Genomic DNA, 46,181 nt, shown 5'->3' with positions numbered 1-46,181 from the left:
GAGAATCAGAACGCAATTCCATAGGCAATTCTAAATGTGTGAATGCCATAGCCCCAGCGGGGAGAAGGGGGAGTTCGCGGCTGGCACGGTCGCCCCCTCTCCCCTCGGGGAGAGGGCAGGGTGAGGGGGAAAAACTCTCAGTGAATCCGATAGTTGCGGGTCGAAACGAGCGCGCCGCGCCGGCCCTCATCCGCCCTTCAGGCCCCTTCTCCCCGCAGGCGGCGAAGGGGGAGTCGCGCCCTCCGTCGTCCCTCGCTGTGGCGGATTAATAGCGGTCGCCGTTTGCTCGGTCGTTCCCTCTCCCCGCGTGCGGGCAGAGGGCTAGGGTGAGGGGCGGAACTCTCAGCGAGTCCAATGGCTCCCTAACTACTGATTTCCCTCCGCCTGCCTTTGCTCCGGCTTGCGCTTCAGAAACTTCGGCTTCAGCCGGCGCAGGAAATTGTCGAAATCGCGGATCACATTGGTAAGCGAGATCAGCTTGTCGACCTCGGCGTCGGTATTGCCCAGCCGTTCGGAAAGCACTTCCGACGCGGCAAGCGCGATCTCGGCGGGCGGGATTTCGGGGAAGCGCTTTGCAAGCCTTGCATAGGCATTTTCCGATACGCCGCCATGAATCGATATCTTGCCGAGCCGCGCGAAGAGACGCAGGAATGTCTGCTCGAAGCTCCAGTCGTGAACCGAGACGACCCGCCACTTCGCACTTCGCCTTGCGGAAAATCCGGCAAGTACGATGGTTCCGGGCAATCTCATCTCGCTCAGCCAGAGCGCCATGGCAAAGCCGCTGGTCGGCGTCTTGCCCTCGCTATAGAAATCGCTGCAGAAGCCGAGGAGATCGAGATGGCCGGTCGGCGCGCCTTCAAAGTCGGCGGCGGGATTCAGCTTCTCCTCCACGCCAAGGCGGATGTTCATGATGCCGAGGAAATATTCCTTCGGGAAGAACTTCACGACCTCGCGAACTTCCTTGCGATAGACGATGTTGGAGCCGCGCGGCTGTCCGCGCGAGATCAGGATCGCGTGTCTCTCGAAGGGACGATCCAGCACCTTGAAGACCCGGTTGAAGAAGACGAAGAGCGTCGTCGGCGGGTATTGCGGCTGGATTGTCCTGATATCGACCGCTTCGCTGTTTGCGACCAGAACGATGTGCGAAAAGGCGGCAAAAAGCTGCCGCCAGTCCTCCGCGGCTGTCAGGCCGGCAGCGGCTCCTGCCGGTGGGAGGCCGCCATTGTCGATGACCATTTGCGATGTCACGCTGGCCGGCCCGATCTATTTTTGTCTCTGTTGGACATAAAGGACACGGTCGCGCATAGCAAACCATTCCTCCGCATAGTCGTCGTTACGATATTCATCGAAATAGGGGCCGCCGTCCGTGAAATGCACGATTTTGGCGTCTTCACGATAATCGTATTCGTTGACGAGATAGTTCCATACCACCGGGATTTCGCCGATCTGATCGTCGTTTTCGAGCCACTTGAACTGGTGGAGCTGCAGACCCGTTGCGGTGTTGACATATTCCTGCGTCAGCGCCCGGCATCTGGTGTTGTTGAACAGGATCATGCTCGACCAGTTCTTCTTCTCGTATTTGGTCTGGACCTGGCCGAGGAACTTGGTGTCGACCTTCGGCTGATAGTCATGCTTCACGCACATGGCGGCATAGCGGTCGTCCCTGAGCTTCCAGAGTTCGGCAATGTCGGCGCGTGCCAGCATGTCGCAATCCATGAAGATGCTCCAGCCCTCATAGTTGCTGAGGAAGGGAACGAGGAAGCGGGAGAAGGAAAACTCGGTCGATTGCAGCGGATTGCGTTCGCGGGTGAAGAAACTGCCGAGATTGTTGAGAACGATGGGCGAAAAAGCCACCGGGATCGATGAATGCTCGATAATGCTCTGGCTCAAGACGTGATAGGCGACGACCTCTTTCGAATCGAAGCCGACGAAAATGCGTGCAACATCATCTCTCATGATCTCTCCCTGGACGACGAATGCTGATAGCTAATCTTGGTACCCACACCGTATGCAAAGACACGATGCTTCATGCACGCAGCGCAAAATCGAAATGGATCAACTGCGCTTACCCCCTAATGTTGTGCATAAAACACCAGAAAACCTCTTTCGACAACCGCTGGAACAAGAAGGCCTAATTAAGGCGCGGGGCATATTGCTTCGGGGGTTTCCCAAATCAATTTTGGTTTCCGTCAGTTACCTGCGGGGCCAGGCAGGAAGGGGGCATTTTCAAACAATTCATTGCGAAGCATGCTGTTGTGAAGAAGAATGGCGCGCATTCGGAAGGCGGTCGGTTCCTCGCCGCGATTAGAGCGGGATGCCGAAAAGTGTGTGCGGTTCGAGCGACATCCCGCTCTCACTTTTTGATGTAGAGACGGATTCAGATTTTAGGTCGATCCGACCTGAAATCATCCGGCTCTAAGGACGACGGGTTGTATAAGGCGTCTGCTTTCGTAATAGAGGCGGACAGGCAATGGGAATGTGGAAAGGCGTCATATGGGTTGGTTCGGCCGCAAGAAGTCAGCGATCAAGAGGTTTGCCATCAGCCCGCCGATGCCTGAGCCCGGAAGACACGGAATAGCCATCGCGATCTGCGTCAGGGACGAGGCGCTCTATATCGGCGAATGGGCGCGCTTCCACCGGGCGGTCGGCATCCGGCATTTCATCGTCTACGACAATGGTTCGACGGACGGAACCTCAGCCGTGCTGCGACAGGTCCTCGAACCGGATGAACTGACGGTCGTCCCCTGGGCCGGCCGCATGAGAACCGATTCGGATCCGCTGGACTGCCAGGCCATGGCCTTTGCCCATGCGGTCCTGAATTTCGGCGGCTCTTTCCGTCGCATGGCCTTTATCGATGCGGACGAGTTTCTTCTGCCGATGGCAGGCAGGACGGTCGAGGAGGCGTTGGCGGCAACGGGAGATTTCCCGAACGTTTCGCTACCCTGGCACATGTTCGGCACCAGCGGACACAAGACGAGGCCGAACGGACCGGTTCTCCTGAACTACACCAGGCGCAGCGCCGACCCCTTGAGCCACAAGGAACATTCCACCAATTACAAATGCATCGTCGACCCGTGCGAAGTCGTAGAGGCCAGCGTGCACCAGTTCAAGACCCGTGAGTTCGGCGATCTGACCGTCAATGACGCGGGGCAGCGTTTCACCCGCAAGGGCCGCAAGTCGCCTGCCTTCTATTCGAACCGCTTCCTGCAGCTCAACCACTACTACAGCAAGTCCGAGGAGGAGATGCGAACGAAGATGGCGCGCGGTTCGAACTACGCCGTCTCACCGCAGAGGCTCGAGGAGAAGATGATCACGACAATCCGGAACATCGAGACCGATGTGGTCGAGGATCGCGCCATGGTCGACTTTGTGGCGCGCAACGGCATTGTTCTCGCGGAGGTCGAGCCGCAGCTTAGCCAGAAACATTAGTTCAGACCTATTCTCTGGCTGCGACAGGCGCCTTACAGTTGTCTCTCCTCGACAGAAATGTCGGTGCCGAAAGGCAACACTGCTGAGTCGTCAGCTAATTCCAATGGCGGTTGTTTGGCGCGGAAACCCCATCGTACCTCATCCCTGTGCCTGTCACAGGGATCCAGCAGCCGTGCGTCTGCACGGCGAAAGGACTCCTGCTTGCCGTCAATTGCGTGAATAGCAAAAGAGTCTACCGCGGCGCGGACGCGCCGCCGCTGGATCCCTGTGACGAGCACAGGGATGAGGGCGGAGAGGAGGCGTCTTCGGTTGACCCTTACGACAGAAATGTCGGCTACGAAGGCAGTGTTGTCGAGACGCGGTGCCGCAGTCCAGCCTCAATTCACGTCCGCTTGCCCCGCCATAGCGGTATACCCAGCGTCTCGGAAACAGCGGGATCGGTCGTGTGGATCGGATATCCCTTTTCGAGGAGGCGTTGCAGCACTTTCTGATCCATGTCCGTATGCATCCGCGACAGGTTTTCCTTGTTATAGACGTGGCCGCTGGATTTGGGATTGATGCCAGTGATGATGACGGCGGGTGCCTTGTTGTAAAGGGCAAAGAGCACGGCATTGATGCCGTTCGAGCACTTCCCCTCGGCATCCAGTTCCAGGCTCTTGAAATTGCAGATCCTGTCGAGAAGCGCCATGCGCTCGTAGCGATCGACCATCTGTAGCTTGTCGTAGCGATAGTTGAAAGCCTGCAGGCCTTCCACCAGCGCCGGCAATCCTTCGCGCCAGAGCAGCACATAGAGCATTTTCGTGCGCTGGCCGTTCAGGACGCGCCGCACCTCGACGGCATTGGTGTTCGTCCCCGAGATCTGGTTGAACTGCATGAAGGTGATGTCGGGCACCTCGATGCCCCACTTGCCCGTCACCGCCTGCGACCCGTTGATCGTGATGACCCGGTAGGAATCGTCGAAATCGGCAGGCAAATGTGAGACGGGTGCCGACCCGACGATCAGGACCGGTCCGCTTAGGGGAATGTTGGCGATCGGAGGGCTGGGCCGCCGGATGCGATATTTCAAATTGCGGTAGATCCGCGTCTTTGTTTGTGAGAACAAGGCAACCATCGGGGATGTGGATTTGGGAATGCTTGTTTAGCGTAAGTGCGGGCGGAAAGACACCCGTGTTTTAAAGGGGTGATGAGACCCGGAACAATTCGTCTTCCCCCGAGTTCCCGTTGAGGCGGGAATGCGGACGCGCGATCGCGGCCGCCCTTCGACTTGCATTCCCGCGAGCGGCCTGAGCGATCGCCTGCGCTAACATCCGGAGGAGACGAAAAGATGCGTGTATCGGAGATCATGAGCAGGGACGTGCATCTCGCAAAGCCGCAGGAAACGATTCAGCAGGTCGCCCAGGAAATGGCGGAACAGAACCTTGGCTTCATGCCCGTCACCGATGGTGATCGCCTGATCGGTTCAGTGACCGACAGGGATCTCGTTGTCAGGGCTCTGGCCGGTGGGCTCGGCGCCGACACGAAGGTCAGGGAGGTGATGACCAGCGACGTGAAATATTGCTTCGAGGACGAGGAGATCGATGACGTCGCGCGCAATATGGGCGATATCCAGGTCCGCAGGTTGCCGGTGGTCAGCCGCGACAAGCGGCTGGTCGGTGTGATCTCGCTCGCTGACGCGGCACGGAACGATTCGGCGAGCGCCGGCCGTGGATTGAAGGGCGTCACACGTCCAGGCGGCGAGCATGCTCATTAAGCGCCGGATGCGGTATCATTTGAAGTATCTTACAGCGCCGTGCGTCTTATAGGGCGCACAAAGACCGCTGTAAAACTTTGAATTGCCGCATGCTTTTATCCTTAAATCGGTTCCGATTTAAGGAGGGATATGGGAGTCTGCGGACGCGGTGATCCGCGCCGCAGGCCGACGATGGACAAGGTCGGCGGCTTGGCCGAGGCTGGGCTGCACCTCGTCACAAGGGGAGTTCGACCATGGAGAAGCTGACGATCGATTGGGATGACCGGAATTTCGAGCATCTCAGGGAGATGGCTGGCCATTATCGTATGCCGGAGGTCGAGTTCGCCGATGACTGGTCCTACGGATGCAGCCCGTCCTATCTCCGGGAGCTTCGCGAGTACTGGCTGAACGAATATGATCTCATCGCCGCGGCAAGCGAACTCAACCGCTTTCCCCATGTGCTGACGCGAATCGACGACATCGACATCCATGCGGTGCATGTGGTGGGCGAAGCCGAGGGGCGCCGGCCTCTGCTCCTGATCCACGGCTGGCCTGGCTCGTTCTACGAATTCTGGCAAGTGATCGAGCCGCTGGCTTTCCCTTCGCGGTCGGGCGGTGACCCGTCCGATGCCTTCGATCTGGTGATCCCATCGCTGCCCGGCTTCGGCTTCTCGGGAAAACCGTCCTCGCCCATCGGCGCCCGGATGACCGCGCGCCTCTTCGACGGGCTGATGCAGCAACTGGGTTACCAGCACTACCGCGCTCAGGGCGGCGACTGGGGATCAGCCGTCTGTACCTGGCTGGCGCTCGAACATTCAGCGTCGCTCGAAGCGATCCACTTGAGCTTCCTCCTCGTCCAGCCTGCCGCCATACCCGAGACCGAGGAGGAAGCCGCCTGGCAGAAGGCACGCACCGCCGCGCAGATGGAGTTCGGCGCGTATGCCCATCTCCAGGGAACGAAGCCCGCCTCGCTTGCCTATGCGATGAAGGATAATCCCGTGGCGGAGGCGGCCTGGATCGTCGAGCGCTTCCATGACTGGGCAGACCTGCGCGAAAGGCGCTTCGAGGAGGTTTTCTCCAAGGACCAGTTGCTGACCAACATCATGATCTATCTGATGAACGACGCCTTCATTTCCGCCACTTACTATTATGCGGCGGCGATTTCCGAAGAGGTCCGGGAGATCCCGAGCAGCCACGGCGTCCATACGCCGACCGCCTTTACCGCCTATCCCGATCCGCGCTCGCCGCCGCCGCCGCGAAGCTGGGTCGAGAGGGGCTACAATCTCGTGCGCTGGCGCGAGGCGCCGCGCGGCGGCCATTTCGCGGCGATGGAAGAGCCCGGCTACTTCGTGGAGGATATCCGGGACTGGGCGGGGAGGCGGCCTGAAGCGTACCGCACGGATACGGCGGCGGATTCTCCACAAACATTGGTTTGATGTCTTGCTGCGAACTCCCCTTCTCCCCAGCGGGGAGAAGGTGGCCCGAAGGGTCGGATGAGGGGGGTTCTCCGCACGGACTGTCCATCGCTTGCGCTCAGGACGCTCGTCGCTTTTGCTCCTCGCCCCCCTCGTCGCCTCGCGCTGCTCGGCACTTCTCCCCGCTGGGGAGAAGTGGGATTCGCTGCCGCGCTCGAATTCTATCCGCAACTCGCGGATTCGCTGAGAGTTTGTCCCTCACCCTAACCGTCTCCCGCAAGCGGGGCGAGGGGACTCACGCTCCATCCTTCAAATAACTCACGACCGCATCCGCGATCATGCCGCGATGGCGTTCGATCGTGCCGGTTTCGGAAAGGTCGCGGCGGAAGATCGTGCCGAAGGTATAGCGGTTGGAGACGCGGAAGAAGCAGAAGGCGCTGATCAACATGTGAATATCGATCGGATCGGCTTTGCGGCGGAAGACACCCTTGGCGAAACCGCGGTCGAGAATGCCGGCGATCGTTTCGATGACCGAGACGTTGAGGTCGCGGATCGCCTCCGAACGCAGCATGTGGGCTGCGTGGTGGATGTTCTCGATGCTGACGAGCCTGACGAAATCAGGGTTGGATTCGTCATGGTCGAAGGTGGTCGAGATCAGGGTCCGGAGCGCTTCCTCGGGCTCGAGGTTTGAAAGCTGCAGGTCGGCTTCGAGCGTGCGGATCTTGCGGTAGGACTGCTCAAGGACGGCGAGGTAGAGGCCTTCCTTGCTGCCGAAGTAATAATAGATCATCCGCTTCGACGTGCGGGTTTTCTCCGCGATCGCGTCGACGCGCGCCCCGGCAAGGCCGTGCGTCGAGAATTCTTCCGTCGCAACCGCGAGGATATCCTCCTGCGTCCGCTGTGGGTCATTCTTCCGGCCGTTTTCAGCCCGCTCCGCCATCTGCCGTGCCATCCCGAATCTCCGAGCGCCATGGACGCTCCCTCACATTCAATCTGCGCACAAGCCTCCTTGAAAATCGATCCCGATTTTCAAGGTTCCGCGCTAAGCCGCTGTATCCCATCATCAAATGCGGCACTTCCGATCTGCCCGCGCTCACTCCACGCAAAGTCATATTCACGTTGTGCCGGTCTTTCAATAGAGGTCGCTTGACATTCGAACTAGTTAGTACATTTTAGAAAACATCAAGTGCGCACCGACGAGATGCGCGCAAAGGGAACTTGCCATGGCGCGGCGGCACATGGCTGATGGGCGGATGGAAGGCCTCGGGAGGAACCGGAGGCTTGCATTGCCCGGGAGGAGCGAATGATCCGCATCATCGATTTCTATTTCTTCGTGCTGAAGGTGGCGATCGCGCTGCTGCTTGCCGGCATGGTCGTGCTCGTCTTCGGCAATGTCGTGCTTCGCTATGCCTTCAACCAGGGCATCACAGCGTCCGAGGAGCTGTCGCGTATCTTCTTCATCTGGCTGACCTTCCTCGGCGCCGTCGTCGCCATGCGCGAGCATGCGCATCTCGGGGTCGACTCGCTGATCAGGCGGCTGCCGCCGCCCGCAGCCAAGGTCGCAGTCCTCTTAGGCCATGCTCTGATGCTTTATGCGACCTGGCTGATGATTGGAGGCAGCTGGACGCAGACGCTGATCAACCTGCATGTGGGGGCGCCCGCGACGGGCATCTCCATGGGCTTCTTCTATGGCGCGGGGCTTGCCTTCGGCATCCCGGCATTCCTGATCCTGCTCTACGACGCCTTTGCGATTGCGACCGGTCGTGTCGACCTGTCGACGGCCGAGCTCGTGCGCGACAGTGAGGAGCAGGCCGCCCTCGATGACCATCCCGAGCCCGCGCTCGGCAATCTCGCAGCGAAGAATTGAGGAGAGGGCGATGACGGTTTCCATTTTCGTTGGCGCGCTCCTCGGTCCCATGGCACTCGGCGTTCCGATCGCCTTCGCGCTGATCATCACCGGCGTCGCGCTGATGATGTATCTCGGCCTCTACGACGCACAGATCGTCGCGCAGAACGTGCTGAACGGCGCGGACAGTTTTCCGCTGATGGCGGTTCCCTTTTTCATGCTTGCCGGCGAGGTGATGAATGCCGGCGGCCTGTCACGGCGCATCGTCCAGCTGGCGACCGTGATGGTCGGCCACATCCGTGGCGGCCTCGGTTTCGTCGCCATATTCGCGGCTTGCGTCATGGCGAGCCTTTCCGGCTCGGCGGTCGCCGACGCGGCCGCACTTGGCGCACTACTCCTGCCGATGATGCTGAAGTCCGGCCATGATCCGGCCCGCGCCGGCGGCTTGCTCGCGTCCGCATCGATCATCGGGCCGATCATCCCGCCGTCGATTGGTTTCATCCTTTACGGCGTCGTCGGCGGCGTCTCGATCACCAAGCTCTTCCTGGCCGGCATCTTTCCCGGCCTGCTGATCGGCGCGGCCCTCTGCATTACCTGGCTGATCGTCGCGCGCAAGGAGCAATTCCAGCTTCCGCCGCGCCAAAGCGGCGCGGTGCGCCTGAAGGCGTTCATCGACAGCATCTGGGCGCTGCTGCTGCCGGTCATCATCATCGTCGGGCTGAAATTCGGCGTCTTCACGCCCACCGAGGCAGGGGTCGTCGCGGCAGTCTATTCGCTCTTCGTCTCGATGGTGATCTACCGCGAACTGCCGCCGGCGAAGCTTTTCCATGTTTTCGTCGCGGCCGCCAAGATCACCTCGGTCGTCATGTTCCTGGTCGCCTGCGCCGCCGTTTCGGCCTGGCTGATCACGGTCGCCGACGTGCCCGGCGATCTCGCAGCACTGGTCGAGCCGCTGATGGACAACCAGACCCTGCTGCTGCTCGCAATCATGGTTCTGGTGGTGGTCGTGGGGACCGCGATGGACATGACGCCGACGATCCTGATCATGACGCCGGTCCTGATGCCGATCATCAAGCAGGCCGGCATCGACCCCGTCTATTTCGGCGTCATCTTCATCATCAATAACGCGATCGGGCTCATCACGCCGCCCGTCGGCACCGTGCTGAACGTCATCTGCGGCGTTTCCAGGCTTTCGATGGAAGAGCTGATGAAGGGCGTCATGCCCTTCATGATCGCCGAGCTGATCGTTCTGCTCCTGCTTGTCCTGTTCCCGCAACTGGTGACCGTCCCGGTCTCCTGGTTCGGTCATTGATCACGACCGCCGAGCAGGCGGCGAATTTCAACGCGGCCGGAGGGTTTCCGGTCATATCTGGGAGGAAAACATGTTGAATAGGTTCACGAAACTGGCGCTCGGGCTGGCATTGCCTGTCGCGCTCATGGTTGCCGGTCCGGCAACGGCGGAAATCCGCGAACATCAGCTCAAATTTGCATCCGCCAACAATAAGGGCCATCCGCAGGTCATGGGGATGGAGAAATTCGCCGAACTGGTGAAGGAAAAGAGCGGCGGCAAGATCGAGATCAAGCTCTTCCCGGGCGGCGTGCTCGGCGGCGACGTCCAAACGGTCTCGGCGCTGCAGGGTGGCGTCGTTGAAATGACGGTGCTCAATGCCGGCATCCTTGCTGGCAACGTCAAGCAGTTCGGTGCCGTCGACCTGCCATTCCTTTTCAACAGCGGTGAAGAAGCCGACAAGGTGATGGATGGTCCCTTCGGCACAAGCCTGATGAAGCTCCTGCCGGACACGGGCCTCGTCGGCCTTGCCTATTGGGAGCTCGGCTTCCGCAACCTGACGAACGATCGCCATCCCGTCACCAAGCTCGAGGACATCAAGGGCCTCAAGATCAGGACGATCCAGTCGCCGATCCCGATCGCGCTCTTCAACAGCCTCGGCGCCAATGCCGTGCCGCTGCCCTATACCGAGCTCTACACGGCGCTCGAAACCGGCACGGTGGACGGCCAGGAGAATCCGGCGGCGAACATCATCAACGCCAAGTTCTACGAAGTGCAGAAATACATGACGGTGACCCGTCACCAGTACAATCCGCAGATCGTTCTCGTCAGCAAGAAGTTCTGGGACGGCCTCAATGACGAGGAGAAGGCCGTGCTGCAATCGGCGGCAACCGAGGCGCGCGACTATCAGCGCAAGGTCTCGCGCGAGCAGGACGCCAAGGCGATCGAGGAGATCAAGAGCAACGGCATGGAAGTCTCGGAGCTCAGCCCCGAGGAGACACAGAAGCTGCGCGATGCCGTCAAGCCGCTGATCGACAAGTTCAGCGCCGATATCGGTCCCGAAACAGTCGCCGAACTCTTCAAGGAACTCGACGCCGCGCGCGGCAAGTAATGAGACGCGCCGGCCCGCCTTCGGGCGGGCCGGCAACCGGCGCAATCGCGGGACCAGACGGAATGACCGATACACTTCTCATGCCCCTGAAAGCCGGATTGATCGGCGCCGGCATCCAGGCCTCGCTCACGCCCGCTATGCATATGCGGGAGGGCGCAGCACAGGGACTTGCCTATGAATATGAGTTGATCGACCTCAATCAGATCGGCGCGTCGGCGGCAGATCTCCCAAAGCTGCTCGCTGATGCCGAGGGCAGGGGCTTTACCGGGCTCAACATCACGCATCCCTGCAAGCAGGCGGTCATTCCGCATCTCGACGAACTCTCCGGGGAAGCCCGCGCGCTCGGCGCCGTCAATACGGTGATCCTGAAGGGCGGGCGGCGCTATGGCCACAATACCGACTGGTGGGGCTTTGCCGAGAGCTTCCGTCGCGGACTGCCCAATGCCGATCTCTCATCCGCCGTCCAGCTCGGCGCGGGCGGAGCCGGCGTCGCGACCGCCTATGCCATCCTTTCGCTCGGCCTCGAAAAGCTGACGGTTTTCGATCGCGAATCCGACCGGGCTGCATCGCTTGCCGAGACCATGTCGGCACTCTTTCCGGAGGCGTCCATCCGATCTGGAGGGGATCTGCAAGCCGCGATGAGGGAGGCCTCCGGGCTCATCCACGCGACCCCAACAGGCATGGCCAAATATCCTGGCACGCCCTTGCCCCCGCACTTGCTGGAGCCGCGGCATTGGGTGGCCGAGATCGTCTATTTTCCGCTGAAAACCGAACTGCTGCGGCAGGCCCGGTTGCGCGGCTGCGAAACGCTCGACGGCGGTGGCATGGCGGTCTTCCAGGCCGTTGGAGCCTTTCGGCTCTTCACCGGTCGTGAGCCCGATGCCGGCCGCATGCTCACCCATTTCAAGACCATGACCGTCAACGCCGGCACCTGAGGAGGGCGACATGAAGACCTCGATAGCGACTGTTTCCTTGAGCGGCGACCTTGGCGAGAAGCTCGAGGCGATCGCAAAGGCGGGCTTCGACGGCGTCGAGATCTTCGAGAACGACTTCCTCATCTTCGACGAGAGCCCGAGAGAGGTCGGCCGGATGGTGCGCGATCTCGGCATGGAGATCACGCTCTTCCAGCCCTTCCGCGATTTCGAGGGCATGCCGGAACCGCTGCGCAGCCGAACTTTCGACCGTGCGGAGCGCAAATTCGACCTGATGCAGGAGATGGGCACCGACCTGGTGCTCGTCTGCTCGAATGTCTCGCCCGCAGCACTCGGCGGCCTCGACCGCGCCGCCGCCGATTTTCGCGAGCTCGGCGAGCGGGCGGCCAGGCGCGGCTTGCGCGTCGGCTACGAGGCGCTCGCCTGGGGCCGGCATATCCACGACCATCGCGACGCCTGGGAGATCGTGCGCCGCGCCGATCATCCGAATATCGGTCTGATCCTCGACAGCTTCCACACGCTGTCGCGCAGGATCGACGTCAATTCGATCCGTTCGATCCCGAAGGAAAAGATCTTCATCATCCAGCTTGCCGACGCGCCGCTGATCGACATGGACCTGCTCTATTGGAGCCGCCACTTCCGCAACATGCCAGGCGAGGGCGACCTGCCGGTCCTCGACTTCATGAAGGCGGCGGCTGCAACGGGCTATGACGGCTATCTGTCGCTGGAGATCTTCAACGACCAGTTCCGCGGCGGTTCGCCGACCGCAATCGCCGTCGACGGCCGCCGTTCGCTGATCTATCTCGGCGATCAGGTCAAACGCGAGCAGCCGGAGAGCGCGCTGCCGGTGCCGGCGATGCCGCCGCGTGCCGCCGTCGAGGGCATCGCCTTCGTCGAGTTCACTGTCGACGAGACGGAAGCACCGCAGCTCGAAGCGCTGATCGCCAGCCTCGGCTTCCGCAAGGCGGCAAGACACAAGACCAAAAGCGTCACCGTCTTTCGCCAGGGTGGCATCAACCTCGTCGTCAATACCGATCCGCGCGGGTTTGCCAGCGCTTCCTATGCCGTCCACGGCACCTCGGCCTATGCCGCCGGTCTGCTGGTCGACGATGCGAAGGCCACCGCGGCGCGCGCCGTGGCGCTGGGCGCCGAGCGATTCCGTCAGCCGCTCGATGACGGCGAAATCGAGATGCCTGCGGTGCGCGGCGTCGGTGGTGGCGTGCTCTATTTTCTCGACCGCAAGTCCAAGCTCGGCCGCATCTGGGAGATCGAATTCGATCCGATCGAAGAAGACGTCGCCACGCAGCCGGCGGGCCTCGTCTCCATCGACCACATGGCGCAGACGATGAAATACGAGGAGCTTCTGACCTGGCTGCTGTTCTACACGTCGATCCTCGAAGCCCGGAAAACGCCGATGGTCGATATCATCGATCCGTCCGGCGTCGTGCGCAGCCAGGTGGTGGAGAACGCCGAGGGCTCGCTGCGCATCACCATGAACGGCGCGGAAAACCGCAACACGCTTGCCGGCCACTTCATTGCCGAAACCTTCGGCTCTGGTATCCAGCATCTGGCCTTTGAGACCAAGGACATCCTCGCGACTGCCGAAGCACTGGCCAGGAACGGCTTCGTCGCGCTTACGATCTCGCCCAATTATTACGACGACCTCGAAGCCCGCTTCGGCCTCGATGCGGAACTTACGGATCGCCTGAAGGCTTCCAACATTCTCTATGACCGCGACGACTACGGCGAATATTTCCAGCTCTATAGCCCGACCTATGGCGAAGGCTTCTTTTTCGAGATCGTCGAGCGCCGCGGCTATCGCGGCTATGGCGCGGCCAACGCCATCTTCCGCATTGCTGCGCTGAGGAAGCATTTGCGACCAGCGGGCCTGCCAAAGAGCTGATGGACACGCATCAAGTGCTGCGGTGGCGCCGCGCCCGGAGATGCGGTAGGCTGGCTGTGGCTGCGGATCGAGATGTTTTGCCGTGTGGAGGGGAAAACCAACTATTTTAGCCGATTGCACAAATATAACCGCGTTGCCCGCACGGCGAATAACCGAGTGCAGGCAGATTAGAGTCAGGATACAATCGGTTGTTCTCCGGAAATTCGAAGGGCCTTCCAGAAATGCTTTGAGGGGAAAGCAGTCATGGAACTTGATCCTGTCCTTTTATCGAGATTGCAGTTCGCCTGGTTGATAGCTTGGCACATATTGCTGCCCGCATTCACGGTTGGACTTGCCTCTTACATCGCCTTCGTCGAGGGATTGTATTTCTTCACGCGCGACGAAATCTATGTCCGCATATCCTCTTTCTGGACGAAGATCTTCTCGGTCTCCTTCGGGATGGGCGTCGTCTCGGGCATCATGATGCCCTTCCAGTTTGGCACCAACTGGAGCCGCTTTTCCGATGCGGCCTCCAACATCATCTCGCCGCTCCTGGCCTATGAGGGGCTGATGGCCTTTTTCCTCGAGGCGGGCTTCCTTGGCGTCCTGCTCTTTGGCCGCAATCTCGTGCCGCGCTGGGCGCATTTCTTCGCCGCGGTCATGGTCGCCAGCGGCACGCTGATGTCGTCGTTCTGGATCTTGGCGACCAACAGCTGGATGCAAACGCCGGGAGGGTTCGAAATCATCGATGGCCGCTTCTTCCCGGTCAGCTGGATGGAAATCATCTTCAACGCCTCCTTCCCTTATCGTCTCGCTCACACGGTGGTCGCATTCTATACGACGACGGCCTTCACGGTTCTCGCCGTTTCGGCCTATCTCCTGCGAAAGGGCAACTCGGTACGGGAGGCACGCGTGATCCTGTCGCACACGCTGTGGCTGCTGCTCGTTCTCGTGCCGCTCCAGATGTTTCTCGGGGACCAGCACGGGCTCAACACACTGCATATGCAGCCGGTCAAGCTCGCCGCCATCGAGGCGCGCTGGGAGACGGCAAGGGGCGTGCCGCTGACGCTCTTTGCCCTTCCGGATCAGGGCGCCGAAACCAACCGTTTCAGCATCGAGGTGCCGCGGATCGGTAGCCTGATCCTCACGCATGAACTGGATGGCGAGGTAAAGGGCCTCAAGGAAGTGCCACCGGACCAGCGCCCGCCTGTCGCGATCGTGTTCTTCGCCTTCCGCATCATGGTCGGCGCCGGGACCCTGATGCTGATCGTGGTGCTCGCCGGGACATGGCTGCGATGGCGTGGAGGACTTTTCCAGAGAAGTCTGTATCTGCGCTGCTGCGAGTTTGCGGGACCGCTCGGCTACATCGCCGTGATCGCCGGGTGGACGACGACGGAAGTCGGGCGACAGCCCTGGCTGGTCTACGGCCATATCCTGACGCGAGAATCCGTACCCCCGTCGCTGACCGGCGCCGACGTACTGCTGTCGCTAACCGGCTACGTGATTGCCTATCTCATCATTTATCCCGCCGGGATCTACCTGATGGCGCGCATTGTCAGGCAAGGCGTCACGATTGGGCCGGAGACGCCGATCGAAAGCGGCCGTCCTCAGTCGCCGATCCGTGCGGCCGCAGCGCCTTCGCAGGGGGATTCCCAATGACCACAGCCCTCGACCTGACTCCCGTCTGGACCATCATCCTCGGGCTCGGCGTGCTCTTCTATGTGCTGCTCGACGGCTTCGATCTTGGTGTCGGCATTCTGTTCGGTTTCGCGGTGGATACGAGGTCGCGCAATCTTGTCATGAATTCCATCGCTCCGATCTGGGACGGCAACGAGACCTGGCTCGTCCTCGGCAGCATCGGGCTGTTCGCGGCCTTCCCGCTCGCCTTCGCAATCATCATCCCGGCGGTCTATCTGCCGATCGCGGTAATGCTGATCGCGCTTGTCTTCCGCGGCGTCGCCTTCGAATTCCGCTTCCGCGATAGCGAGCACAGGACCTTCTGGGATTATGGATTCTCAGTCGGCTCGATCATCGCGACTCTGATGCAGGGCATCGTTCTCGGCACCTTCATCCAGGGGTTCGAGGTCGAGGGCCGCACCTTCGCGGGCTCCAGCTGGGACTGCTTCACGCCCTTTTCTCTGCTGACCGGCGTGGCGCTGGTCTTCGGCTATGGCCTGCTCGGGGCCGGCTGGCTGGTGATGAAGACGGAGGGCGCACTCCAGGCGCAGATGCGCCGGCTCGGACTGGCCTGCCTCATCGGCGTGGCGGCGGCTGTCGCGATCGTCAGCGTCTGGACGCCGCTCATGAACGCTGACATCGCTGCCCGCTGGTTTACGTGGCCCAATATAGCGATCTTCGCGCCCGTTCCGCTGTTGGCGCTGCTCTTCGCACTCTGCGCCTGGCGTGGATTTTCGGGGAGCGCTGAGGTCATGCCCTTCGCAGCCTCGGCCGGCCTCTTCATGATGTCATATCTTGGCATCGTCATCAGTCTTTTCCCGATGATCGTGCCGCATCGCTACACGTTGTGGGAGGCTGCCTCCTCGCCCAACACGCAGGCCTTTCTGCTGATCGGGACGCTGACCTTGTTGCCGGTCATCCTCGTTTATACCGGATGGTCTTACTGGGTGTTCCGAGGCAAGGTTCGCGGCGATATCGGCTATCACTAAGGGGAGACGCTACAATCGTAACCGTATCTCGCCCGTTCGCAACCATCGCGTAACACCAAGACCGCCAATTTCCCGTGCATCAGCAGGGGAGATAAGTCATTGTCGATCATTCCATCCTATGCGCGCCGGGAAAATCTGAACGCCGTCGCTGAAGAGAAGCCGGGCTTCATCCGAGAGCTCGGTGCACAGGAACGATTGTTTCATTACTATTCGGCGGAGCATCCGCGGCATTTCTGCGTCGTTGCGGAACTGGCGGCGAACAAGGACCCCGAGGATTATCGCGCGGCCTTCGCGATGATCCAGAGGCGGCATCCGATCTTGTCGGTCTCTGTACGGGACGATTCCCGACATGGCGCCGGTTTCTATCGGACCAATCGACCGTTGAAACTTACGTTCATTCCGTTCGCCGAGGAAGCGGACTGGCGGAGGGTAGTGGAGCGTGAGCTCGCAACGGCCTTTCCCGACAGCGACGGGCCGCTGATGCGGGTGACAATTCTGCATGATGATGGCCTGCATGACGTCGAATTTCATGGTGCAGGTCGGGCCACGGTCGTGCTGACCCTGCATCATGGCGCCGCCGACGCGCTATCGGGTGCCTACATCATTCAGGATCTGATGGAGGCGCTCAACGGACGGCCGCTGCCGCCGCTGCCGGTCATGCCGCCGCTCGAGACGATCGCGGCAAGAAGGCTGCTCAACGCGGATGCGATCGCGCCTGCTCCTCACGCCGAAAAGGATGCCGCGGCGCTGCGCGCAATTGCCGATGCTCCGCTCTGGCGGCCCTTCGAGGGCGATCGGCCCATTGTTTCGACCCTCGCCTTCGACCGGACGTTCACGGCACGTGCGCTGCACTGCGCTAGGGAGAACGGAACCACACTGCACGGTACGATCTGCGCGGCTCTGATCTGCAGTACGGCTGCTGATGTCGGCAAAGACACGTTCACGATAACCAGCGCCGTCGATCTGAGAGCGATGCTCGACGTCGACCAACGCAATTGCGCGCTGCTCGTCGGTGCCGGCACAGTGCGCTTTCCCCTTCGGGATCGCCGTTTGACGGGATCAGCCTTCTGGAAGCTTGCACGCCAGGCGACCGCGGATCTAGCGCCCGCCCGTACGCCTGAGGGCGTCGTGCGCGGCCTGGGCGCCCTCGAAGCCAAGCTGCCGCCGGCAACTGCCGACAGCAAGCTTGCCTCCGGCACGATGGGATCGCTGCAATATGATGCCATTGTTTCAAATCTGGGTGCGCTGCCGATTCCGACGACTGTCGGGTCCGTGCGCCTGGAGGCATTCTGGGGGCCTTCCGTTCAGGGGCGCTTCACCAACGAGCGTGTGATCGGCGCCGCAAGCCTGGACGGCCAGCTTCGCATCGTTCAGACGACGCCCAGCCACATTCCCTCCTTCCTCGATGACCTGCAGCGAATCCTGGTGGAAGCCTGCGCCGATGACGAATGAGGGTGCGACAGGCCGCCTATAGTCAGGGTGAGGGGGATTTTCACTGCAGAATCAACTCAAACCCTGCTTTGCGGGATACTGGCGTACAAATCGCCCCAGCCGGTGCATCGCTTCCCTTAGTATTTCCTTCGGCTGACCTAGGCTGAGGCGAAGATGTCCCTTTGCAGCGTCGCCGAAGAAGGAGCCGGGCATAACGGCCACTTGTTCGGCCTCCAGAAGTTTCCATGCAAAAGCGCCGCAGTCCGGCTCGATCTCCCGGATGTCGATCATGAGGTAGCCGCCAGCCGCGGTTCCGCGGAGCTTGATCTTTCCCATCTGTCGCAATGCTTGAAGCACGGCGGCGCGTCGCGCGGCATGGCGGTCAATGATCTCATGGACGCCATAGTCATTCTCGAGAGCAGCGACACAGGCTTTCAACAGAGGGGTGGGGATCTCGCCGGCCGTAATGGCTCTCAGCTTCTTGAGTCGCGTGATCAATGTCTCTGGTCCCGTGATCCAGCCGATGTGCCAGGACGGAATGCCATGGCTCTTTGACATCGAATTAACGACGACAGTGCGATCTGCCATGCCGGGCAACGCGCGAGGTGAAATAGGCGCGTCGGCGAGACTCCAATAGACTTCGTCGGATACCAGCCAGAGATTATGTCTGAGGCAGATTTCAGCGATATCCTCGAGCGTCTTTCGCGAATATGTTGCGCCCGTTGGATTGTTCGGCGTATTGATCAGAATAAGGCAAGTGTTCGAGCGCAATGCCTGCTCCATCGAGCCGCGCTCCGGTTGAAAGTCGTTCTGCGGCCTCGTCTCCACGATCGAAACTGCGGTACCTGCGGCGCGCAGCGTCGCATGATATGTTTGGTAGTAGGGCGCAAACATCACCGCATGTGAGCCCGGGTCTGCTATTGCCTGCAATGCAGCATAGAGAGCAAACTGGCCGCTCGGGAAAGCAAGGACCTGGCTCTCGCTCGTTTCAAGGCCGGTGCTTCTCGATGATATTGCTGCCATAGCCCTGTGCAGCCTGAAAGGCGCCTGGGCCGAAATGCTGTCCTTCTCGATCGCTTCGATACAAGCGGCAAGCGTTTGCGCCGGCGCTGCCTCTTGATCGGCAACCGTAAGCAGGATGATATCTTCTCCGGCGTCTCGCCGCTTGACCGCAACCTTATGAATTTCGGATTCCGTCACGAGCATATCATCGAGATTGTCCAATCGCTCCGAGAGCGGGGGCGGAGTGACTATGGGGCCCTGGTACATCATTCTCTCCTGAGTTCGCGTGATCGATGCTGCAGCCGCGGTTCGATCCGCCTGATGGTCGGGGGAGAGGATATTTTTGCGATTTCATTTCAGGATGTTGTGTTTACATATGTAGGATTTTGCTGTGCTGTGGCGCGCAACGAAGCCTTCGTGCCCTCTCCCCGCGTGCGGGGAGAGGGTTAGGGTGAGGGGCGAAACTCTTAGCGATTCCGACGGCTACGGATCAAAATTCAAGTGCCGCGCACGGCCCCTCATCCGGCCTGTCGGCCCCCTTCTCCCCGCAGGCGGGGCGAAGGGGGAGTCGCACCCTCCGTCGTCCCTCACAGTGGCAGTTGTTTCACAGTCGTCACTTGCTTGAGGGCATCGCGGCACAGATGCTCCTGCAAGCGATGGTTCAAATCGCCCCGCGTATCGCGGTCTTGAAGAGCCTTCCAACCTTCTTGAAGCCGGCATCGGTGCCGTGGATCTCATCCGCCCAGTCGCCGATTGCGAGCGTTCCCCTGACGTCGATCACATGGACATGCGTCGTGGCGCTCTGGCCGGCTAACCGGTGCAGCATGTCGTAGAGGGCATCGATCAGGATGCGGATGATGTCGCGCTGCAGTGTGGTGTCGCTGATGCCTTTCTGCTTCATCGGGGCGCCGAGCCATTCGTCCTGCTTGGCATAGATCGGCCGGCGCGTGTCGCCGGGAAAGCCGCCGGGGATGGCGTAGTCGTAGCCGTGAATGAAGATCGGGAGCTTCCTGAAGTCGTTGTCGAGGCGAATGGTCGTGATGACCTTGGCGTAGGATTCGGAAAGGGTCGAAAGGATCGTCGCAAGCTGGGCGTTGTCGACATGCCAGGCGGCGTCCTTGCCGGGCTGGTGCTGCTTTAAAAGCCTGCCGAGGACGGGCTGACCCAAGAGGTCTTCACCGATCACGTCGTTTCCGGCTGCCGAGAACAGGAAGCCCGCGACATGATTGCGCTTCTGCTTCACGAGGCCTTGCATGTATTCCGGATTGCGGTTGACCATGTTGTCGCAAGTGTCCCCGGCGGCATCCAGGCTCCAGATCAGGAAGTCCGTGTTGAGCTGGTCGATGACATCCTCGATCAAAAAAGGAAACTGGAACCAGGAGTCGCCTTCCGAAACGAGGACGGGTTTTCTCTCGCTGGCGGAGATGCGCTGGTTGAAGGTAGCCTGCCGGCGCCAGCGGCAGATGGCATTGCCCCAGCGAATGGCGCTCTCGACATCGAACTCGCCCTCGGGCGTCATCTCCACCTTCGTGGGATCAGGGACAATGGCGGGGTCGAAGGGACCGCTTTCTGCCGGTCTTGCCGTCAGATATTTCGCGATCTCCTCGTCCGGCACATCCGGATCCATCAGCATTTTCTTGAAATCGGCATAGGGCAGTTTTCCCGCAACGGAAACGGGTTGCGATTCTGGCTGACGCCGGGCTCTTTTCATGTCGTGCGCCTCCTTGCAGTGCGCTTGCGCGTGCTGGTCGTCTTCTCGGAGGCCAGCATCCGGTCGATCAGGGCATCGATATCGCCGGTTGCCGGCGGCGCTGTCCTGCCGGGCCTCGACAGCGAGAGCCTGAGGGCATTCGGCCTGCGATCGGAAACATTGTCGATGAAGTTCGACATGCTGCGGTTCTTGGCGACGATGAAGTAATCGGCCGAGTCCACGTTCGGCCGCATGCCGGGCGAGAGGAAGACGTTGTCGACGGCTGAATCCGGGCTTTTGATGTATGTGATTGCGCCATCCCGTTCGTCCTGCGCCCCGAGGACGATAAATCCTGCCTCTTCGATCCGACGGAAATCCTCCGGTGCGAGCGGTGCGGTCACTTCGCCGCCGAAGATGACGTCACTACCGGCTTCGCCGCTCAGATCCTCGACCGCGCGGGCCAGGATGCGCGATGCAAGCCTGCGACGCAGGCTTCCCTCATCCATCGCCTTCAGATGCAGGGGGATGATATGGAATGTATAGGCCGGCATGTCGCCGGCCGTCCTGAAGCGGAACAGGCCGGGATAGTGCTCGAACAGGGGGCTACGTTCGGCATCGTAGCCATCGCCGCGCTCGCGCAGAAGCGGAGCGACATTGCTCGGCCAGGCCATCGCTTCGCCGACAAGTGAGGATTTCTTCCAGATCATCGCCGTAGAAGGCGTGCCGCCCACCGCATCCGGCTCGGAGAAATCGCATTGGTAGCGCTCTCCGTAGATGTCCTCGATCCGCGCGACCAGCGCCCTGACACCATCTGGCGAAACATCAGCCAGTCCCCATGCGTCGAGATTGAGATCGGCGACGACCCGGGCGGCACCATTGAGTTTCCTGTCGTCCTTCCAGCGTGTCGCCAGCCACTCGATGCTCCAGAAGCCGATATCGATATCCTGATCCGTTCCGCGATAGGTTGCCACGACCGCCTCGGGAGCGAGGCTGCCCGGTGCGATCTCGCGTCCGAGGCCGCCGAAGAAGCCCGACATCGTGTCGGAGCCGCCGATCGCCCTCAATACCGTTTCGGCAAGAGGGGCATCGGTTCCGCCCGATCGCATCCGGTTTTCGAGGTCGATCGCGATTGCGGCGATCTTGATGCCTTCGTTCACCACATCCGTATGGCCGCCATCTGCCAGGTCGACCGACTGACGCCTGCTTGCATGGTGCAGCGCGATCAGGCGCCCGCGATGATCGAAGACCGGTGCGCCCGACGATCCGCCCATGGTGTCGGAAGAATAGTGAATGATTGTCGTCTTGATCCCGATGATGTCGGTGTCGTCGAGGCTGACCTCTTTCGGCCTTCCGTCCGGATGGTGGATGACGAAGGCCTGCGCGCCCTCGTCGACGGTGAAGGAAGACCGTTCCATCGGTATGGAGCCGAATTTTTCCTGCGCAGTGCTTTCGATCCAGATGAAGGTGTAATCGAGGCCGTCGACGGTCGGGCTTGTCAGGAACAGCCGGCCGGGATCTAGCGCGAAGGTCTCGGTTGCGCGCGGCGGCGAGCCATTGCCGAGCAGAAGGTTCTCCGGCGAGATTTCATAGTTGAACTCGACCTTGGCGCCTCGGCTGACCTGAACGGAGTTCAGGACATGATGGTTGGTCAGGAACAGGTTCGGTCCGACAAGAAATCCCGTGCCGCTCCATTGTCCCGGATCACCCTTGTAGTCGATGCCCTCGGCGGAGATGATCGCCACGGCGCGGCGTCGCTCCGCCAGGATTGCAAGCAAGGCGGAAGGGGAGGTGAGGTATCGGCCGACCGCCGTCTCCAGGACGAGCCCGGAATCGGGGACGCCGGTCCAACCCCGCAGCATCTTCGACGGATCGTCGACGCCGCCTTTCGTGCCAACGTCGGAGAAAGGACGATCGGTGGGCGCCACTTCCTCGACGAAGGGAATCCCGCTCAAGGTGCCCGGCCGTGCATCGATCGGCGCGGCAGCTGAAGGCGCATCTTTCGCCTTCACGCCCTCAGCTTCCACCGCAAGTCGTGCAAGCACTTCCGATACGAGTCTGGCAACAAGCTCGGGATCCGCTTCCATCATTGCCTCCGCATGCCGAGGGCCTCGCCGCTTGAGCGGCGAGGCGTTGCTTAGGCACATCCTGCCGGTTCTACCCGGCTGGCTCTATTCCATGACAGCTGCGAAACGCATCCATTTCGCAATCGAATCGATCAACGTGTCGTCGGGCATCCTGAGCGGGCTCTGACTTGGAGCGAAACCGCGCGACAGAGCCGAATCCGGGTCCGCCAGCAGGACGCCGACGAAGGTCGAGGCGACAAGACAGCTTCCCACTTCGCCAAGATGATTGCCGCCGGCCGCTTCGGCTTCCGCCAGGATGTAGAACCACAGCGGCGTCCGCTGGTGGAACTTGGCACTGGAATTCATGAGGAAGCCCTGAAGCGCAGGTTTGGACGCGAAGATTGTCGAGACGTCCTCGATGGGAGCCGATTGCACCGCCCCATGCTGCCTGAGGTATTTGTGAAGGGCCTGGCCTGTCGGAAGCCGCAGATTGTAGCCGCGGCGGAGATTGCGGCGGGCAAGGCTCTTGAACAGCTTCCGCAACTGTTCGTCCGTCTGGTCGTTGCCTTCCTTGAGCATGACGCGCAATGGCGGCGCCAGTTCCGTATCGATCTTGCGGGCGACGCGGGCCGGCTGACCGTCAGCGGAATCATGCGGCGAAATGCCGGTGAACCTTGTCCAGTCGATCACCCAGTTCTTCGGCAGCTTCTTGTTGGTGTCAATTGCGCCACCGCCGCCTGTGAAGCGGAACAACAGGTCGAGTGTGGCATTTTCCCGGAAACCGCCGGGCCGGCCGAAGTTCTTGTTGTAATCATAGAGGGCGCGAACCATCGAGTGGCCGAACCGGTAGGCGGCGGCGGAGAATTCGAGAGGCAGCGCATTGCCGAGCCTTGAATTCTGGCGCCGTTGATCGAACTCCGCCCTGAATTTGAAGAAATGCGATGCCCGATCCTGAACAACCCGCTCGACGACGGCGGGATCACAAACGCCTTTCAAATAACCTTCAACAATAAGCCATTGATAGTGCAGGCGGGTCAGCGTCTGCGCCGAGGAGAAGTCGGCAAGCCAGCCCGTCGTGTGACTCGCCAGATAATCGACGGCCTTGTTGTGAAAGCGCAGGAAGCTCAAGTGAAACTGGGCAACGACCAGATTTTCGTCATTGCGCGTGTCTCCGATCAGCGCGCGCTGCGCAAGGGTTGCGGAGAACTTCTGAAAATCGGCTGATGACATCGATGCCTGTGCCAGACGAAGGGCTGCATCCCGCACGGAAGCCTGTACCTGGCCGTATCGCGGCAGGTCGCGATGTTCATCGAGCCCATCCGGCAACGGCCCCGGTTCGATCGCGGTGCCGACCCGCATCTTGTTGACGAGCGTCGGATGGCGCATGCCCGATATCACGGTGACTACATCCGAGGTGATCCCCGGGCCGATCGGCGAGCCGCCATAGACGCTGTCGAGGTCGAAGCGCGGCGAGCGTGCATTCCTGAACTGACTTTCCACCGTCGAGGACGCAACGGGCGGATGCGGATTCTGGACGCTGGAGATCACGCTTTCGCGGTCCGTGCGCGCGGTCAGTTCGTGATCCAGGAATTGACCCCAGTAGGTCAGGACGGGCGGCATGGTGGAATCGGGGCCGACGTCCTCTTGCGCTTCCGGGTCGTCGGCGAGGTGAATCATTAGGTCGCCGAGCTCATCGAGCTCGCCGATCGTTTCGGCCATTTCAGGCAGATAATTTTCCGGCGCATCCAAATGCGGGACGAAATAGCCGAAATCGGCCTGTTCATCGACGGCGATGTCCGTGCCCGCGGGCGGACCCGCCTCGAACGCTATTGCGTCCGGATCTTTGGCTTTTTCACTCCCCCCATGGGATTGAAACAGAATGGTCATAGCAAAGTCCCTTCTATTTCCAGCCCCAGGAGTAATTCTTGCGTAAGTTGCTAAATTGTCAAATAACCCATTTGGACTAGAACTCTTGATTGTGGTGGCATGTTTTATGGACGTTGTTCGGATAAGGCTGGAAGCTCTTTCGGCTTGTCTTCGAATTTCCGGTGGGGCCGCAGATCAATCGACAAATTGCATTCGCCCTGCGCTGATGCCGCCACGCAACTGATACCTTCAATCCGCAACTTACGAGTGAATGGGCGCGACAAGTCGATCGTGACCGAAGGCACTATTGACAGCAGGCAGGCTTTCGATCCTTAGAATGCGCCAATCGGTAAACAGAGGTAGTTTCCTGAAGGCATATCTCGTGTCGGAGCGTTTGCAGATCTGATGGAATTGCGGCAGCGAGGTAGCAGGCGGACGACATATGTCGCGTTCACCGTTCTCGTAATCTGTTGTGGGCTTGCGCTTCGCAAGTTCGGATACGATTTGCATCTGCCCTTCGTTGTCGTGAAATTCGGCGGTTCGGGCCTTTGGGGGGCGATGGTCTACCTTCTGCTTGCGTCCATGACGGGCAAAAGCGAGCCAGGCAAAACTGCCGTCAGCGCGTTTCTTATTGCGATCACAGTCGAGCTTTTCAGGCTTTATCACACGCAATGGCTCGATGCCTTCCGTTTGACGACGGCGGGTGCCCTGCTGCTGGGGCGCGTGTTCTCCCCTTGGAACATCCTGGCCTACGGCATCGGAATTGTCGCGGCTCTGCTGCTCGATTGTCTATGGCTCTCCAAAGCGCGCAAGTCTCCCTAAATTCGCGTTAGAGCAATTCCAGGAAAAGTACGAAGCGGTTTTCCATTCGGAATTGCGTAAAAACAAAAGTTAGAGCGGTTCTGCGATTCTATGAAAAGCTGGACCGCTCTAACGAGTTTAACCGCTTTTCGCTTGCGGAGGCGGATACGCCCCGTAGGTGGTATTCCCTATTCTCCTCACTTTTTCCTTGGCGTCTGCACAGAATCTGCAATTCCGGGTGGCACCTTCCCGGCATGAGCAACAAAGACATCACGCCGTTCACCACATCACCCACTCTGCCAGATTGCCTCCTGAACGACGGGTGGTGGTTGGCAGACGATACCGGCTGCGAGCGCGTTAGGCGCGCCCGAAATTCAATCCGCATGCTCATGGTGATCAAGGGCGGCTTAGAGGAGAATACCATTGACCGACATTGCCGACGATCTGGGCGCCCGCAATCCCGCGAGGCGCAATAAGGGCAGGGGCATCACAATGCTCGCCGTCGTGGCGTTGGCGGATTTCCTGCTTTTCGGGCAGGAGCCGGGCATCAATCTTTTCGCCTTTGCGGTCGCCGTTACCATCGGCATCCTGCTTCCGGCAATCGGCAGTTTAGGATCACGGATGGCCTGCCTGTTGCTGGGCTTCTCCATCCTTGTGTCGGCACCCTTGCTGGAGGCGCCTTCGCTTCTCGGCGCCCTGCTTTCTGTTTGTGCCGCAATATTCGTCGCACTGGCGTGCTCGAGGCTGGTGCCTGAGAGCATGACCGGACTGCCGCTGATCTTCTTTCGTTTCGCTCTCGTTGCGCCACTGCGGCTTATGGAGGATTGCTTGAAGCGCCTCCTCTTAGCTGCCGTACAACCCGTTTCAGGCAGGCTATCGCGGAGCCTCGTCGTCTGGACCGTTCCGGTCACTCTCGCCTCGATCTTCCTCGTCCTCTTCGCGATGGCCAATCCGCTCATCGAGGAGGGCCTGCGCAGCATCGATCTCTCCATGCTTTTGAGCCTTCTCGATTTCTGGCGCATCACGTTCTGGCTCATAATCGCGATGTCGATATGGCCGCTGCTGCGGCCGCGCCTGAAGCGCCGGCACAATCGCCCGACAGTCACGGCGCTCGTCGAAATGAAGGAAAATCCCCTGTTCGGACACGCATCCTTGCTGCGTTCGCTCCTTATTTTCAATGCGCTCTTTGCGGTGCAGAGCCTGCTCGATCTCGTTTATCTCTGGGGTGGGGCGGATCTGCCCGATGGGATGAGCCATGCCGAATACGCTCATCGTGGCGCCTATCCTCTGGTCGCGACCGCGCTTCTGGCGGCCGCCTTCGTCCTGGCCGCCATGCGCCGTAACGATCCCGGCGACGGCAGTCCACTGATCCGCAGCCTCGTCTATGTCTGGATCGGCCAGAATATCCTTCTCTGCATTGCCTCCATCCTGAGGCTCGATCTCTATGTTGAGGTCTATTCCCTGACGGAGCTTCGGGTGGCGGCCGGGATCTGGATGGGCCTCGTCGCCACCGGCCTCGCCCTGATTCTCCTGCGCATCCTGCTGCGCCGGTCCAGCGAATGGCTGATCGCCACCAACCTGGCAGCGCTTGTGGCCGTGCTGTATGTCTGTGCCTTCATTGATTTTCCGGCCTTCATCTCGCGCTTCAATGTCGAGCACAGCCGAGAGCTTGGCGGCCAGGGACTGGCCCTCGATATATGTTATCTGCGTTCGCTCGGCCCGTCCGCCATTCCGGCGCTCGATCGCTACATTACCGCGCTTGCCCCTCTCGCTCCGGAGGAGATGAAGACGGCCGCGATCACGCGAGAGGGGCTTGCCTATCAGTTCGCGCAGCGCTCACGCGACTGGCGAAGCTGGAACCTTCGAGCCTGGCGGCTGGAGAGCACCCTTGCGCAGCACGTAGCCATTGCAAGATAGACGCAGAACGATAACAACAGACGCAATGAATCTTCGCAGGACCAATCATGGCGCAGCGCATTCTCGTCGTCGATGACGAACCCCACATCCGCGATGTGATCTGCTTTGCCCTCGAACGGGCGGGCATGACGCCCACGACTGCCCGAAACGGCACCGAGGCCATGATGGTGTTCCGGCGCGGCAATATCGATCTCGTCGTTCTCGATATCGGCATGCCTGAGATGGACGGCTTGGAGGTTTGCCGCCATATCCGCCAGACGTCGGCGCTGCCGATCCTGTTCCTCTCGGCGCGCGACGAGGAGATCGACAGGATCGTCGGGCTGGAAATCGGCGGTGACGACTACGTCACCAAACCCTTCAGCCCGCGCGAGCTGGTCGCGCGCGTCAAGGCGATTTTGAAACGTTCCGCCAATGGGATTTCCGGCGAGAAGAGCGAAGGGGTATTGGCGGCGGGACAGGTCCGCCTCCACCGCGGCGGCAGAACCGTCACGTTCGATCAGACCGATATTGCGCTGACGGGGCTGGAATTTTCGCTGCTCGAAAGGCTGCTTTCCCGGCCCGGCATGGTCTTCAGTCGCGAGCAGCTGATGGAAGCCGCTTATGGCACCGGTATCCATGTCGCCGATCGCACCATCGACAGCCATGTCCGCAATATCAGGGCGAAGTTTACCGCCGCCGGATGCAGCGGCATCATCATGACCATCCATGGCGTCGGCTTTAAGCTCGGCTCCGATATCGGAAAGGACAGCTGATGCCGGCGCCGAAGGTCAGGCAGAAATGGCGGCCGACTCTTGCGCTGATCGTCTATGCGGTGCTCCTCGCCGTACTGGCGCTGCCGATTGCGATCGTGATCTGGTTTCGCGCAATGGAATTCACCTCCAGTCACATGGCACCTGCGGAAGCCGGCGCCCTCGTCATTGCACTCGCACTGACGCTGATCGTCGCCTATGTGCTGACGCGCACCATCACGGGGCCGATCGATGCCCTGATCCTGCGCACTGAGGAAATCGCCAAGGGTGGAAAGAGCGCGATACGACCGCTGGACAGTTATGGCACGCGCGAGATCGCCAAGCTTTCGCAGAGTTTTCTCGATCTTGCGGGCCAGCTCGTCGACCGCAGCGAATATGTCCGCTCCTTCGCCGCGCACGTGTCTCACGAACTGAAGTCGCCGTTGACTGCGATCAGAGGGGCAGCGGAGCTTCTTCGCGACGAGGATACTGAAGGACCGATGACCGAGGCGCAGAGGCAGAGATTTCTCGACAATATCGTTGCCGATGCCGAGAGGCTCGACAGGCTGCTTTCGCGCCTCAGGGAGCTTGCGCATGCCGAAGTTCCGATGACGACAGGCCGGACAAGCGTCGCAGACGTCGCATCCGAGCTGATCCGGCGCTTTCCCGCGCTTGAGATCGCTAGCCAAGGCGACAAGGAGACCATGATCGCGCTGCCGCTGGAGGCGCTCGGCATTGCGCTCGGCAGCCTCGCAGAGAATTCCATTCAGCATGGCGCCACGCGGCTGGAGCTTTCGACGTCAGCCGATGAACGCGCCGTGACCATTATCGTTCGCGATAATGGTCACGGCATTCCCGAAGGCAACCGCGATCTCGTTTTCCGACCGTTCTTCTCGACACGCCGCGAGAACGGCGGTACCGGCATGGGATTGGATATCGCGCGCGCCATGCTCGCTTCCCACGGCGGAACGATCAGGCTTGACAGCGACAGTGACGACGAGATCGGCGCGGGCGCAAGGTTTGAAATCGTCGTGCCGATTGCCGGCTGACGTCGTTATGGTTTCCGCGCCGCGACGAGCACGGCCGGGATGGGTATCGAATAGCCGTCGCCGTTCCTTTGGGCTATGCCATCCATGATGGCGCGGTCGATGCGCTCGCGTGCTTCCGCCGTCTGGAGTTCGAGCAGTCTGGCGATGCGCACGGTGCTTCTGTAGATCATGTCGAGAGCGGCCCTTGCCGTCTCGCCTCGCCATGTGAGCGGTATCTCCTCCACGACGATCGTCTCGAAACCGATCGACGCCAATGTCCGCCTGCTCTCCTCGGGGTCGGCGAAGCGGAAAATCGGCGGTGCCGGGGGGAGGGCCACGTCCATCCGGCCGTGCTCCTGAACTGCGCCGAGCACCAGAGCGAAGAACGGGCTCCGCTCAGGTGCGGACCAGACCGTGAAGGCATAGCGGCCACCCGATCGAAGCACACGGTAGGCTTCCGCGATGGCGCGCTCCGGCTCGGACATGTGCAGCAGCCCGAAGGCGCAGACCACCGCGTCGAAACTGTGGTCGGCGAATCCAAGGTGTTCACCATCCCCTTCAAAAAATTCCAGCTTCAGAAATCTGCGCCGCGCCTCGCTTATCATGGCGGGGGAAAAATCGATGCCGATTGCAGTCGCGCCGCGCGCCGCCGCCCGGCCGGCCGCATAGCCTGGGCCGCAGGCCACATCGAGCAGACGCGTACCCTCGGCCACATGGACCGCGTCAAGCAGCGGATCGATGACCGAACGTGTTATGCCCCCGAGCAGGGATGCATATTCGGGCGCGTTGGCCGTCCAGCCCTCCCGCTCCATCTCCTTGAATGACCTGAAAGGGGATTTCTCGCGACCGTTCATGACGTTCCTCCCCATGCAGCTCTGCATCCGGAACAGACCATTCAGGACTCTATCACAAAGCGGCTGCCGGCACACGCGACAACGGTGTGCCGACGGCGCCATGGAGGCCATGGCCGGCTCCAGGTAAGACCCGGCCATGCTGATCCGTCGCGCCCTTCTGGAGCGGGATGCCGAAAACCATGCGCGGTTTTCGGCCGAAATCCCGCTACTGACTATTTGATGTAGGTCAGGATTCAGATTTTCAGGCTGATTCGGCCTGAAATCACCTGATCTAGCGCGGCAAGGGGATGGCGGAATTGAAGATTCCGTCAGGATCAAAGCGGCGTTTGACGGCGCGCAACCGGTCGGCATTCCCGCCATAGCTCTTGTCGGCCCTGTCCTGATCGTCGGGTCCAAGGAAATTGGCATAGCCTCCGGGCAATGCCAGCGCGTCAAATGCGGCAGCGGTATCAAGAGCCCAGGCACGCTCGGCCGCGCCATTGCTCGCCCTGTCGGCCACCTGCGCCAGAATTTCGACCATCACATGCTTCTGGCGGAGGCCGAAGGCGCTGGCATCCGGTGCAATTCGGGTTGCAGCCCCCCTGAAATCATGTGTCAGCACCGAGCATAGTGGCGATGGCGCCTTCCTCATCTGCTCGATCGCAATGCGTACGGCGTCGCCCTGAAGGCGGGGCAAAGATCGCGTTTGCATGACCGTGCGACGGCCGTTCACGGCATATTGGTCGAAGACCGATCGGGAATCTCCATAACTGCTTTCCCTGACATGCGCGATCAATGGCGTGCCGAGCTTGAGCAAAGGGGCGATCCACGCCTCGCCTTCCTCCCGGGGGCCGCTCCAGGTCGGCGCTACCGCAGCGCAGAAAGCACCCTCGGGGCCAGGGATGATGCCGACCTGTAGGTCAAGGGCGTCGGGTGCCGCGTCCAGCATGTCCGCCACGCCGTCTAATACGGCCGCGGCCTCGGCGACCGGATAAATGATGATACCCGAGCGAACCGAAGGCAGATCATGCAGCTTCAGCCGCAACGACGTCACGACACCGAAATTCCCGCCGCCGCCGCGCAAGGCCCATAATAATTCGTCTCCACCTTCCGCTTCGGTCGTTGTGATCGAACCGTCAGCCAGCACGATCTCGGCTCCGAGAAGGTTGTCCGAGGCCAGGCCGAATTGCGACAAAAGCGGTCCATAGCCGCCTCCGAGCGTCAGGCCGGCAAGTCCGACCACCCCGACGGAGCCCGTTACCGCTGCAAGGCCGCTCGGATCCGTATACTCGAAGAGATCGACGCCACGGGCTCCGCCGCCAACCCATACGGAATCATTGCTGGAAAACCTGATGTCGCGCATGGGCGTAAGATCAAGGACGATTCCGTTGCAGAGAGCCCTTCCGAGCCAGTCATGGCCACCGCCCCTTACGGAGAGCGGCAGTCCTGCCTGCCGTGCTGCGCGGATCGCATGCTGGACATCGGTGGGGCTGTTGCAATGAACGATAAATGCGGGCGCTGCTTCGGATTTCGGCCAAATTGCGCACGCGGCATCGTATCTTGCTTCCCCGCCTACCGAGACCTTGCCGGTAAGACCTGTAAGAAGGGCTCCTGAAATTTTGGTCAATCGACTCATGAGCAGATTCCTGTGCTGTTGCTACCAGCGGCCATTGGGGCCGCTTACCCGTCCTAGACGGCTGCGAACGATGTCGATTGGAGAATTCTGCTGTTTAGAGCGGTTCAACTTTTCGTGGAACCGTTCTAACCATTTGTTTTTACACGATTCCCGATGGAAAACCGCGTTTCGCACTTGTCCTGGAATTGCTCTAGATCAAGATGATTTCAGGCCGAATCGGCCCAAAATCATCTTGATCTACATCAAAGAGTTAGAGCGGGATTTCAGCCGAAAACCGCTCACACTTTTCGGCATCCCGCTCTAGGCTGCCCGCCGACTGCGGTCGTTCGCGAACTGGCCGGGTGATGTGCCGTAGATGCGTCGCATCCATCGGTTCAGATGGCTCTGATCCACAAAGCCGCTGGCGAGCGCGATTTCCGCGAGCGACATGCCTCCCGCCTTGATGTCCTTCAAGGCACGCTTCAGGCGCAGTCTTATGATGTATTGATAGGGGCTCATGCCCACCGATCGGCGAAATATCCGCGGGAACTGCCAGCGACCGCGGCAAGCGACATCGGCAAGCGTATCGACGTCAATCGGTTCGGCGAGATGGGCCAGAACGTATTGGTTGATACATTCCAGTTTGTCCGGCGCAAGCACACCCCTTCCATGGATGCGACCGTGCATGCAGTGCTCGAGGACAAGGTGTTCGATCAATTCCTCGGTCAGTTCGTGCCAATAGATTGCGCCCGAAGAGAAGTCGCCGGCGGCCTCGTGGACGAGATCCTTGGCAATGGCGAGCAAGGTATCGTCGATGCCGGAAAGCTTGATCGAGAGCTGTGCTTTTACGTGCGCCTGTTCTGCCGATATCAGTGCCAGCGGATCCGCAGGGATCGTGAGCAGCAATCCGACGAAGCCCTTTGCGCTCCGGGCGCTGGCCTCGGTTTCTGCCGGGCAAATCGTGACGTTGCCGACGGGAGCTATATGCTCCAGGGTCCGATTGCCCACTTTGCAAAAGATCGGTGTCGGTGCGCCGAGCTGCAGGATAACCATATGATGCGCGCTGATCGCTTCAAAGAATGTCTCATCCGCGAAGTGATAGCAAAAGATCCCGAGACCTTGCTCGCCACCACTTTCCGCGGCGAACAGAAGCCGCGGCTCGTCGCCACTTTTCTGCGAAAGCTTCACGTCAGTTATCATTGATACTTGCCTTTACATTTGTTGAATTGGTATGCGCGAGCCGGACGAGGCCGTATTATTGCCAATCCCCCCATTTCATCGTCGGTAGTGTTTCGGAAATGCGTCGAAATCGCTGAGATTTGTTACAAATGAATCCGTTCAGCCGTCCCTGTGCGGCTGGGAAGGCGGACGCCTATTGAGAAGCGTGCCGTCGCGCCGGAATCCCATACTTTGGTCTTGGAAGAGCTAAACGAGCATCCAATACCGGCCGCTTCCCGATCGTCCTAGATTTATTGCAGAAGGTGGGGAAGTCCTGCCTTTTCAAGATTTAAACATGAGTTCACTCGCGGTCTCGGGCGGGAACGACGCTTGCGTCTCCAGGTGTAGGTCTCTGTGATGGCAATATCGACCGAATCCAATGGCGTCCCGCCTTCGAAGGATGTTGCAGCCAAACCGCAGGAGCCGCCCGTTCCGCGCCCTGCAGATCCCGCACCATCTCGGCGCCCCATCGAAGAACACAGGTTCTTCCCCCTGATCCTCACCTGCGCGATCGTTCTTATGATGTGCCTTCTGGTCTTGGCGAGCGTCAGCTGGGACACGTGGCTTTCCAGGGCGCGCTTTTAGACGCGGCCGGAGCTGCTCGATCCACATGACGAACGCAAGAAAGCCCGGAAGCATGGCTTCCGGGCTCTTGTTCAATGGCAGCGAGGGCTTGTCAGCTTACGCCGCACGATGTTCCGTGCCCTGGATGGCGGCAAGCTTCCAGTCGACGCCGGGCCTGCGGACGAAGGTCCAGATCTCGGTGCTTTCGCTCGGCCTGCCCTCGTCCCCCTGGACGACACGGCCGGTCGTGCGGTCGACCATTGCGTCGATGGAGGAGTAGCGCATCGCGAGCGTCGCATATTCGGCATCGCTTTCCTGCCAGGCTTCGGCGATGTCGCCCTGCAGCAGCTTGACGTTGGAGACGCTGTTGCGCAGCCCGTTCGTGGCGTTTTCGCCGAGTTCTTCCGCAAGATAGGACATGGCCTCCGGCGTCGTCAGCCGGCGCAGTGTCGCATAGTCCTCGGCGCCATACGCAGTCTGGACTTCCGTCAGAAGCTGCTCGAACCGGTCGAGGTCGGATTGCTGCAGGCCGATCTCGTCTCCGGCTTTGAAGCCTCTCGACTGACCGCGGGAGTTTGAGTTGGCAGATGCGCCCGAACCAATCGCGGGGATACGGAAGGACGCGTTCTCGCGTGGGGCCATATTATTGTAGGAGTTGCCGCCGAAACCGCTGGCGCCCGCCGTGCGGGTCTGCTGCCCGCGATTGGCGAAATAGCGCATGGCAAAGGAGATCAGCAGCACGATCAGGCCGATCTGCAGGAGCATGCCAAGGAAGCCGAAGCCGCCGCCGAAGCCGTGGCCGAGCAGCATGCCGAGCAAGCCGCCGGCGATCAGGCCGCCGATCATCGAACGGCCGAAACCGTTGAAGAAGCCCGGACGCTGGGCGCCGAGCGGCTGTGTCGCGGTCTGGCCATAGGGCTGCTGCTGACGCGGCGTCATCGAGCGTTCGATGGGGGCCGCCGGGGCAGGGGCGGTGCGAGTGATCGGCGGGGCCTGGAAAGTCCGCGTGCCGCGGCTGCCGAATCCGCCGAAGCCACCAGCCCGCCGCGCTTCCGCATCATCGAAAGCGGTAAGGAAAGTGGCTGCGGCAAAAGCGAAGATCATCGCGATGGTCGCAAGGCGCGGAACGAAACGCAAAGTCGGTTCTCCTGTTCGAAAACATATTCCGGACGTTATATAGGGGCAGTCGTTCCCGCTTTTAAGCGTCGGCGGATATTTCTTCCTTGTCATCGATTGGATCAAACGAGGCTGTTGCGTCGTTTTGTCAGAGATCAAGTTCAGCACAGATCGGGCCTGCTATCGTTCAAGCCCGGCGGAGTTGGGGTAAAACCGGGGATTGACCATGATCATTGAAGACCAGAGCGCCACGATTGCCTTCCTGAGCGATCCCTCCACCTTCTCGGTTTCAGCGCCGGTCGAGACGATGGAAACGCATATCTCGCGGATCTTCCTGGCCGGCGACCGTGCCTACAAGATGAAGCGCGCCATCAAACTGCCCTATGCGGATTTCTCCACCGCTGAGCTTCGGCTTGCCGCGTGCCAAAAGGAGGTCGAACTCAACAGGCTGACGGCGCCCAGCCTCTATCTCGGCGTCAGGTCGATCTTCCGCGATAGCGACGGGCGGCTGAGCTTTGAGGCCGAGGGAGAACTCGTGGACGCCGTCGTCGAGATGGTCCGTTTCGACCAGACGCAGCTCTTCGACCGGATGGCGGTCGCGGGCGAGCTGACCCCGGAGCTGATGACGGCGGTTGCTGGGATGATCGTACGTTTCCACCGGATCACGCCGGTCGTAAAGGTCGCAGGCGGCGCAGCCCAGATGACGGCGGTCCTCGACGTCAACCAGGCGGGCTTCGCCACGAGCCATGTCTTCAGGGCCGAAGAGATCGCCGCGTTCGGCCGTCTCTTCCGCGAGCGGCTCGCCCGCCATGCAGCACTTCTCGACAGACGCGCGGAGGCCGGAAAGGTCCGGCGCTGCCACGGCGACCTGCACTTGAGAAACATCTGCCTGCTCGACGGCGAGCCGAGCCTCTTCGACTGCATCGAGTTCAACGATGAGATCGCGACCGTCGACATTCTCTATGATCTCGCCTTCCTGCTGATGGACCTCTGGCATCGTGGTTTCCCCGATCTCGCCAATCTGGTGATGAACCGCTACCTCGACGAGGCGGACGACGAGGATGGATTTATCGCCCTGCCGTTCCTGATGGCCGTACGCGCGGCCGTGCGGGCGCATGTCACCGCCACGCAGGCAGAGGGGGGAGGCGCAAAGGCCGCCGAGCTTGCAGCCGAGGCACGCTCCTATTTCGATCTCGCCCGCTTCTTCCTGACCGAGCATCCTGCGCGGCTGATTCTCATCGGTGGGTTGAGCGGCTCGGGCAAGTCCACGGTTGCCTCGGCGCTTGCGCCCAAAGTCGGCTCGCCTCCCGGTGCCCGTATCATCGAGAGCGATCGCGTGCGCAAGGGCATGCACGGCGTCTCCGCCGAAACGCGGCTTCCGCCGGCCGCCTACAGGCCGGAAGTCTCGGCCAAGGTCTATCAGGAAATGGCCTGGCGCACCGGCCTCATTCTCGCCGAAGGCGGTGCCGTGGTCGCCAATGCCGTCTATGACCGGGCGGTCGATCGCCGGATGATCGAAAAGGCGGCGATCGACCGCCATGTCGGCGTTACGGCCCTCTGGCTCGATGCAGATCCCGCGCTGCTATGGCAGCGTGTCGATGAGCGCAAGGGCGGCCCTTCCGATGCGACGGTCGACGTGCTTTCGCAGCAGCTCGACCGCAAGCCCGTCGATGTCGACTGGGAAAGACTGGATGCGGGACAGCCGTGTGAAGCGCTCGTCCAGCAGATCCTGGAGACGCAGCCGCGTGTCCTGCTGGATGCGTCATAAACAGTCTTATTGTGCCGCCTGGTTCAGGGCGGCGCGATCCATCAACAGATCGAGAAACGCTCGCGGCGCCTGATCGATCGGGGCTTCGCCATCTTTCTCGTGGGCCGCACAGGCAACCACCAGCTCCCAGCAGATCTCCGGCTCCGCCAGCCTGATGATGCCGAGCCGCGATTGCTGGGCTTCCGCGATCGGCTCGGGAACGAGCGCGATGCCGAGGCCCTGCGCCACCAACTCGATCAGCGTGCCGAGGTCGCTCACCTCGAAGGCAATGCGCCGTTCGACACCCGCCTGGGCAAAGCCGCGGTCGACCAGCTGACGCGTACCCCAATCCGGTTCGAAATCGACGAATGGCTCATCTCGAAAGGCGGAGAGGTTCACGCTCTCGCGGCCGGCAAGGGGATGGTTGCGTGCCGAGATCGCCACCAGCGCCTCGCAGGCAATCATCGTCGTGGCGATGCCGTCGATCTGATCCGAGAGCGGCAGGATGGCGAGATCGAGCTTGCCGCTTCGAACTTTCTCGGCAAGGTGGGAGGAATTGCCCTGGCAAAGCCGGACTTCGATCTCCGGATGCAGCGCGTGGAAGGAGGCGAGAACCGAGGGAAGATCGAGAAAAGCCGGAAGGCTCTGGACCGTACCGATGCTGAGGCGGCCGCGCCGCAAACCCTGCAGCGCAGTCACCGCCTCGCGGGCATCGCGTACCGCCTCGAGCGCGACACGGGCCTTGTCCAGAAACACGCGCCCAGCCGCCGTCAGCCGCACCTGGCGCGTATTGCGCACGAAAAGCTTGGCTTCAAGTTCATCCTCCAGCGCCCGTATGGAGCTCGACAGCGCCGACTGGACGATATTGATGCGTCGGGCCGCACGCGTGAAATGCTGCTCTTCGGCGACGGCGACGAAATGCTGTAGCTGGCGGAGTTCCATGGAGTCCTCGAAGCCTGATTAAGCGGAGAGGGAGATGAATATAGGTTCGGGGTTCGGTTTGGAAGATTAGTTTGAGCTCAAGAAGAGGGCGCCAAGAGAGTTGAATCGGGGTAGTACTAGATTCTTTGCAGCCAATCGGGGGCATAGGCATCCATTTTCTTGTTCTCTCGCCAGCGGGTAAACCGGCTGGTCCAGTGTTGCTCGACATCAAGCGCAATAGCGAAAGGCAGATAGCGTTCATAAAGCTCAGTGGACATTTCCGGGCCTTCCACCTCCCCGAGGAGATAGCGGCGCATCATCTGTACGTCACTGCGGATCTGTTGCTGTTGCCGCGTCGGTTTACGCAGCAATAGCAGAACCAAAACAATGCCACCGAGGTCCAGACAAATCGCGATCAGATATGGCAACTGTTCGGCAGTCACCATGTTGTTCAGGACATATAAAACCGAGAGGACGATCAGGGCTGGCAAACCAAACACCATGGCGAACGTCTGTTTGGTTTGCTCGACTACGCCTGTTGGCTCAGGAAAACGCTCTGGATATCGTAGCCATGCAATCAGGAAAACGGACGCCAGCAGGATCGCGCAAATGGCTGCTGTAAAAATCACAAGGCCAGAGAAGTAGGCGACAGCTGAACCTAAAGCCAAAATAAAGACTGCTATCCGCAAATACCCTGCCGCTTGCTCGCCTCTGGCCTTCTCATATTCCCCGAGGACCGCTCTCAACAGCTCGTCTCCCAGACCATACCAGGCTTGTTTAACCCCACGCCGATTGTCGACGAGCCGCTGTTTGCGAATTTGGTCGCGCGCTACACGTAGCGAATTTGAAAGACCCTTGCGTTTGGCGCGGGCCGCCTTGGACTTGCCATCGATGAAGTCCGAGACCTCGGCATCGTCTCCGAGACTGGAAATGCGAAACCACCCCTTTATGGCGAGATGGCAAAGCGACGCCATAAAGCCTCTCTTCTCCCCACCTCCTTTCCAATCGAGCCACAGGTAGGCCGCGAGCGCAGGAGATATGATGTCGTGCATATCGTTATCGATTTCGCCCCCGTGCGCTTTCGCTCGCCGATGGGTTCGAAGTTTGAATCCGACAAACAAACATGTAATCAGCGGCCCCAAGAAACTTGCCAAGATCAGACGGTGGTCGACAAGCCACCAGCGAGCCACGTTCTCCGGCGTAGCAATGGGAAAGGTCCATGCCGGATATTCAATTTCAATGTCCGGCAGCACACGATCGATCTTGCCGGTCTTGATCGACACCAAGAGCTCGTTCGATGCGTTCTGTGTGATTTCATATTGGTCAGTTGGGGGGACGCGCACTGTTCCCCCCGCGGGCAAATGAACAACAATTGTCTTTCTTACGCCCCGATCATGGATGCTTCCCATATAGGCCGGCAGCACAAGAACTTGATAATTGCCCTCTCCGCGAACCAAGCGGTTGAGCCGATAGCTTATTTCAATTTTGTTAGGACCGAGGGGCAGGTCGGGACTGCAACTCCTGCAGCGTCTTTCGCCGATGTAGACAGAATGGCCCCGCAACGAGTTCTCCGTGAAATTATACTCGGCATCTCCTTCGCGTCGCGCCGCCAACAGGCTGAAATCTCTCCAGTGCATACCGCCCGACGCATCCATAAAGCGGTCAGGGATATCAACGTAGACGCCACCGTAGTTCTGCGCGATCTTTGTCATTACTTTGAAGGTGTCTGTTACAAGAGCGGTGCCGTCTCTGGACACTACCACCTTGCTTTCTGCTGAATATACATTGAATTCGTCTTCGAATTTGCTGCATGCAGTCAATGACATGAGGATTAGGCAAAGCGTAATCCACGCCAATACTCCAATTATCCTTCTCGACTGAGTTATGCGCGATGTGACGCAATAGAGGATATCGTTCTTCAATTTACAGACCGAATCTATGATTCCAATATTCCTTCGGAAGAGACAGTTTATACCGGGCGGGCGCAATCAAAAATGGCATCGATTCTGAAATAATCAGGATTTCCTACTAGCGATCGTAATATACGGCTGCCCGATCGATAGATGAGCACCACTAAATCTGGATACTTTTTCCCCGTGGATGGAGGTCCCCGACAGTCGCCCCGAGCCGCTCACCCCGACGACTTGTCCCCCTTCGGCGCGAAGAGGTTGCCGAGCTCCATCGGGAAGGGGAAGATCACCGTCGAATTCTTCTCGCCGGCGATGACGTTCAGGGTGCTGAGATAGCGAAGCTGCATGGCTTCCGGCTGGCGGGAGAGGATTTCGGCCGCTTCCACCAGCTTGGCGGCGGCCTGTTGTTCGCCCTCGGCATTGATGACCTTGGCGCGGCGTTCGCGCTCGGCCTCGGCCTGGCGGGCAATGGCGCGGATCATGGATTCGTTGATGTCGACATGCTTGATCTCGACATTGGCGACCTTGATGCCCCAGGCGTCCGTCTGGATATCGAGGATTTTCTGGATGTCCTCGTTGAGCTTGTCGCGCTCGGCCAGCATTTCGTCGAGGTCGTGCTTGCCGAGCACGGAGCGTAGCGTCGTCTGGGCGAGCTGGCTCGTGGCCGCCATGAAGTCCTCAACCTGGATTGTCGACTTCTCCGGATCGATGACCCGGAAGTAGATCACCGCGCTGACGCGCACCGAGACATTGTCATGGGAAATGACATCCTGGCTCGGAACGTCCAGCACCCGGGTCCTGAGGTCGACCCGGATCATCTGCTGGACGTAGGGGACGAGGAGGATCAATCCCGGTCCCTTGACGCCGGTGAAGCGGCCGAGCGTGAAGATGACGCCGCGTTCATATTCCCGCAGGATCTTGATCGCGGACGCGAGAACCAGCAGCAGGATGATGATGATCACGAGATAAAAGACGAGATCCGCGAACATGGCCATGATGTCTTCTCCTGCCTCCTGAACGCCCCTGGCTCTAAAGCCTGTCGCGCGAAAACGGATTCACACGACAGGCTTTACGTTTTTGTTTTTTATGCATGTCTTTGCCGCAAAACCGCTGGACACTTTTGCGCAACATGCATTAGATCAAAAAGTTGAGCGGGATGTTGCCCGAAAACCGCGGACACTTTTCGGCATCCCGCTAAATCTCATGTGAACTCCGGGTGACTTTGAGCGTGAGCCCATCGCGGTCCGTGACCTTTATTTCGTCGCCGCTGGCAAGCGGCTCGGCGGAGACAGCCTGCCAGCGTTCGCCACGCGCAATCACGTAACCGGTGTTGCCCGCCCAGCTGTCGACCCTGCCGGCAATGCCGATCATCTGCTCCGCGCCCGTGACGACCTTGCGTCCGCGCGAGCTGAAGGCGAGTGCTGCGACGGCGACGCTGAAAGCCAGGCTGGCGAGGGCGATACCGCCAAGGACGGACCAGGAGACGCTCAAGCCCGGAATATTCGTATCGAAGAGAATGGTTGCGCCGAGCACCAGCGCCAGGCCGCCGCTGACGCCGAGGGCGCCGAAGCTCGGTGAATGCGCTTCCGCCACGGTCAACCCGACACCGAGAAGGATCAACGCGATACCGGCAAAGGTGACCGGCAACAGAGCCAGCGCATAGAGACCGAGCAGCAGGCAGATCGCCCCGACCGTCCCGGGAACAAAGGTGCCCGGCGTCAGAAATTCGAAGATAAGGCCGTAGATGCCGACCATCATCAGGATCAACGCGATGTTCGGATCGGTGATGATCGAAAGCAGGCGGGTTCGCCAATCCGGCTCGAATTCCTCGATCGCAAGATTCGCCGTCTCGAGCCGGACGTCCGACTGTCCAACGTGCACGACACGGCCCTCCGCCTGCTTCAGGAGATCGGCGGGCGTCGTTGCGATGAAGTCGATGACGTGTTCGCGCGCGGCAGCCGTGGCCGGGAGACTTGCCGCCTCGCGCACGGCGCGTTCCGCCCAGTCGGCGTTGCGGTTGCGCAGTTCCGCAAGACCGCGGATATAGGCAACCGCGTCATTGATCGCCTTGGCTGTCTCGGGAGATTGCGAGCCCTGCTTTTGATCGGCGTTCGGCTCGCCTGACTTGTCGCCGCCGCCAGGTGTGCCGCGATCCGGTTGAGGTCCGCCAATCATGATTGGCGTCGCCGCTCCCAGGTTGGTGCCCGGCGCCATCGCCGCGATATGGCTTGCATAGAGGATATAGGTGCCGGCGCTGGCGGCTCGCGCGCCGCTCGGGCCAACGAAGCTTGCGACAGGCACAGGCGAGGCAAGGATGGCCCGGATGATTTCCCGCATCGAGCTGTCCAGGCCGCCCGGCGTATCCATCTGGAGAATGACCAGAGATGCCTTTCGATCGGCGGCGTGCTCAAGGCCGCGCTTGATGTAATCGGCCGTTGCCGGGCTGACGGCGCCGGTCAGCTTCAGAACGACGGCGACAGGTGGAGATCCGGTGGTCGGCTGAGCGGCCAGACCGAAAGTCAGCAGCAGTGTGAACAAAAAAGCGAGAGCCTGCGACAGTCGCCGCCAGGATCCCAGATGCAGCACTACCTTTCTTCGAATATTCATACTCTTAAATATATGGCGGAACGGGCAAATCGGTAAGATGCGTGAGGCTCGGGCCTCGCAGAACTGTTGAATCTTTTTGACGAAGGCGAAATTCCGCACGCCCTTGCCGGACTGCCTGTGACGGCCGTACGATATGCGGTCGGCCGGGGGGCCGATCAGAGGGGTGGAATGAGCATGAACTTTCCAAGGTTGCCGCTTCTTGCAAACCTGGAGGGCTACCGGGCGAACTGGCTGCGCAACGATGTCTCCGCCGGGCTTGCGATCGCGGCCGTGGGATTGCCCAGCGCCATAGCCTATCCGGCGATTGCCGGCTTGCCGGCGCAGACCGGCATCTATGCGAGCATCGTTCCCCTCATAGCTTACGCACTCGTTGGTCCGTCGCGACAGTTGATCGTCGGTCCCGATGCTGCGACGATGACCGTGCTTGCTGCGATTATGGTGACGGTTCCCGCCGGCTCGATGTCCGATCGTGTCGCGGTGGCGGCGTTGCTGGCGCTGGCCGTCGGAGTCCTGTGTCTTATCGCACGCGTCGTTCGGCTCGGGATGATCGCGACTTTTCTGTCCCGGCCGATCCTCGCCGGATTTTTCGCCGGCATTTCGCTTTCGATCCTGATCGGGCAAATCGATCGGGTTACCGGAGTCAAGATAGATACGTCGGGGCTGGTTGCGCCGATCGTCGAAGTCTTAGGCAAGCTCGGAGCGATCCATTGGCCATCGTTCCTGCTGGCGATCGCCATGTTCGCATTGCTGCAGATCGCGCATGCCGTGCGCTCCCGGGTTCCCGGCCCGGTCCTGGTGGTCGTACTCTCCGTATTGCTTTCGGCTATATTCGATTTCGGAGGGCGCGGGATCGCCGTCGTCGGCGATCTTCCTGCGGGGCTGCCGCCATTGACCATGCCGGCGACGGCAGGGCTCCCCTTTGACAGGTTGGTGCTTGGTGCGGCTGCAGTCTTTGTCGTCAGCTTCGGTGCCGGCATTATCACCGCCCGGAGCTTCGGAGCCCGGGGTGGCTATCGGGTCGATCCCAATCGTGAACTCGTGGGCTTTGGGGCGGCAAATATCGCCAGCGGCCTCTTCGGTGCCTTTCCGATCACCGCGTCCGATTCGAGAACGGCCGTGAACATGTCCGTTGGCGGCCGGTCTCAAATCGCAAGCCTCGTGGCAGCTGCAGCCTTGATGCTGGTGCTGCTCTTCCTGGGCGATGTGTTGAGGATTTTGCCGATTCCGGCGCTCGGCGCGATCCTGGCCGCGACCGCGCTCAACCTGATCGACCTGACGGCATTGAAGCAGATCTGGCGTATCAGCCGTATGGAGTTCGTTTTTGCTCTCATCGCGATGTGGGGGCCGATCAGCCTCGGCGTCCTGGAGGGTGTGATCATCGCCATTGGTGCAACATTGGCCTATCTCTTTTCCGAGATGATGTTTCCGCACGACGCGCTGCTCGGTCGTATTCCAGGCCGAGACGGTTTCTACAAGCTTCACAAAACCCCTGCGGCCCGTCCCGTGCCCGGCTTGACGGTCTGCATGCTCCAGAACAGCCTTCTCTTTTTCAACGCTGACTATATCCAGGAACGCCTGAGGACCATCGCAGACGAGCTGCCCAAGGATACCCGATGGTTCGTGATCGATGCGAGCGCGATCCCGCAGATCGACAGCACCGGAACGATGATGCTCGGGGAAGTGCATGCCGACCTGAACCGTCGCGGGATCGCATTCGGTCTGGCGGAGCTCCACACCGATACGCGAGCCATATTGGAGCGCGCCGGCGTGATCGAGAAGATCGGGCCTGCGATGATCTTCGAAGGAATGGATGACGCGTTCCATGCCTTCGAGGCGTCTTATCAGTCTCCACACGCGGAGCCGGTTAGCGGCTAGTTTGCCAAAGGCAGCTGCGTTACATTATGCGGCGCTATTTATTGGGGCTGCTGTCAATGGATCTGCCTGATGCCGCGCGATGACGTCGCAGAGCTGATCAGCCGTGTCGCCCTCGGCGACCGCAGGGCTTTTGCCGCGCTCCACGATGCCACCAGCCCGAAACTTTTTTCCATCTGCCTGCGTATACTCAAGGATCGCATTGAAGCCGAAGAGGCGCTGCAGGAGATCTATGTGAAGATCTGGCAGCGAGCCAAGGTTTTTTCCACGAGTTCGGGGACATCTTCCGCCTGGCTTGCGGCAATCGCGCGCAACCAGGCGATCGATACGATACGCGCCCGCAGGCCGGTCGCCGACGAGCTGGAAAGTGCCTACGACCTTGCCGACACCGGCCTCGATCCGGAAACGCATGCGGTGCTGAAGGGTGAGGGAAGGCGGATTGACACCTGCATGGAAGAGTTGGACGCTGATCGTGCGGTGGCGGTGAAGAAAGCTTATGTCGAAGGGTTGAGCTACCAGGAACTGGCCGATGAATTCGGCGTGCCGCTCAACACGATGCGGACCTGGCTCCGGCGCAGCCTGTTGAAATTGAGAGAGTGCCTGGAACGATGACATCGTTGGATCAAGACGGAGGAGGCCGCTCCCGTGACGACGTGCTCGCGGGCGAATACGTGCTCGGCGTTCTCTCGCTTAGGGATCGGCGCATCGTCGAGGAGCGCATTCGCAGCGACGGACAATTTGCAGCGCTCGTCAGCCGCTGGGAGGCAAACCTTTCTCCCCTCAACGAGGAATATGAAGAGATCGCGCCCGGCATGCAAAGCTTCGAACGGATCGAGGCGCGCCTTTTCGGCGCGCCGGAGCCGGCGCCCAGCTTTTTGCGCGGGCTCTGGAATTCGGCCGTCTTCTGGCGATCGCTCACCTTCGCCTCGCTGGTGGTTGCCGTCGGGGCCATCGTCTTTGCCTCCGGCATCGTGCCCCAGCCGCAAGGCCCCGCGCAGCTGGTTGCAGAGCTTTCGGCGGCGGACAGCCAGGTCAACCTTCTTGCTTCCTATGATGAGCAAAGCGGCCGGCTGAGGATCGTGCCGGTCGCCGCCGGCCGGCCGGAAGAGAAGTCGCTTCAGCTCTGGCTCGTGCCGGGCAGCGGCGCGCCAAAATCGCTCGGCATATTCGAGCCCGGCAGGAGCGGCGAACTCATCATCCCGCAAGCGCTGCGTGGTGATATCGGCGAGGGAGCGACGCTTGCCGTCAGCCTGGAGCCTTTCGGCGGTTCGCCAACCGGCCTGCCGACCGGTCCGGTCGTTGCGAGCGGCGCGACACGCCGGCCCTGAATAAAGGCGGCTCATCCGGAAGGCAGAGTCGGATCAGCGGATCCGCACCATGCCAAGAATCTGCTCCCGATGAATCCATTTCCACGTGATGCCGACGATCACCCGATGGTGCGAAAGAGATAAGCCATAAACAAAATCCTCTCCTCTGAAACTCTTGTTCCCACCGCTCCGTAACTGCTGATGTCGGACGGCGCTGAAGCATAAAGCCAGCGGTCCGCGGCCGACGATGAGGAGAACGAACATGATCAAGTCCCCACTGCGCACTATCGCGCTCGCCACTGCCGTTTCCGCGTTGGCCTTTGCCGCGCAGGCCAAGAACCCGACGGTCGGCGGCGCGCCGATGTACCCGACGAAGAACATCATCCAGAACGCCGTCAATTCGAAGGATCACACGACGCTGGTTGCCGCCGTCAAAGCTGCCGGCCTGGTTTCGACGCTCGAAGGCAAGGGGCCGTTCACGGTCTTCGCCCCGACCAACGCGGCCTTCAAGGCTCTTCCGAAGGGCACTGTCGACACATTGCTGAAGCCAGAGAACAAGGCGACATTGACGAAGGTTCTGACCTGCCATGTGGTCGCCGCGGATGCTATGTCGAAGGCCGTCGTCACGATGATCAAGAACGATGGCGGCGAGCATGACATCAAGACGGTCGGCGGCTGCATTCTCAAAGCCAAGCAGAGCGGGGGCAAGATTACCCTCACCGACGAAAACGGCGGCGTCGCCCATGTGACGATCGCCGATGTCAAGCAGTCGAACGGCGTCATCCATGTCATCGATAAAGTGCTGTTGCCGAAGATGTGAGCGATCGGGATGTAACGCATCGGGCTTCCCGTGCGTTTCAGGGGCGACGTCCATGAGGTCGCATAAAGTCTTGTCTTAGCGACCGCATGGTCCGATGATCGCCTGGAAGGCTGGTTCGGCCTGGTCCGCCGTTGCGGATCAGGCCGGATTGGCTGCGGCGAGTGTAACATTTGGCATGCAGCATCCGTATCAGTCGACAGGAGCCCGGAAGCTGGCCGATAGTGCGGCCGTTGGCCCGGGATGATAGCAAGAGGAGCATTCCATGGCCGCTCCCGGCAGTATCGACAACGCCTCCACCGGTCACGCGCGGATCTTCATTCGCCGTCATTCCGTGGTCACCCGCATCACGCATTGGATAAACGTGCTATGCCTGAGCCTTCTCCTCATGAGCGGGCTGCAGATCTTCAATGCCCATCCTGCCCTCTATTGGGGACGGTATGGCGCCAATGCCGATCCGTCCTGGCTGCAGATCGGCGCCATCGAAGACGGCGACACGGTTCGCGGCGTAACTCGCATCGGAAGCCTCTCCATTCCGACAACCGGCATTCTCGGCGCCTCGAAGGTCGATGGAGACTGGACCGAGCGCGCCTTTCCGTCCTGGGCAACGATCCCCAGCTATCAGGATCTGGCGACCGGCCGGCGCTGGCACTTCTTCTTTGCCTGGCTCTTCGTCATCAACGGCTTCGTCTACCTGCTCTACGGTTTCATCGGCGGGCATTTTCGCCGCGACCTCGCGCCGAGCGCGGAAGAGGTCACCCCTCGCCATTTGAAACAGGAAATCATCGATCATGCCCGGCTGCGCTTTGCGAAGGGCGACAAGGCCCGGC

At 60.5% G+C, this 46,181-nt stretch carries 38 protein-coding genes (1 of these 38 cut by a window edge); 21 read left to right on the top strand and 17 right to left on the bottom strand.

The genetic code is table 11. The annotated features are described in order from the left end of the window. Positions 1–366 precede the first annotated feature (366 nt). Entirely contained in the window at positions 367–1,236 is an 870-nt protein-coding gene (locus AAE029_RS27550) for a 3-deoxy-manno-octulosonate cytidylyltransferase (RefSeq protein ID WP_371076089.1), read from the bottom strand. A 27-nt stretch (positions 1,237–1,263) separates the two neighbouring features. After that, positions 1,264–1,956 (bottom strand): glycosyltransferase, encoded by a 693-nt coding sequence (locus AAE029_RS27545; protein ID WP_371076088.1) that lies wholly within the window; start codon positions 1,954–1,956, stop codon positions 1,264–1,266. 537 nt (positions 1,957–2,493) lie between these two features. Here AAE029_RS27545 and AAE029_RS27540 point away from each other — a divergent pair. Continuing rightward, the gene (locus AAE029_RS27540; protein ID WP_371076087.1) at positions 2,494–3,429 is read left to right on the top strand and encodes a glycosyltransferase family 92 protein; all 936 of its coding nucleotides are present in this window, start codon (positions 2,494–2,496) and stop codon (positions 3,427–3,429) included. Positions 3,430–3,811: 382 nt separating this feature from the next. Here the strand turns inward: AAE029_RS27540 and AAE029_RS27535 are convergent, their stop codons facing one another. Further along, positions 3,812–4,540, bottom strand: a complete 729-nt coding sequence (locus AAE029_RS27535) for a membrane-anchored protein (RefSeq protein ID WP_371076086.1) — start codon at positions 4,538–4,540, stop codon at positions 3,812–3,814. A 213-nt stretch (positions 4,541–4,753) separates the two neighbouring features. Between AAE029_RS27535 and AAE029_RS27530 the strand changes: the two genes are divergently transcribed. Continuing rightward, positions 4,754–5,179, top strand: a complete 426-nt coding sequence (locus tag AAE029_RS27530) for a CBS domain-containing protein (protein ID WP_371076085.1) — start codon at positions 4,754–4,756, stop codon at positions 5,177–5,179. 233 nt (positions 5,180–5,412) lie between these two features. Continuing rightward, entirely contained in the window at positions 5,413–6,594 is a 1,182-nt protein-coding gene (locus AAE029_RS27525) for an epoxide hydrolase family protein (RefSeq protein WP_371076084.1), read from the top strand. Between the two features lie 274 nt (positions 6,595–6,868). Here the strand turns inward: AAE029_RS27525 and AAE029_RS27520 are convergent, their stop codons facing one another. Then, the gene (locus tag AAE029_RS27520) at positions 6,869–7,513 is read right to left on the bottom strand and encodes a TetR/AcrR family transcriptional regulator (RefSeq protein WP_371076097.1); all 645 of its coding nucleotides are present in this window, start codon (positions 7,511–7,513) and stop codon (positions 6,869–6,871) included. A 363-nt stretch (positions 7,514–7,876) separates the two neighbouring features. On the opposite strand from AAE029_RS27520, the gene AAE029_RS27515 reads away from it, so the two are divergent. The 8 genes from AAE029_RS27515 to AAE029_RS27480 all read left to right on the top strand — a co-directional run bounded on the left by AAE029_RS27515 (position 7,877) and on the right by AAE029_RS27480 (position 17,750). After that, positions 7,877–8,440, top strand: a complete 564-nt coding sequence (locus AAE029_RS27515; protein ID WP_371076083.1) for a TRAP transporter small permease — start codon at positions 7,877–7,879, stop codon at positions 8,438–8,440. Between the two features lie 10 nt (positions 8,441–8,450). Next, positions 8,451–9,731, top strand: coding sequence for a TRAP transporter large permease (locus tag AAE029_RS27510; RefSeq protein WP_371076082.1), 1,281 nt, complete (start codon positions 8,451–8,453; stop codon positions 9,729–9,731). Positions 9,732–9,801: 70 nt separating this feature from the next. Beyond that, complete coding sequence (locus AAE029_RS27505) at positions 9,802–10,818, top strand: TRAP transporter substrate-binding protein (RefSeq protein ID WP_371076081.1); 1,017 nt, start codon at positions 9,802–9,804, stop codon at positions 10,816–10,818. 62 nt (positions 10,819–10,880) lie between these two features. Further along, positions 10,881–11,753, top strand: a complete 873-nt coding sequence (locus tag AAE029_RS27500; protein ID WP_371076080.1) for a shikimate dehydrogenase — start codon at positions 10,881–10,883, stop codon at positions 11,751–11,753. A 10-nt stretch (positions 11,754–11,763) separates the two neighbouring features. After that, positions 11,764–13,653: a bifunctional sugar phosphate isomerase/epimerase/4-hydroxyphenylpyruvate dioxygenase family protein gene (locus tag AAE029_RS27495; RefSeq protein WP_371076079.1), complete on the top strand. Its 1,890-nt coding sequence runs from the start codon at positions 11,764–11,766 to the stop codon at positions 13,651–13,653. A gap of 243 nt (positions 13,654–13,896) precedes the next feature. Beyond that, complete coding sequence (locus tag AAE029_RS27490) at positions 13,897–15,291, top strand: cytochrome ubiquinol oxidase subunit I (RefSeq protein WP_371076078.1); 1,395 nt, start codon at positions 13,897–13,899, stop codon at positions 15,289–15,291. Then, positions 15,288–16,298, top strand: coding sequence for a cytochrome d ubiquinol oxidase subunit II (gene cydB / locus AAE029_RS27485; protein WP_371076077.1), 1,011 nt, complete (start codon positions 15,288–15,290; stop codon positions 16,296–16,298). Before AAE029_RS27490 ends, cydB begins: the two co-directional genes overlap by 4 nt. Positions 16,299–16,397: 99 nt before the next feature. Continuing rightward, positions 16,398–17,750, top strand: coding sequence for a hypothetical protein (locus AAE029_RS27480; RefSeq protein ID WP_371076076.1), 1,353 nt, complete (start codon positions 16,398–16,400; stop codon positions 17,748–17,750). Between the two features lie 51 nt (positions 17,751–17,801). Here the strand turns inward: AAE029_RS27480 and AAE029_RS27475 are convergent, their stop codons facing one another. The 4 genes from AAE029_RS27475 to AAE029_RS27460 form a co-directional block, all read right to left on the bottom strand. Then, positions 17,802–19,001, bottom strand: a complete 1,200-nt coding sequence (locus tag AAE029_RS27475) for a pyridoxal phosphate-dependent aminotransferase (protein WP_371076075.1) — start codon at positions 18,999–19,001, stop codon at positions 17,802–17,804. Between the two features lie 391 nt (positions 19,002–19,392). Beyond that, the gene (locus tag AAE029_RS27470; protein ID WP_371076074.1) at positions 19,393–20,442 is read right to left on the bottom strand and encodes a hypothetical protein; all 1,050 of its coding nucleotides are present in this window, start codon (positions 20,440–20,442) and stop codon (positions 19,393–19,395) included. Beyond that, positions 20,439–22,508, bottom strand: a complete 2,070-nt coding sequence (locus AAE029_RS27465; RefSeq protein WP_371076073.1) for a trypsin-like peptidase domain-containing protein — start codon at positions 22,506–22,508, stop codon at positions 20,439–20,441. The genes AAE029_RS27470 and AAE029_RS27465 overlap by 4 nt, the downstream gene beginning before the upstream one ends. Positions 22,509–22,589: 81 nt before the next feature. Continuing rightward, entirely contained in the window at positions 22,590–24,371 is a 1,782-nt protein-coding gene (locus AAE029_RS27460) for a heme peroxidase family protein (RefSeq protein WP_371076072.1), read from the bottom strand. A 384-nt stretch (positions 24,372–24,755) separates the two neighbouring features. Here AAE029_RS27460 and AAE029_RS27455 point away from each other — a divergent pair, with 384 nt between their 5' ends. The 4 genes from AAE029_RS27455 to AAE029_RS27440 all read left to right on the top strand — a co-directional run bounded on the left by AAE029_RS27455 (position 24,756) and on the right by AAE029_RS27440 (position 28,845). Continuing rightward, complete coding sequence (locus AAE029_RS27455; protein ID WP_371076071.1) at positions 24,756–25,172, top strand: DUF2809 domain-containing protein; 417 nt, start codon at positions 24,756–24,758, stop codon at positions 25,170–25,172. A gap of 402 nt (positions 25,173–25,574) precedes the next feature. Beyond that, on the top strand, positions 25,575–27,068 hold the full coding sequence (locus AAE029_RS27450) for a DUF4173 domain-containing protein (protein ID WP_371076070.1): 1,494 nt from the start codon (positions 25,575–25,577) through the stop codon (positions 27,066–27,068). A gap of 47 nt (positions 27,069–27,115) precedes the next feature. Further along, entirely contained in the window at positions 27,116–27,820 is a 705-nt protein-coding gene (locus tag AAE029_RS27445) for a response regulator (RefSeq protein WP_371076069.1), read from the top strand. After that, complete coding sequence (locus tag AAE029_RS27440; protein ID WP_371076068.1) at positions 27,820–28,845, top strand: sensor histidine kinase; 1,026 nt, start codon at positions 27,820–27,822, stop codon at positions 28,843–28,845. The genes AAE029_RS27445 and AAE029_RS27440 overlap by 1 nt, the downstream gene beginning before the upstream one ends. A gap of 5 nt (positions 28,846–28,850) precedes the next feature. On the opposite strand, the gene AAE029_RS27435 is transcribed toward AAE029_RS27440, so the two are convergent. The 4 genes from AAE029_RS27435 to AAE029_RS27420 form a co-directional block, all read right to left on the bottom strand. Then, on the bottom strand, positions 28,851–29,678 hold the full coding sequence (locus AAE029_RS27435) for a class I SAM-dependent methyltransferase (protein ID WP_371076067.1): 828 nt from the start codon (positions 29,676–29,678) through the stop codon (positions 28,851–28,853). A gap of 271 nt (positions 29,679–29,949) precedes the next feature. Beyond that, the gene (locus AAE029_RS27430; RefSeq protein ID WP_371076066.1) at positions 29,950–31,293 is read right to left on the bottom strand and encodes an FAD-binding oxidoreductase; all 1,344 of its coding nucleotides are present in this window, start codon (positions 31,291–31,293) and stop codon (positions 29,950–29,952) included. A gap of 300 nt (positions 31,294–31,593) precedes the next feature. Beyond that, positions 31,594–32,472, bottom strand: a complete 879-nt coding sequence (locus AAE029_RS27425; RefSeq protein WP_371076065.1) for a helix-turn-helix domain-containing protein — start codon at positions 32,470–32,472, stop codon at positions 31,594–31,596. Positions 32,473–33,171: 699 nt separating this feature from the next. Then, entirely contained in the window at positions 33,172–34,158 is a 987-nt protein-coding gene (locus AAE029_RS27420) for a Tim44 domain-containing protein (protein WP_371076096.1), read from the bottom strand. Positions 34,159–34,396: 238 nt separating this feature from the next. Between AAE029_RS27420 and AAE029_RS27415 the strand changes: the two genes are divergently transcribed. Then, positions 34,397–35,938, top strand: a complete 1,542-nt coding sequence (locus AAE029_RS27415) for an AAA family ATPase (protein WP_371076064.1) — start codon at positions 34,397–34,399, stop codon at positions 35,936–35,938. 6 nt (positions 35,939–35,944) lie between these two features. Here AAE029_RS27415 and AAE029_RS27410 read toward each other — a convergent pair whose 3' ends face one another. The 4 genes from AAE029_RS27410 to AAE029_RS27395 form a co-directional block, all read right to left on the bottom strand. Then, on the bottom strand, positions 35,945–36,859 hold the full coding sequence (locus AAE029_RS27410; RefSeq protein ID WP_371076063.1) for a LysR family transcriptional regulator: 915 nt from the start codon (positions 36,857–36,859) through the stop codon (positions 35,945–35,947). 116 nt (positions 36,860–36,975) lie between these two features. After that, entirely contained in the window at positions 36,976–38,694 is a 1,719-nt protein-coding gene (locus AAE029_RS27405) for a hypothetical protein (protein WP_371076062.1), read from the bottom strand. Positions 38,695–38,969: 275 nt separating this feature from the next. Continuing rightward, positions 38,970–39,743, bottom strand: a complete 774-nt coding sequence (locus tag AAE029_RS27400) for a slipin family protein (RefSeq protein ID WP_371076061.1) — start codon at positions 39,741–39,743, stop codon at positions 38,970–38,972. Between the two features lie 199 nt (positions 39,744–39,942). Continuing rightward, on the bottom strand, positions 39,943–41,355 hold the full coding sequence (locus AAE029_RS27395; protein ID WP_371076060.1) for a nodulation protein NfeD: 1,413 nt from the start codon (positions 41,353–41,355) through the stop codon (positions 39,943–39,945). A 168-nt stretch (positions 41,356–41,523) separates the two neighbouring features. Here AAE029_RS27395 and AAE029_RS27390 point away from each other — a divergent pair, with 168 nt between their 5' ends. From AAE029_RS27390 to AAE029_RS27380, 3 genes are all read left to right on the top strand, one after another. Continuing rightward, positions 41,524–43,230, top strand: a complete 1,707-nt coding sequence (locus tag AAE029_RS27390) for a SulP family inorganic anion transporter (RefSeq protein ID WP_371076059.1) — start codon at positions 41,524–41,526, stop codon at positions 43,228–43,230. Between the two features lie 69 nt (positions 43,231–43,299). Next, on the top strand, positions 43,300–43,839 hold the full coding sequence (locus tag AAE029_RS27385; RefSeq protein ID WP_371076058.1) for a sigma-70 family RNA polymerase sigma factor: 540 nt from the start codon (positions 43,300–43,302) through the stop codon (positions 43,837–43,839). Further along, a complete protein-coding gene (locus AAE029_RS27380; protein ID WP_371076057.1) occupies positions 43,836–44,555 on the top strand; it encodes an anti-sigma factor domain-containing protein in 720 nt (239 codons plus the stop codon). The genes AAE029_RS27385 and AAE029_RS27380 overlap by 4 nt, the downstream gene beginning before the upstream one ends. 33 nt (positions 44,556–44,588) lie before the next feature. Here the strand turns inward: AAE029_RS27380 and AAE029_RS27375 are convergent, their stop codons facing one another. Further along, on the bottom strand, positions 44,589–44,798 hold the full coding sequence (locus AAE029_RS27375) for a hypothetical protein (protein ID WP_371076056.1): 210 nt from the start codon (positions 44,796–44,798) through the stop codon (positions 44,589–44,591). On the opposite strand from AAE029_RS27375, the gene AAE029_RS27370 reads away from it, so the two are divergent. Together AAE029_RS27370 and AAE029_RS27365 are read left to right on the top strand one after the other, a co-directional pair. Next, positions 44,797–45,354, top strand: coding sequence for a fasciclin domain-containing protein (locus AAE029_RS27370; protein WP_371076055.1), 558 nt, complete (start codon positions 44,797–44,799; stop codon positions 45,352–45,354). The two genes, AAE029_RS27375 and AAE029_RS27370, sit on opposite strands and share 2 nt — an antisense overlap. A gap of 262 nt (positions 45,355–45,616) precedes the next feature. Next, on the top strand, positions 45,617–46,181 hold the 5' portion of the coding sequence (locus AAE029_RS27365) for a cytochrome b/b6 domain-containing protein (RefSeq protein ID WP_371076054.1). The gene runs 293 nt beyond the window's last position; only the first 565 of its 858 coding nucleotides appear in the window; its start codon is at positions 45,617–45,619; its stop codon lies beyond the right edge, outside the window.

Origin of the sequence: Sinorhizobium sp. CB7, from assembly GCF_041357635.1 — a bacterium.
GTDB lineage: Bacteria > Pseudomonadota > Alphaproteobacteria > Rhizobiales > Rhizobiaceae > Rhizobium.
This window is presented reverse-complemented; position numbering and strand designations above follow the sequence as displayed.

Excerpts from the sequence above, each read along its gene's own strand:
- AAE029_RS27370 (WP_371076055.1), top strand. The coding sequence starts at position 44,797 with ATGATCAAGTCCCCACTGCGCACTATCGCGCTCGCCACTGCCGTTTCC.
- AAE029_RS27540 (WP_371076087.1), top strand. The coding sequence starts at position 2,494 with ATGGGTTGGTTCGGCCGCAAGAAGTCAGCGATCAAGAGGTTTGCCATC.
- AAE029_RS27385 (WP_371076058.1), top strand. The coding sequence starts at position 43,300 with ATGCCGCGCGATGACGTCGCAGAGCTGATCAGCCGTGTCGCCCTCGGC.
- AAE029_RS27420 (WP_371076096.1), bottom strand. The coding sequence starts at position 34,158 with ATGATCTTCGCTTTTGCCGCAGCCACTTTCCTTACCGCTTTCGATGAT.
- AAE029_RS27515 (WP_371076083.1), top strand. The coding sequence starts at position 7,877 with ATGATCCGCATCATCGATTTCTATTTCTTCGTGCTGAAGGTGGCGATC.
- AAE029_RS27390 (WP_371076059.1), top strand. The coding sequence starts at position 41,524 with ATGAGCATGAACTTTCCAAGGTTGCCGCTTCTTGCAAACCTGGAGGGC.
- AAE029_RS27495 (WP_371076079.1), top strand. The coding sequence starts at position 11,764 with ATGAAGACCTCGATAGCGACTGTTTCCTTGAGCGGCGACCTTGGCGAG.
- AAE029_RS27445 (WP_371076069.1), top strand. The coding sequence starts at position 27,116 with ATGGCGCAGCGCATTCTCGTCGTCGATGACGAACCCCACATCCGCGAT.
- AAE029_RS27535 (WP_371076086.1), bottom strand. The coding sequence starts at position 4,540 with ATGGTTGCCTTGTTCTCACAAACAAAGACGCGGATCTACCGCAATTTG.
- AAE029_RS27415 (WP_371076064.1), top strand. The coding sequence starts at position 34,397 with ATGATCATTGAAGACCAGAGCGCCACGATTGCCTTCCTGAGCGATCCC.
- AAE029_RS27455 (WP_371076071.1), top strand. The coding sequence starts at position 24,756 with ATGGAATTGCGGCAGCGAGGTAGCAGGCGGACGACATATGTCGCGTTC.
- AAE029_RS27505 (WP_371076081.1), top strand. The coding sequence starts at position 9,802 with ATGTTGAATAGGTTCACGAAACTGGCGCTCGGGCTGGCATTGCCTGTC.
- AAE029_RS27545 (WP_371076088.1), bottom strand. The coding sequence starts at position 1,956 with ATGAGAGATGATGTTGCACGCATTTTCGTCGGCTTCGATTCGAAAGAG.
- AAE029_RS27375 (WP_371076056.1), bottom strand. The coding sequence starts at position 44,798 with ATGTTCGTTCTCCTCATCGTCGGCCGCGGACCGCTGGCTTTATGCTTC.
- cydB (WP_371076077.1), top strand. The coding sequence starts at position 15,288 with ATGACCACAGCCCTCGACCTGACTCCCGTCTGGACCATCATCCTCGGG.
- AAE029_RS27530 (WP_371076085.1), top strand. The coding sequence starts at position 4,754 with ATGCGTGTATCGGAGATCATGAGCAGGGACGTGCATCTCGCAAAGCCG.
- AAE029_RS27525 (WP_371076084.1), top strand. The coding sequence starts at position 5,413 with ATGGAGAAGCTGACGATCGATTGGGATGACCGGAATTTCGAGCATCTC.
- AAE029_RS27500 (WP_371076080.1), top strand. The coding sequence starts at position 10,881 with ATGACCGATACACTTCTCATGCCCCTGAAAGCCGGATTGATCGGCGCC.
- AAE029_RS27380 (WP_371076057.1), top strand. The coding sequence starts at position 43,836 with ATGACATCGTTGGATCAAGACGGAGGAGGCCGCTCCCGTGACGACGTG.
- AAE029_RS27490 (WP_371076078.1), top strand. The coding sequence starts at position 13,897 with ATGGAACTTGATCCTGTCCTTTTATCGAGATTGCAGTTCGCCTGGTTG.
- AAE029_RS27400 (WP_371076061.1), bottom strand. The coding sequence starts at position 39,743 with ATGGCCATGTTCGCGGATCTCGTCTTTTATCTCGTGATCATCATCATC.
- AAE029_RS27470 (WP_371076074.1), bottom strand. The coding sequence starts at position 20,442 with ATGAAAAGAGCCCGGCGTCAGCCAGAATCGCAACCCGTTTCCGTTGCG.
- AAE029_RS27425 (WP_371076065.1), bottom strand. The coding sequence starts at position 32,472 with ATGATAACTGACGTGAAGCTTTCGCAGAAAAGTGGCGACGAGCCGCGG.
- AAE029_RS27475 (WP_371076075.1), bottom strand. The coding sequence starts at position 19,001 with ATGATGTACCAGGGCCCCATAGTCACTCCGCCCCCGCTCTCGGAGCGA.
- AAE029_RS27435 (WP_371076067.1), bottom strand. The coding sequence starts at position 29,678 with ATGAACGGTCGCGAGAAATCCCCTTTCAGGTCATTCAAGGAGATGGAG.
- AAE029_RS27550 (WP_371076089.1), bottom strand. The coding sequence starts at position 1,236 with ATGGTCATCGACAATGGCGGCCTCCCACCGGCAGGAGCCGCTGCCGGC.
- AAE029_RS27410 (WP_371076063.1), bottom strand. The coding sequence starts at position 36,859 with ATGGAACTCCGCCAGCTACAGCATTTCGTCGCCGTCGCCGAAGAGCAG.
- AAE029_RS27430 (WP_371076066.1), bottom strand. The coding sequence starts at position 31,293 with ATGAGTCGATTGACCAAAATTTCAGGAGCCCTTCTTACAGGTCTTACC.
- AAE029_RS27440 (WP_371076068.1), top strand. The coding sequence starts at position 27,820 with ATGCCGGCGCCGAAGGTCAGGCAGAAATGGCGGCCGACTCTTGCGCTG.
- AAE029_RS27510 (WP_371076082.1), top strand. The coding sequence starts at position 8,451 with ATGACGGTTTCCATTTTCGTTGGCGCGCTCCTCGGTCCCATGGCACTC.
- AAE029_RS27465 (WP_371076073.1), bottom strand. The coding sequence starts at position 22,508 with ATGATGGAAGCGGATCCCGAGCTTGTTGCCAGACTCGTATCGGAAGTG.
- AAE029_RS27460 (WP_371076072.1), bottom strand. The coding sequence starts at position 24,371 with ATGACCATTCTGTTTCAATCCCATGGGGGGAGTGAAAAAGCCAAAGAT.
- AAE029_RS27395 (WP_371076060.1), bottom strand. The coding sequence starts at position 41,355 with ATGAATATTCGAAGAAAGGTAGTGCTGCATCTGGGATCCTGGCGGCGA.
- AAE029_RS27520 (WP_371076097.1), bottom strand. The coding sequence starts at position 7,513 with ATGGCGGAGCGGGCTGAAAACGGCCGGAAGAATGACCCACAGCGGACG.